Genomic DNA, 56,240 nt, shown 5'->3' on the forward strand with positions numbered 1-56,240 from the left:
GATATTAGCTGTGCGGCCACTTGTGATAGTGGCGTCATTCTGGAAAGTTGTAGTCCAGTATCTGTTGTTGCGAAACGGCGAGATTCCGTACAGAAACCTTACGGAATGACGTCTGTTTGGGGCGGCCGCACGGTAAATACCTCTATTTTGTCATTCCCGAGGGTTTCTGTCGGGGATCCGTTTTTATTAAAAAAGGAAAACGACAGATTCCCGACTACAACACTCGGGAATGACAACAATAATAACGACAGATCCCGTAACCCTGCGGGCCGCCCAACCCTACGGGATGACGGATTAGCAACAACTGGCCGCACGGCAAGTGCTCTTGTCAAACGGTTGGTTGTCGTATTTATGGGCCTGTTTGTGGCGGTAAATGCCCCGGCGGAAATTATTTCCGCTGTGTCGTATAACCCGTCCCGTATGGGCGATTATGTCTATTTAAAGGTGGCTGATAAGGCTAATTTAAAGGGCGGTATTGAAAGTGATACAATGACTGTCCGTTCCGGCGGGACTGTTACGGCAACTTCGCCTAATTTAAATTATGATGTCCCTGCCGTAGTGGGTGCTTCGGGCTCTACCTTGGATATGCCGAATACGGCAATCCACGGGAGCAATGCAAATACTTATGATAATTACCAAGCCGTAAACAGCGGCACACCGAGCGCGCTTTTAAATAACGTCTATGTAAACGGCGGGCAAACGACCGTCAAAAATGATTCATATATTTCCACCTTGGACGCCGTGAATAGACTTAAACAAAAGGCGGCTACCTTGCGCGCGGGCAAGTTGTCTATCAGCGGCTCCGAGGATGCAAGCCTTTACGACGGGGCGACGACGGAAGGGTTTACCTTGGCGGGAAACGACATCCCGCAACCGACCTCTTCCCACGTCAACACGGGCTCTGCACTCAGCAACTGCACCTTAAAATGGGAAGAGCGCGTAACGAGCAACAACCAAAAGGTAAAACTTTTGGCGCTCACAAATTGCGGGGGGAGTACTCCGTCCACAGGGGATTGTTCTAACGCTACCTACAAGGCAAATCATAAAAGCGAGTGCTGTCCGTCCGCCGCTAAAACGGATACAGTATGTTGGCAACGAATATTTTCTTGGGTTAAAGTAAAACAGGGCTTATATGATAAAGACGATTTTGATTTAGATTGTGGTCCGATAGGTGGAGAGTGTAGTGAATTAGAAGACGAGTGTTATAAGAGGTTGGGCTCTTGTGCTACAACCCCTGTAAGCCAAGGGTACACGCAAACAAGATGTCAGGGGGGCGTGTTAAAATGCAAAGACAATGGCGAATATAAGCAGTTGTGGTAATTTTTAAAAACCCCCGGGGCACTTTCAAAAAGCCCCGGGGGTTTTGCATATTTTAAATTGCGTTAAGGCCGGTTTATTTGCCCCAGATTTGCTTGGCTTTGGCGTTGTCCGGCTGGACGGTTTGCGCTTCCAAATCTACGCGCCATTTTCCGCACGGAAAAGTAGAAGCCTTTAACTGCGTAGCGCTTACCCCAGTGCGGGCCTTGGCGTGGCAGTAAACGGCAAAACCGCCCTGTGTGTTCAGTTCCTGCACTTGCAAAAGGCGGTCGCTTAACATAAATACGGCCCCTTGGCGGTTGTAGGACTTGTTCATTTGGTAGAAATACTTATCTATTTTCGGCCCGGCCACGCGCGAGAGCAAGGCTTTGGCTTGTGCTTCTTTGCTGGCGGGCTGTGCGGCGGTTTTAGCCACCCTTTCGGCCTGCTGTTGGCGTTGTTCGTTTAAATAGGCGTTGCGCCGCGTTTGCAGGCGGTTGGCGGCCTCTTCAATTTGCTTTAAGCGGGCGGGATTTTCGTACTCTTTGTACGATAGTTTTACAAGCCCGCTGTTGGAAACCTCGCCCTTGGGGTCCGTGGTTACTTTGGTGGTGTTTACTAAATTGGAGTGTGTTACCTTAAAGGTAATTTTGCCGGGCGTGTATTTGCGTGCGCGGCCGTAGTAGGCCAAGCGTTGGTCAAAATCTTTATTAAAATCCAGCGTTACTTCGGTTTTGTCGCTGCGCCAGCAGCAGGCGTCCACGCAGGCGTTCTTCATATCTATCACTTCGGCTACTTCCTGCGGCCAAAAATGGATGTTAAAGCGGTAGCAGGAATCGTATTGTTTGCCGTCAAAATCCAACTTCTTGGCGGAAACTTCCAGCCAAGGTTTTGTCGTGGCCACGCCGGAATTGTTCAGCGGCGTGTAGCAGGCGGATAAAAGGCAGGCAAACATTGCGCCCAAGAGTATTTTTTTCATACACTTTATTATAGTAACTTTTTTACATAAAGGAGCAAGAAGTGAAGTTTATTTTGTCGTTTGTGGAAAATCTGCCGTACATCCCGGACCAATATAACGTATTGATTGCGCAAATTGCGTCCGCCGTTCTGTTTGTGTTTGTGCTGTATATTTTGGCGCGTTTTAGCACTTGGTTTTGCAATACCTATTTGAGCAAATTGGTGGCTAAATTACACTCCGAAAAGTGGTTTAACGCAATGCGTGCGCACCGCTTTTTTACCGCCCTTGGCGTAGTGGTGGCGGCAATGGCGGCCATTAACCTGCACCCGGTTTTTATTTTTGAAGATGTTACTTGGCTGGCAACCTTAATGGGTAAACTGACGGGGCTGTTCGTGGTGATTAGTTTCTCGTGGCTTATTAACGCACTGTTGGATACCTTATCCCACCTCTACGGGCGCAACCCCAATATCCCCATAAAGGGGCTTGTGCAGGCGGTAAAAATCGTCGTCTTTTTAGGCACAGGGCTGTTTATATTGTCCTTGGTGCTGGGGCGCAAGCCGATGTACATTATCACGGGCTTGTCTGCTTTGGCGGCTGTCTTCTCCTTAATTTTTAAAGACCCCATTTTAGGGTTCGCCGCCAGTATCCAGTTGACGACCAATAAACTGATTAAAATCGGCGATTGGATTACCGTGGATTCCGCAGGCGCGGACGGGAATATTATTGATATTTCGCTTACCAGCGTGCGCGTGCAAAACTTTGATATGACAATCGTCAGCGTGCCGACCTATGATATGATTTCTAAACCGTTTAAAAATTGGAGCGGTATGTATGCGGCCAAGGCGCGGCGTATCCAGCGCAGTATTTTAATTGATGTAGATACGGTTAAATTTTTGGACCGCCCGATGCTGGAACGCTTGAAAAAAATTGAACTGTTAAAGGATTATTTGGCCGGAAAAGAAGCCGAAATAACCGCCTTTAACGCCAAACGCAACGTAAAGGAAAACCTGATTAACGGGCGGCATTTGACCAACTTAGGCACCTTCCGCCACTATGCGGAACTGTATTTGGCTTCGCGCCCGTATGTGGTGTCCGGCGATGCGAATTTTACGCTGATGGTGCGCCAGTTAAAGCAAGAAGCCCAGGGCCTGCCGTTAGAGGTGTATTGCTTTTTGAATACGACGGTGTGGACCGATTACGAAGCGTTGCAGAGTGATATTTTTGACCATTTGTTTGCGGTATTGCCGCAATTTGGCCTGTATGCGTACCAACAGCCCAGCGGACGCAATATTGCGCAAGGCGTGGCGCAACTGTTGGATAACGCGCCCAAAGCGTAGAGCGGTTGGTTTATTCTTTTGCGCCCCGGTGGCTTTATGGCCCCGGGGCGTTTTTGCTGTTTGCCGTATTAAATTATGTAAGGAAAACGGAAACAACAGATTCCCGACTACGGCTTTCGGGAATGACAACAAAAAGTAAGAGCAAATGTCATCCCCGAGGAATTTAGTCGGGGATCTGTCGTTATTAATACAAAGAAAAGCAACAATAAGAACGCCCGGCGGAGAAAAGTGCCGGGCGTTAGGGTTTGTAGGGAACAACTGCAAATTCTACGGAATAGAATCCATAATCTTGCGCAATTCTTCTTCGCTTTTATCGCGCACTTCTACGGTCTTTTCCTTTCCTTTGGCGCCTTTTACAATGATAATACTTTCTTCCGCCACGTTAAAGAAATCAGCCAGGAAGGTTTTCATAATGGCATTGGCGGCATCGTCATCCACCTTTTTATTTTTAATCTTTACACGCAGTACGCTGCCAATGCGGCTAATCACCTCATTGCGCCCTGCGGTTGGGATTAAACGGACCTTTATAATCATAAACCCTCCAAAGTTGTGGCAAATAAACGGCTGCCAATTCGCGGCAAAGTGGAGCCTTCCTCCACCGCCGCCCTAAAATCTTCACTCATCCCAAGCGACAAATACCGCTCGCCACCGGGAAAATCCTGGTCAAAGGCTGTTTTGACCTGTTTAAAAAGGCGGTGCAACTCTTCTTGCGTTGCGCCTTGCGGGGCAATACCCATATACCCGCAAATTTTAATATGTTCAAGTCCCGCCAGTTTTTTTACCAAGGCCCGCGCTTCGTTAAGCGGCAAGCCGGATTGGGTATCTTTTTGCGTCAGTTTTATTTGTACAAGTGCGCGGAGTATTTTTCCTTCCGGCGCGGTGCGGTTTAGGGCCAGGGCGGTTTCTTCGTTATCCAAGGAGTCTATAAAATCAAACAACCGCGCGGCTTTGGCCGCTTTGTTTTTTTGTAAATGCCCGATAAAATGTTTAACGGTTTTGTACTGCGCAAAAACGGGACTCGTCCAGCGTTTTTCAGCCTGTTGGACGCGGGATTCGCCAATGTGCCGGATAAGGCCCTTAGCCAAGAGCGTTAAGACATCCTTGTCTTGCGCGTACTTGGTTACGGCCATTAAGGTTACGTCCTGCGGGTTCCGGCCCGCCTTTTGGCACGCGGCGCACAGGGCAGACTCTACAAACTGCACATTTTTTACGAGTTCTTCTTCCCTGGTCATAAAAATCCCTTGACATATTATATCAAAATTTACTTTAATTGGGAAATTTTTTCTATTTGTACCCGTCGGGCACTCAACGGGCACGCGGTTTATTTTATACAATATCTATATATGCAGCGCGAAACCAAACGCAGTATGATTCTTATTTCCGCCGCCAACGGGCTTTTGCTCTTTGGCTACGGGCTTTCTTTACCCTTTTTTACCATTTATTTAATTAGCCAGCGGGGGCTGTCTCCATCCCTTGCCGGGTTGGTGATTGCGCTTGCCGGACTTTCGCGCTGTGTGTCTAGCGCGATTAGCGGCGAACTGGCCGATGCGTTTGGGCGCAAAAACGTGATGATGTGGGGGCTGTTTTCCCAAATTGTTGCAATGTTTGCGCTGGGGCTGTGCATTGAACTAAAAGTAAATGTGGGCTGGATGCTGACGTGGTACTTTTTAACCACCTTTTTGGGTGCGTTCTTCCGCCCGGCCTCCAATGCGTGGGTAACGGATAACACCACGCCCAAAGAGCGTGTAGAGGCCTTTGGCATTATCCGCATCGGGCTAAACATCGGGTGGGCGTTGGGGCCGGCTATGGGCGGATTTTTGGTGCGCTATTCGTACAGTATGGCGTTTTATTTTACGACCATTTTGTATGCAATTACCATTTTGTATTTGGGACGGCTGGTGCAGGATAATCATAAACCCTGCAAATCGCGTAAGCCTAATTTTGTTTCTACCTTGCTTGCCTTAAAAGATACGCGACTGGCCAAATTGTGCCTGTATGTGCTGTTGATTACGGCGGTAAACTCCCAGTTGGTGGTGGGACTTTCGGTGCATTGCAAGCAATATTTGCATATGCCGGAGTATTATATCGGGTGGTTTTTTACGGTAAACGGCCTGGTCGTGGTGTTTTTGCAATATTGGGGCACGGTGCTTATGAGCAAAATCCGCCTTTCTACGGCAATGTTGCTGGGGTGCTTGGCGTATGCGGTGGGGTTTGGTTCGGTAGGTTTTTTTGACAGTTTTATATTAATCGCCTTCGGCGTATTTTTGGCGGGTATCGGGGAACTGATTGTTTCGCCCGGAGAGCAAACAATGGTGTCCAACATCGCTTCGCGCGAAACCCGCGGGCGGTATTTGGGGATGCTGATGGTGTTTTACAACTTGGGCTCGGCAGTCGGCTTTTTTACGGCCGGGTTGCTGGGCGATTATGTGGCTCCGCACTATTTGCCCGGCCCGTGGCTGATTGTGGGCGCGGTGGCGGTGCTGGCGGGCGTCGGCTTTTGGCGGATGCGTTACAGCCTTACGGACAGCGAGGACGGCAAGACGAACGTCCCCGTGCCGATTAAAAAAGATACAATTACTTTAAACTAATTAAGGAGAGTCGTATGAGAGGAATTATTTTTGCGTTGTTGACGTTAGTCTTGGGGGCTTTGATTGGCCTGGGCCTTGAAAAATTGGCCGCCTATTTGCCCCAGCAGTTGGACCACGCCTTAACGCGCGTTTACACGGTGGGTATTCATCCCTTGGCCCTGTGCGTGAGCATTTGCGGCATTATCGGGCTGGTGTTGGGATACCTGATTATTTCCAAATTCGTGCGCAAATAATATGCACTTAATTTTAGCCTCAAAATCCCCGCGCCGCATTGCTCTTTTAAAGGAGTTGGGGTTTACGTTTGATATTATTCCGTCCCAAAGTCCCGAAAAAAGCGCCAAAAAGCGCCCAGCGGCCCGCGTGAGCGAACTGGCCGTGCAAAAGGCCTTTGACGTGGCCCAAAAGTATCCGGGCGCGGTGGTTATAGGTGCGGATACCTTGGTGTTTTGCAAGGGTGAAATTATCGGCAAGCCCAAGGACAAAAAGGACGCCCTGCGCATTTTAAACAAGTTAAACGGCTCCTGGCAGTCCGTTTATACCGGGGTGTGCATTATGTGCTTAAACGAGCATAAAATGCTCTACGGGTACGATGTTTCCAAGTGCAAGGCGCGCACCTTGTCGCCAGAACAACTGGACCATTTGGCCGGGAAACATATGGACAAAGCCGGGGCCTACGCGGTGCAGGACGAGGAAGACCCGTTCATAGAGCGCATTGTCGGCAGCCGCAGTAATGTGGTGGGCTTTCCGGTGGAATATTTCCAAAACTTATATAAGGAGTTTTCGTCATTATGAGAGAAGTGGATTTGCTTATTATCGGTGCGGGCCCTGCCGGGTGCAGTGCGGCCATTTATGCGGTGCGGGCGGGGGTAAAGCCCGTTATTGCGGGCGGCGCGGTGCCGGGCGGGCAGTTATTAACTACGCCGGATATTGAAAATTACGCCGGGTTTGTTAATCCCGTAGGCGGTTTTGAATTAATGGACAATATGCACAAGCAATGCAAACGCTTGGGCGTGGAATTTACGGCGGATGAGATTGCCAAGGTGGAGGGGGAAAAATCGCCCTTTACGCTGACGACGACTGACGGCAAACAATATTTAGCCAAAAGCGTAATTATCGCCACCGGGGCCAAGGCCCGCTGGTTGGGGCTTCCCGGCGAAGAAAAATTCATCGGGCATGGGCTTTCCGCCTGCGCCACTTGCGACGGGTTTTTTATGCGCGGCAAAACAGTGTGCGTAGTGGGCGGCGGCAATACGGCGTTTGAGGACGCGCTCTTCTTGTCGCAATTTTGCCCCGAAGTGAATTTAATCCACCGCCGCGACGGCTTCCGCGCCGACCAGGTAACCGTGGAAAAGGTAAAATCCAACCCCAAAATCAAACTGGTGCTTAACAGCGTGCCCGTGGAACTTTTGGGCGGCGAAACGCTGGAAGGCGTAAAGGTAAAAAATGTAAAAACCGGGGAAATCACCCAAATTGCCTGCTCGGGCTTGTTTGTAGCCATTGGGGCAGAGCCGCAGACGGCTTTTTTGAAGGATTCCTTGGTGGCGCTGGCCGATAACGGCCTCGTGCTTGCAGACGAGCGCACGCATACGACCATTGAGGGCATTTTTGCCGCGGGCGACTGCGCCGATAAGCACTACCGCCAGGCAATTATTGCCGCCGGAAACGGGGCCAAGGCGGGCATTGAAGCCGCCGCCTTTGTAAATTTGCACCGTTAGGCTTGGTTTTCAGGAAAATCCCCGCGCGTGAATTTGCCCGTGCGGGGGGCTTTTTATATACCGCTCCCGCGTGTATAGTCCAAATTTAGTAAAATATATATTCTATGATAGACATTAAAGACCTTTCCTTCCATTTTGGCTTACGCACCTTGTTTGAAGATACGTCCGTAATGATTCAGGACGGGCAAAAGGTGGGCCTTGTCGGCCCCAACGGGTGCGGAAAAAGTACCCTTTTTAAACTGATTGAAGGGAAGTTCTCGCCGGACGGCGGCAAAATAGATATCTCCCGCGGCACGAAAATTGCGTCCGTGGCGCAGGATATTGCGGACCCGTCCGTGCCGCTGTTGGATTATGTCTTATCCGCCGATAAAGAATTGGCCGCTCTGCAAAAGGAACTGGAAAACCCCAACATTTCGGGCGAGCGTATGGCCGAAGTGTTTGATAAATTGGAGTTTTTGGGCGCACACAGCGCCGAAGCGCGCGCCAGCGCCATTTTGAGCGGGCTTGGCTTTTTAAATACCGATTTCCGCCGCCCGTTAAAGGAATTTTCTGGCGGGTGGCAGGTCCGTGCCAATGTGGCCGCGTGCCTGTATGCGCCGTCCAACTGTTTACTCTTAGACGAACCCACCAACCACTTGGATTTGGAAACCGCAATGTGGCTGGAAAATTACCTTGTCCGTTTGGATAAAACCGTTTTTATCATCAGCCACGACCGCCACATTTTAAACCGCCTGTGCGATAAAATTATCCACGTAGAAGACGGCCAATTAAAACTCTACAACGGTAATTACGATACCTATGAGCGTACCCGCGCGGCGGCTATTGAGGGGCTGCGTTTGGCGGCTGCCAAGCACGAGCGCGTGGTGGCGCATTTGCAGTCGTTTGTGGACCGTTTCCGCTATAAGGCCACCAAGGCCAAGCAGGCGCAGAGCCGTATTAAAATGATTGAAAAACTGGGCGCCGCGCCGCAAATTCCAAAGGACCCCGAAGCGCATTTTGAATTTCCGTCCCCGGTGCGGTTGCAAAACTCTTTAATTACTATTGAAAACGGCGTGGCCGGGTACGACGATAAACCCGTACTCAGCGATTTGAACTTGCGCATTGAGCCCGATGACCGCATTGCGCTGTTGGGCGCCAACGGAAACGGTAAATCCACCTTGGCTAAAATTTTATCCCACCGCTTACTTTTGATGAGTGGCAAAATGACGGTAGCCAAAAAAATGAAGATTGCCTATTTCTCCCAGCACCAAACGGAAGAATTGGACGTGGAAAAAACGCCGTATGAGCAACTGTCCGCCGTAATGCCGCTGGCTACGGAAACGCAGGTCCGCGCGCAGTTGGGTGCCTTTGGCTTAAACAAGGCCAAGAGCGATACGGAAATCGGCAAACTGTCAGGGGGCGAAAAGTCCCGCCTGCTCTTGGCGCTTATTACCAAGGATGCGCCGCACTTACTGATTTTGGACGAACCCACGAACCATTTGGATATCCAATCCCGCCAAGCGCTCTTGGAAGCCTTAAACGAGTACCAAGGCGCGGTGGTGCTGATTACGCACGACTTGCACGTGATAGAACTCACTTGCGATACGTTGTGGATTGTCCGCCACGGCACCTGCAAAACCTTTACGGGCGATTTGGACGATTACAAGGCCCAACTGCTTAAAAATAACGACCGCAACGACCTCGCCAGCGACAAAATGACCTCCAAAGAGGCCCAGCGCAAGGCCGCCGCCGAACGCCGCGCCCGCGTGGCTCCGCTTAAAAAGGAAATCCGCGCACTGGATGAAAAGATAGAAAAACTTTCCGCCCGCAAAAAGACCTTGGAGGACCAACTGGTGGCTGAATATTCGGCGGACGGCAGTATAGAATTGGCCCTTTTAAATGACCAATTAAAGAACGCCGAAGAGGAGTGGCTGCGCTTGAACGAGGAGTGCGAAGCCGCGCTGGCGGAGGATAATTAATGAACGCTTTTCAAGTATTGCCTGAATTTTTGCAAAACGCCTTAAAACGCTTGGATATTACGGAACCGACCCCGGTGCAAGAGGGGGCTATTCCGCCCGCCTTGCGCGGACAGGATGTATTGGCTACTGCCCAGACAGGTACAGGAAAGACCTTTGCTTTTTTGCTTCCGCTGGTGGCTCGCCTGATGGCTAACCCGCAGGAAAATGCACTTATTTTATCGCCTACGCGTGAATTGGCGCAGCAGACGCTGACGGAACTTAACAAACTGACAGATGAGGAACACCCGGTTTCCGCCGCGCTGATTATCGGGGGGGACAATATCCATAAGCAATACGCCGATTTGCGCCGCCACCCACGCGTGATTATCGCCACGCCTGGCCGCTTGCTAGACCATATGGGCCGCAAGAGCGTGGATATTAAACAGGTGCGCTATTTGGTGCTGGACGAAACGGACCGTATGCTGGATATGGGCTTTATTGACGATATGCGCAAAATCGCCGACGCTTTGCCCCCGCCGCGCCAAACGCTCCTTTTTTCGGCCACGCTCCCCAAGGAAATCGTGGGGCTTGCCAACGAATTTTTACACCAACCCGCCCGCGTGAAGATTGGTTCGGTTACCTCGCCCGCCGATTTGGTGGTGCAGGAAATTGTGCAGGTTTCGGTGCGCGAAAAATTACAGCAGTTGCTCCACGAGTTAAACACGCGCCCGGGCTCTATTTTGGTTTTTACGCGTACCAAACACGGGGCGGAACGCTTGGCCAAGCAACTTAAAATTTACGGGCAAAAGGCCAATGCCCTGCACGGGGATTTGCGCCAAAACCGCCGCCGCCAAGTGCTGGAATTTTTTAGAAGCGGCGCCGTACGCGTATTGGTGGCTACCGATGTGGCCGCCCGCGGAATTGACGTGCCCAATTTGGCTTGCGTGATTAATTACGATTTGCCCCAATGCCCCGAAGATTATATCCACCGTATCGGCCGGACGGGCCGTGCGGGGGCGGTGGGCTCGGCCGTGTCGCTCATTTCCGACGATATGGATAAATGGAGCGATATTTGCAAGGTTACCAAATTTTCTATCCCGGTTAAAACGGTACAAAAGACGATTGAACCCTTGCCCGCGCCTAAATTTGTGGCGCAGGAAGAGGGGGAGAAACACGCTAAAAACCGCCGCAAACGCGAGTCTCGCACGTCTAAGGCAACCGAAGTCGCCAAGCGGCTACTGGCCGAGGGTGAAGTGTATTTGCCGCAAACGCCGCGTGTGGAAGCGGTGGCAAAGCCTGTACCTGTCAAAAAGCCTAAAACCTTCCGTAAGGCCGCCGATGCCGCACGGATTTTAAGCGAAAATGAAGCGCCTAAAAACCCCTTTGCCGTAAAAGTGGGAGCGAGCAAAAAGAAGTTAAAGCAGTTGGAAGCCAAAAAAGCCTTTGTTCCACAAGGTAACAAACGCTTTGTAAAATTCTTCAAACGCCGCAAAAACGGCCGGTAAGTGAAATTTTTACCTGAAAAAAGCCCCGGAGAAATTTCCCCGGGGCCGTTTTATTTTTTGGCAAACTATCTAATCAAATATCCGCCAGCGGAATCCTTAACTGCGTTGCCGCTTGCGTCCGTGGCGCCCATAGCGGGGCAAATCCACTCGTATTTTACGTTGCTGCTGGGGGTGCAGGTAAGCGCGCTTTTGCCATAGGTGCCGTGGTTGTAGTACATTTTAAAGCAAAAGGTGTCGTTGTAGGAGTTGGCTCCGCTTAAACGGCAGGCGCTGATACCGTCGTTTGCGAAAATATATTCAAACTTGCCAATGCCAAACGCGGAAGTGGTCGTGCTCGTCGCGTCAAAGAAAGACACATCTAAGCCGTTTAATTTCATCGGCGTTTCCGAATTGGCGGAGCGGTAGCGTTTGGCCGAGTCAAAAATCGTGCGCAGGTTTACTAACGCCTCCATAGACTCCGCGCGCTGGATAGAGCGGCGGTATTGCGGCAGGGCGATAGCCGTTAAAATGCCGATAATCAGCACTACGGCCAGTAACTCAATCAGGGTAAAACCTTTGTTAAATCTCTTCATATAAAAATCTCCTTTACTTTGTTAGTATATCGGTTTTTGGGGGGGATTTCAATATTAACTCTTGTGAACGGCTCAAAAAAGGTTATAATAATTAGTAGCATTTTTATTTTAAGAGGTTTTTATGAAACTTACAAAACACGGTTTTACACTCACCGAACTGATGGCGGTGGTGATTATTATCGGCATTTTGGCCGGTATTGGGTTTGGCTCGTACCAAAAAGCGATTGAACGCAGCCGGTTTTCCGAAGGGCTTGCTGCCGGGGCTTCGGTGCAGGAAGCCGTAAACCGCTATTATTACGAAAATACGGATTTGTCCGAAGCCTCGCGGAAACACCCTAAAATAGCGTATTTGGATATTGGCCTAGCCAACGCCAAGGACTGCGCCAGCAAGAACGACTATTGCGTGCGGACGAAATATTTTGAGGTTTTAGTTAATCCTTCGGGGTGGGTTTATGCCTATCATATGAAAGGTACTACTCGCCAGTTATATTACATACGTTGGTCTCCGGCGTTTACTTCTACCCGGAAAGGTGAAGCCTGTGCGTCTTTTGGCAGCAACAGTACGGAGGGCGCGGATTTTTGCAAGAGTATGGGGTATACTGTGCAATCGGGCTCTGTATATTATAAGCCGTAAGGTAATTTTACCCAATAAAAAACCCCGCCGAGTGCGGGGTTTTTTAATATATAGGAAATCTGGTTTAGCCGTTTTGGACAGGCGGAAGAATTTTCTTCCCCTGTCCGCCAGCGAACAACTTGGCTGGCTTCAAACTGCTTAACTGGGGCTTTTATATCCCCTGCGCGCTTGCCTTATTTCTTGGCAATCATATAATGCGCGCCGCTGACGTTTTCGCCCACTTTTACGAGGGCATCCGCCACTTTTTCAAGCAACTTATTCATTACTTTCTCCCTTAAAAACATTCCGATAAGGAGAATCCTTCTTATCTTTACTACACTAAAATTATACAAATTTTTACAACGGTTGTAAAATAGGGGTATATATATTAACAAATATAAAAATAATATGCAAGTTTTTTTCGGGCAAACTGGCCCTCTACTATTATATAATATATGTATGAAAACACTTTCTACCGATTGTTTGGTTATCGGCGCCGGAATTGCCGGGTGCGTGTATGCGCACGAGGCCGCCAAAAAAGGCCTTAAAACCACGCTGCTTTGCTGTGGGGAAATGCCCCAGGCCAACAGCGACCTTGCCCAAGGGGGCATAGTCTATGAACCCCATTTGAATATGGATGAACTGTTAGCCGACGTGAAAATGGCTACCGCGGGTATGTGCAACGACCAAGCGGTAAAGGAACTTTCCGCCGCGGGCTGTAAGGCTATTGAGGACGTATTTTTAAAGGACTTGTCCGTTCCTTTTGACCGCGATTCCCAGCACCACCTGCGCTTTACGCGCGAGGGCGCTCACCGCAAGAACCGCATTATTTACTCCAAGGATACCACGGGCCACGCGCTGTTGGCCACTATTCAGGCTTCCGTGCGCCAAAACCCGCTTATCACGGTGAAGGAGTTTACCTCCGCCATTGATTTATTAACCCTTTCGCACAGTTCGCCCGACCCGATGGACCGCTACTATCCGCTGACCGTTTTCGGCGCGTATGTATTGGATAACAAGACGGGCGAAGTATATGCTATTACCGCCAAAAAAACCGTGTTGGCTACGGGCGGGGTGGGGCAGGTGTATTTGCATACCACCAATGCCGAGCACGCCTACGGCCACGGAATTGCTATGGCTTACCGCGTGGGTGCGCGCGTGATGAATATGGAATTTTTGCAATTCCACCCCACGGTGTTTGCCAAGGGCAAAAGTTTTCTCTTGTCCGAAGCGTTGCGCGGCGAGGGGGCTATTTTGCGCAACTGCAAGGGCGAAGCCTTTATGTCCAAGTACCACCCGTTAAAGGATTTGGCTCCGCGCGATATCGTTGCCCGCGCCATTGAAGAGGAACGCTTGGAAACTTCGCACGATTGCGTGTATTTGGATATTACCGCCAATCCGGCGGAGGAAACCAAGGAACGCTTCCCGGCTATTTACAAAAAATGCCTAGAAGGCGGTTACGATATGACCAAGGTCCCCGTGCCGGTGGTTCCGGCGGCGCACTATTTCTGTGGCGGTGTGTATGCAACCCCCGAGGGTAGAACAAACATCGTCAATTTAAACGCCATTGGCGAAACGGCCTGCACGGGCTATCACGGCGCGAACCGCTTGGCAAGCACCTCGCTGTTGGAAGCTGTGGCGATGGGCTATCTGTGTGCGCACGCGGACGCGGAAGACATCAAAACGCAATCCTTCCATATTCCTACGCCCAAAGATTGGGTGGTTCCGGAGGAAAAGCCGGACCTTAACTTGGTTAAGCAGGATTTGGCTACGCTTCGCAACACGATGTGGAACTATGTGGGGCTTATCCGCAGCCGCAAGCATTTGGGCCGCGCGGAAAAGATTTTGCGCCACCTGCATAACGAGATTGATTCCTTTTACAAGGGTAATGCCTTGTGCCAGGAACTGTTGGACTTGCGTAACGGCACGCAGACGGCTCTGCTTATCACTTATGCCGCTTTAAAAAACCGCCACTCGGCGGGGTGCCACTACTTATCGGACGAAAAAAAGTAAGTGCTTTTCATTACACAAAAAACCGGGCCTTGGAGTTTTTCCCAAGGCCCGGTTTTTAGTTGTATGGTAGTTGTTGTCATCCCGTAGTGTTTTTATACGGGATCTGTTGTTGCCTTTTCATTGGGTTGCGACATTGCAAGAACAGGGGCGCTCCCATTAATCAAAAGGGCGCGGATAAGTAGCCGCCCGCTAGTGTGCGGCCCGCAGGGTGCGGGGATCTGGCGTTTCGTAAGAGAGGAAGAACAGCAACAACAGATTCCCGACTACGACACTCGGGAATGACAACTTAAATGCGCTATTGTCGTCATCCCGGAAGGTTTTTATCCGGGATCTGTCGTTGCCTTTTCATTGGGTTGCGACATTGCAAGAACAGGGGCGCTCCATTAATCAAAAGGGCGCGAAAAAGTAGCGGCCCGCAGGGTGCGGCCCACAATATGCGCGGCCTGCAAATCTGCCGCCCGCAGGGTTAGAAGGACGGGGTGTGCTTTTTGCTGAAAAAGAAGTTTTGCCCGTGCTTATCAAAAAACGCTTTAAGCATTTTTACGGAAATAAGTGTGGAAATGGCATCGGCGCACGCGGGAGCCAAAAACACGCCTGTAAGGCCCAAAAACGTCGGTAAAATCAGCACCAAGGGAATTAAAAAAAGCACTTGGCGCGACAAACTCAAAAACGCCGCCTTTAACGGTTGGTTAATGGCCTGGAAGAAACTCGTTGTCATCATTTGCAAGGGCACAATAGCCAAGAGCAAGTTAAACAGCCGTATGGCCCTAGACGCCATATCCACCAACGCCAAATCCTGCGCATTAAACACCGCCGCAATCGGGCGGGCAAAGACTTCGGTCAAAATAAACCCGGCAGTCGTAATCACCATCCCCCAACGGATAGCCATTTTGAGCGTTTGGATGGCAGTGGCGTACTTGCGTGCGCCGTGATTGTAGCCGATGAGCGGCTGGGCTCCTTGGGAAATGCCGATTAAGGGCATCAAAATAATGGTGTTTACGCTAACCGCAATGCCCACGGCGGAAATAGCCACATTGCCGCCATACTTTAACAGCGCGTGGTTTAAAATAATATTGAGCAGGCCCGAGGCCAACTGAAAGGCAAATTGCGAGAATCCAATCGCCATACAGCCCCATACGATATCAAGCCGCAGACGAAAAAATTTCCAGCGCAACCGGTAGAAACTGCGTTGCCCGGTAAAGAACAGTAAAATCCAAATAAAGGAAACCACCTGCCCGCAAACCGTGGCCGCCGCCGCCCCTTTAATGCCCCAATGGAGCATAAAAATAAACACCGGCCCCAAGACCAGGTTGATAAACGCGCCGATAAATTGCGTGCCCATAGCGGTTTTGGGGTGCCCGGAGGAGCGGATAAAGTTGTTCATCCCTACGCCAATAGCAAATAAAAAGTACCCGGGCAGCACCACCCACGCGTAATCGTGCGCATAGGGCAACACCTCGCTGTCCGCACCCAAAAAGGTAAGTACCGGGTCCAAAAACAGGTAACTGCCCAGCGTTAGCACCCCGGCTACCAAGGTAAGCAATACAAAAGCGTTGCCCAAAATGCGCTGGGCTTCTTCCTCCTTCTTTTCGCCCAAGCGGATAGAAAAAAGTGAATTTGCGCCTACGCCGATAAGCGCGCTGAACCCTATATATAAAAGCCCGAGGGGGAACAAAATCGTAATCCCGGCGAGGCCGTTCGCACCCACATCTTGCCCTACATAAATGCGGGAAATAATGCTGTACAACGCGTTTACAAACATCCCGGCCACGGCGGGCGCGGAAAATTTAACCAATAATTGGGCCAAGGTGCGCCCTTTAAAGGGATTTTTTTCGTGAATAGATACTACCTTTGCCATAACAAAATAAACTCCTTAAAGCGTAAAAAAAGCCCCCATTTGGCTGGGTGCTTTTCTTATATATATTTTACTAAATATGAAAATAGTTGGGTAGTGGCGCGGGCGGGTGATTAATGGTACAATACAAAGATAGTAAGGAGGATTATTTTCTATGAAGAACCGTTTTGTCTTGCGCGCCGTTTTGGCGGCGGCGTTGGTGGCGGGGAGTGCGCTGGCCTCTTGGGCGGCGGCCCCGGCCCTAAAAGTTTTGTCGGCTTCCCCCAAGGGGAAACTTTACGCGGGGGGACGTTATCCTATTTCCGTTTCGTTTAACCAGCCCGTAGCCGCGCTGGGGGAAAAAACGGAGTTTTCCTCGTCCGACTGCCCGATTTCCGTTTCGCCTAAAATCAAGGGTTCCTGCCGGTATAGCGGCACGCAAACAGTGGTTTTTGAACCGGCTGAAAACTGGCCCGAAGCCACGGCTTACACCGTAACCGTTCCCGCGGGTTTTAAATCCGCCGTCAGCAGCAAGGCCTTGGCGCAAAATTACACGTTCCGCTTTACTACCCCGGTGCCCGAGGTAAATTTTGTCCAGCCCCGTAAGGACGAACATTGGATTAGCCTTAATCCAACCTTATATGTAGTGTTTACCCGTCCGGTAAAAATGGACGAACTTTCCAAATACGTTCAACTTTCCTATATGGCTCCGGCCGAGGCTACTTTCAGCCAGCGTTTGGGTTTATCCTCCGTCAAACGCCCGGACGTTACCAAAACCGTCCCGCTGATTGTCCGCCCGATTAGCCAACTGGAATACGAAAAAGATTTTTCTTACTATAACAAACAAAATATTGCGGTTATCAGCCCGTTGTCCTCGTTGGAAAAGGGCACTCGCTATACCCTTACGTTAAAGGCGGGCTTGCCTGCGCCTACGGGTACGCAGGGGATGGAAAAGGATTATAATACCACTTTCTATACCTACCCTAATTTAACGGTTTTGAACCAAGTTAATGACGGTTGCTTGCCCTATACGCCGACGGTAGATTTTTCCACCCCTGTCCGCTTGAAGGAATTGGCCGCCGCGGCCACCGTGGAGCCGGCCTCTGCCGTGCGCAAACTTTCCGAGCAGGAGGGCGACGCCTTGGGCTATGATGTGGTGGACAGCAAAACGGGGCAGGCGTATTTCCGCACGCCCTTTGCCTTCCTTAATTTACAGCCCGGTAAAACCGTTACCGTAACCTTGGATAAAAACCTGCGCGATATCTACGGCAATACCTTGGGTGAAGATAAAATCTTTACCATAACCAACTCCGGCTATTGTCCGGCGGCGGACTTTTCGGGCGGGCTTGGCGTGCTGGAAAGTTATTTAAGCCCGCGCTTGCCTATTGATTTAATGAATACGCCCGCTTTGCCTGTGCGCGGTGCGCGCTTTAATAAAGAAAACTTTATTCCGTTTGATACGGCTTCCGCGGGATACTGCGCCAAAAAGCCGCTTACCTCCGCCACCTTTGACGGTACTTATACCTTTAAAGACGTAAAGGACCGCACGGTTAAAACCTTTATTGACTTAAATAAGTTTAACCCCACGGCTAAGGACAGCATTGTTTTCAGCCAAGTAAAACTCCAAGATAAAAACCGCAAGGACGGCTGTTGGGTATCGTCCACCGATAACCTTACAGATGTGGGTGTAACGTTAAAAACATCGCCTGAAAATATTTTGCTGTGGGCGACCTCGCTCCAAACGGGCGAGCCGATGCCCAATTTGGCGGTAGAACTGCGCAGTAAAGACAACAAAATCTTGTGGACGGGCAGTACCGACCAGGACGGCTTGGCCCGTGCACCCGGTTGGAAGAATTTGGACGTTACCGCCGAGTGGGGGCAACCCGTGGTGTATGCGTTTGTGTCCAGCGCGGGTGGCGATGCGGTCGTCAGCAGTGCTTGGAACGACGGCCTTGAACCGTGGCGCTTTAATTTAAATTATGATTACAACCCCCAGCCCGAAGCGGTGCGCTCCGTACTGTTTACGGACCGCGGCATTTACCGCCCCGGTGAAACCCTGTATTTAAAAGGCGTGGTGCGCCAATTAAGGGGCAGTGCGTGGGGCCTTTCGCAGGCGGTGCGCGGCAAGGTGCGCATTAGCGACGCCCGCGGCGAAGAGGTGCTAAATAAAGACGTTACCCTTTCCTCGCAAATGGGTACCTTTGACCTTAAATTTGATATTCCCAAAACGGCCTATACGGGCTCTTGGGATATTTCCTTTACCCCGCAAATAAAAGGGCAGCCGGATATTGCGGGTGCTTATTACACTTTCCAGGTGGAGGCCGTCAAACAAGCGGACTTTAAAGTAAACCTCCGCCCGGAACAGGAAGATTATTTCTCCGGCGATACGGCCCAATTTTTAGCCTCTGCCCAGTACAACTTTGGTTCCCCGTTAGCGGGCGCCAAGGCCAACTGGAACCTGCGCCGGATGCGCGCTTGGTTTGAGCCTAAGGGCTTTGAGGGCTACACCTTTACGCCGTATTTCCTGCGCGAGGACGAATATAAAGAGGACGGCAAACTGTTGTTGGATTCCACGGGTAATTTGGACGATAAAGGGGCCCTGTCCTTTTCTGCCCGCTTGCCAAAGGTGAACTTCCCGGTAACGGTATATGCCGAACTGGGTGTGCAGTCGCCCGCGCGGCAGGATTTGTTTGCCCGCGCCGATGTGCTTGTTCACCCCGCTTCCTTTTACTTGGGGGCCAAACTGGTAACGGACCGCGTGGAACTGGGCGATACGGTTCAGGCGGACCTGTTGGCGGTAACGCCCAAGAGTGTGCGGACCTCGGCCACGGTTACGGCGGATATCCGCAAGGAACAATGGTTCAGCGTGCGCAAGGCCGGATTGGCGGGCCGCTTGGAGTGGGTAAGCGAAAAGAAGGTAACCAATTTGCCCAGCCAAACGGTGCAAGTCGGTACGGACGGCGGACGCTTGTCCTTTAAACCGACGGAAGCCGGAAACTATTTTGTAACGCTTACGAGCAAGGACTCCTCGGGCCGCACCGTGTTAGGCGGATTTAATGTAATGGTGTATGGCAAGGGGCAGGCTTATTGGAAGCAGACGGATGATGACCTGTTGGTGTTGAAGCAGGACAAAAATTCCTATAAGCCGGGCAAAACGGCCCGCATTGCCGTAGAATCCCCGTACGAAAACGCCTTGGCGTTGGTAACGGTGGAACGCGAGGGTATTTTGGACGCGTGGATTACGCCTGTAAAAGGCGGTGCGGACTATGTGGAAGTACCGGTAAAGCCTAATTATCTGCCCAATGTGTATGTCGGTGTAACCTTGGTGCGCGGACGGAGTGCGGACCCCGTGAACGATAAGGGGCTTGATTTGGGTAAACCGCAAGGCAAGGTGGGATATGTTAATTTGACGGTTCTGCCGGATTCCAAAAAAATTACGCCTGTTATCAAACCCAACAAAACCCGCTACCAGCCGGGCGAAGAGGTAACGCTCAAACTGACGGCCAAGCCGCATTTAAAGAATACCCCGGCGGAAGTAGCCGTTATGGTGGTGGATGAGGGCGTTTTGGCCCTGACAAATTACCAAACGCCGGATTTGTTCAGCCAATATTACGGCTCCCGCCCGGTGTCCGTATTTACAATGGATAACCGCGTGTATGTGGTGGGCCAGCGTAACTTTGGCGAAAAAGGCGAAAACCGCGGCGGCGGCGGGGCAAACTATGCCGCCAGCAAACTGGGAGGCGTGGATTTGCGCACGAACTTTGCGTTTACACCGTATTTTAACGCGGTGGTAACCACCGATAAAAAGGGCCGCGCGGAAGTGAAATTTAAACTGCCTGACAACCTGACAAAATTCCGCATAATGGCGGTAGCCCTGACGGCGGACGAGTTCGGCTCGGCAGAAACGTCTATCCAAGTATCTAAACCCGTTATGGTAACGCCCAACCTGCCGCGTTTTGCGCGCAAGGGGGATAAATTCTCCTGCGGGGCCGTGGTGTATAATTACGAGGATAAAAAGGGCGAACTGACCGTAACTGCCCGTGCCGAAGGCGCCGTAACCTTATCCGGCCCGGAAACCAAAACGGTAACGGTTCCCTTGGGCAAAGCACAGGAAGTAGCCTGGGCGTGCGAAGCCGCGGAAAACGGCGAAGCGCGCGTAGCGTTTAGCGTAAAGGGGCGCAAAGCGCAGGACGGAGTGCTTTCTAAGTTTGTGGTTTCCCCGGTGGAAAAGAAGCAGACGCTTTCCGTCTATGCGGCTACGCAGGGCGAGCAAGAGGAACTGCTGGACAAGCCGGGCAACTTAAACGAAGCGGCGGATAACGAAATTACCCTTTCGCTCGCTTCCACGGCACTTTTGAACTTAAAGGGCTCTATGGTCTATTTGCTTACTTATCCGTATGATTGCTTGGAGCAAAAAATGTCCAAGGCCTTGCCCGTGATTGCGGGGGCCCAGTTGGTGGAAGATTTTAAACTGGGCGATACCGCGCAATATAAAAAGCAGGTACAGGAAATTTTAGACTTACTGCCCGAATACCAATATGCTTCCGGCGGGTTTGGCTACTGGAAGAATACTTCTTTGCCTGACCCGTATGTAACGGCTTACGCGTTGGAAGTAAACTATTTAGCCAAAAAAGCGGGCTATCAGGTGCAAACCAAGGTATTAAATAAAGCGGTTGCTTGGCTGGAAACGGCTTTTTACGCCAAAACAACCCGAGCCTACCGCTATTCCTCCCTGGAAACGGACACCGCGCGCGCTTACGCCACGTATGTGCTGGCCTTGTACGGCAGAAACGTACAAAGCGCTTTTAATACGCTCTATGCCAAGGCGGACTCTCTGCCGCTCCCGGCGCAGGCGTATTTGTTAAAGGCCGCGCAGGCTTCGGGCCGCTCCCAAGCCATTAAAAACGCCTTGGGCCAACGCTTGTTAAACCGCATCGTCTTTACGCCCGAATCGGCCTATTTTGACGTGCCGCAGGAAATGCCTTGGTTACATATGGATAACACCAAGGGCACGGCTCTTGCGCTGGATGCGCTGTTATACGCGCAATATCCGTTTGAGCAAGCGTTCCAAACGGCGCATTGGCTGCTTACGCAGTTAAACGCCGAAGGCCATTGGAACAACACGAACGTAAACGCCGCTGTATTTAAGGCGTTAAACACCTATTACCAAGCGCAGGAAAGTGTAACGCCGGACTTTGAAGCGTCCGTCAAACTGGCCGGGAAAACCTTGCTCCAAAATACCTTTAAGGGCCGCAGCGTGGACAGCAAAACCGCTTCCGTACCGTTTGACGAGGTATATGGCAATAAGGGCGAAGCCCGCTTGAAATTTGCCAAAGAGGGGGCCGGAACGCTCTATTATACGCTGGGACAAGTGTATGAGCCGCGCTGCTATGATAAACCGGTGGACGGCGGCTTTACGGTTTCCCGTGCGATTACCACCTTGGACGGCAAACCCGTGAGTGAAATTGTGGCGGGCGAACGCTACAAAATCACCTTAACGGTCAAAAACGCCACGGCGCGCAACTTTGTGGTGGTGGAGGATTTTATCCCGGCCGGGTTTGAAATTGTAAACACCTCGCTGGCGACCGAATCCGCCGCGCAGGGCGCCGTGTTGGCCGAGGACAACGGCGGCTATTATAACGGCTTTGAGCGGAGCGAAAAATACGACGACCGCTTGGCCGCGTTTGCCGATTACCTGCCCGCCGGCACACACACCTATTCTTACTTGGTGTCGGCCTCGGTGCCGGGCACATTTGCCTATCCGTGCTTATGGGCCAGCCAAATGTATGAGCCGTCCGTTTTTGGCCGCAACGCCACCGAAACGCTTATCATAAAATAATGAAAAAGCGTTTGGCGGTACTTTTAAGTTTAGTGCTTCTTCCCTGCCTGGTGGGCGGGGAAGAAGCATTTTTGTTGCCGTCCAAACAAATTTACGACCGCTACGGTGCACCCATACGCGGTTTTTTGTCGGCCCGTAATACCTATTATTTGCCTGTTTCGTTAAATGAGGTTTCGCCTTGGCTGATAGCCGCCGCCGTGGCCGCCGAGGACAAACGATTTTTTACGCACTCCGGGGTGGATGTGGCGGCTATTTTGCGCGCCGCGTGGCAAAACACCACAGCGGGCGAAGTCGTCTCCGGCGCGTCCACCATTACCCAGCAACTGGCCCGCGCGGTGGAGCCCCGCCCCAAAACCTTTTGGGGCAAAACGCGCGAGGCGTTTAGTGCGCTAAAAATAGAGCGCCAGATGACCAAAGAGGAAATTTTGGAGGAATATTTTAACCTCTTGGAACTGGGCAATTTGACGCAAGGGGTGGAAGCCGCCAGCCGTTTCTATTTTAATACGCAGGCGGCGGATTTGTCCTTGTCGCAGTCCGCATTTTTGGCGGGACTTGCCAAATCGCCTACTTATTATAATCCGCTTAAACATTTCTCCCGCGCACTCAAACGGCGCGATTGGGTGCTGAAAAAAATGCTGGATAACGGGTTTATTGATAAGGAAATGTACGCTCTGGCCGTAAGCGAGCAGTTGGAACTGCGTTCTACCGCCCGCCCGTTTGACGCACCGCACTTTACGCGGCTGTTGGAGCCCCTTTTGCCGCCAGATTCGCAGGAAGTTTCCTCTACCCTAGATAAAGATTTGCAATTATATGCCGAGGGCGTGGTAAAAAATTATATTTCGCACTTGGCGGAGCAAAACGTAACCAACGGGGCGGTGGTAGTGCTGGAAAATGCTACCGGGGCGGTGCTTGCCTATGTGGGGTCGGCTGATTTTTACAACTCCCAAAACAGCGGGCAGGTGGACGGCGCACGCGCCTTGCGCCAGCCGGGTTCAGCCTTAAAACCCTTTGTATATGGGCTTGCCTTTGAGCGGGGAAGCCTTACTCCGGCCAGTTTGATTTTGGATGAGGACACTTTTTTTGAGGGGGGATTTCGGCCCCGGAACTATGACGAAAACTACCACGGTTGGGTATCTGCCCGCCGCGCACTAGCGTGCTCGTACAATATCCCGGCGGTAAAGGCGGCGGAACTTTCCGGCACGTTTAATTTGTTGGCTCTTTTGCGCCGGGCGGGGTTTACCTCTTTAACCAAACCCGCTGATTTTTACGGCTTGGGGCTGGCGCTTGGCAATGGAGAGGTGCGCCTGTTGGGCCTGACAAACGCCTATGCCGCGCTTGCGCGCGGGGGAGTTTATAAACCTGTTTTGTTTGCCACAAACCCTATTATCCGCGCCCCGGGCCGGGAAGCGCGTGTGCTTACCCCGCAGGCGGCCTATTTGGTTACGGATATTTTGGCGGATAACAACGCCCGCGCGCCTGCGTTTGGGCTTAATTCGCCGCTCTCGTTACCTTTCCCGTTTGCGGCCAAGACGGGCACGTCCAAGGATTATAAAGATAATTTTGCCATTGGCTATACCGCGCGCTGGACGGTGGGCGTGTGGGTGGGAAATTTTGACGCAACCTCTATGCAAAAGGTGTCCGGCATTACGGGGGCGGGGCCGATTTTGCACGATTTGGCCGTTTATTTGCAAGAAAAATATCCCTCCGGTCCGTTTGCCGTGCCCGAGGGTATAGTGCGCGCGCAGACCTGTTTGGATAGCGGCCTGTTGGCCGGGGAAAACTGCCCGCACACGCAGGAAAGCGCCTTTGACCGGGCACACTTGCCCGGTGTTTGTTCGGGGCATCACAAGGCGGTTTCTACGCGCTTAAAAATTGTTTCGCCCACGGACAAGGATGTTTTTAAGATAGACCCGTCCGTGCCGCTTGCTTCCCAAGCCGTTAAGTGGGCGGCGGAGTGCGCCACGGACACCTGCACTTGGGTTTTGAACGGAAAAAAACACCCGGGTTCTTCCTGCCAAGAGTGGTGGCCGTTGCAAGAGGGCAAGCATACCTTATCGGTTTCGTGCCGCGGCGAAGAGGCCAGCCTTACCTTTGAAGTTCTACCGTAAACTAGGAGTTCTTTTTCTTGCAGAAATATTGTTCTTGACCTGATTTTTTGTTTTTGATAAACTAACCAAGAGTACAAAAAAGGAGATATAAATGAAAGGTTTTACTTTAATTGAATTATTGGTAGTGGTACTTATTATTGGTATTTTATCGGCAGTCGCGTTGCCGCAATATACTCGGAGCGTACAGAAAGCCAGGATGACACAACTGCAGACTATGACTGCTTCTGTGTATCAGGCAGAAGAAATATATTATTTGGCAAATAGTACATATACCAGTAATTTTTCTGACTTGGATTTGACAATTCCCGGAGAAAGTTTTAGTGGAAATATAGGGGGTATTTCGGGAGCATCGTCTGCTTCGCATATCAAAAATGGTAATTATTATTATATTGTTTACTCTTATGAGGCTGGCAATTTTTTTACATATGGGGCTTATATCCCGGCTTCTGGATCTAAGACTAAACCTGATTTTGGTTTTATTCGGTACAGTAAAAATTATAGTATGGGCCTAGCGGGGGTAACCGCCTGCGTGGCATATAGTACAGATGCGGAAAATCTGTGTCGTTCAATGAACGGCAGTTTAATAAGTGGTACGGTTTTAGGTGTAGGTGGAAAGTTATACCGCTTAAATTAAATGCCTAAATATTAGAATTCTTGCCATAGTATTTTGAAAGGCCTTGGCTTTTATATGCCAAGGCCTTTCTGCTACTGCTATTTATTTTTATTTTCTTTGTTTTTTAAACTGGCCTTGATGAGCCCGTCAAACAGCGGATGCGGGCGTAAGGGGCGGGAACCAAATTCCGGGTGGAATTGGCCCGCAATAAAATACGGGTGGTCTTGGCGTTCCACAATTTCGGGCAGCACGCCTTCGTGCCAGCCGGACACGGTTAAACCCGCATCGGCCAACTGCTTTACATACGCCGGGTTAAATTCGTAGCGGTGGCGGTGGCGTTCCACAATGCGGTCCTTGCCGTATAAACGGCGCGCCAACGAGCCTTCCTTCAAGTCCGCGGTGTAGTTGCCCAGGCGCATCGTGCCGCCCTTGTAAACCACATTTTTCTGCTGGGGGGTTAAATCTACCACCGGGTCCTGCGTGGTGGGGTCAAATTCGGTGGAATTGGCGTCGTGCAGACCGCACAGGTTGCGCGCGGCTTCAATCACCACGCATTGCATACCCAGGCAAATGCCCAAGAGCGGAACCTTGTGTTCGCGTGCGTATTTGACGGTGGCGATTTTGCCCTCAATGCCGCGTCCGCCAAAGCCGCCCGGAATCAAAATGCCGTCCACCGTTTTTAATTTTTCTTCCACCTTGTCTTTTTCGGTGTTGATGTAAACCACTTCCACCTTGGCGTCGTTGTTCATCCCGGCGTGCTTTAAGGCCTCGTGTACGGACTTATACGCCTCTTGGAACTCGGCATATTTGCCCGCAATAGCGATTTTAACCGACTTGCTGGGATTAAGTGCCTTATCAAAAAATTCAAACCATTTGGGGTCAATTTCTTTCGTGGGTTTTAAGCCCAAGAGGGAGATAATTTGCTTATCCACGCCCTGTTTGTAGAACATTTCCGGAACGTGGTAAATGGATTTTGCATCGGCGCACTCAATAACCGCCTGCGCGGGCACACTGCAAAAGAGGGATAATTTTTCCTTTAAGTGCTGGCTTAACGGCTTTTCCGTGCGGCAAATGAGCATACTGGGCTCAATGCCCACTTCGCGCAGTTTGTTGACGGAGTGTTGCGTGGGCTTGGTTTTCAGTTCTTGCGCCACGGCAATATAGGGGATGAGCGTAACGTGTACGCAAATGACGTTTTGCGGGCCCTTTTCCAAGCGCAGTTGGCGGGCGGCTTCCAAAAACGGCAGGGATTCAATATCGCCCACGGTACCGCCGATTTCAATAATAGAAACGTCGCACTCGTTTTCAAACGCGGTAAAGCGGCGTTTGATTTCGTTGGTAATGTGCGGGATGACCTGCACTGTGGCGCCCAAATATTCGCCGCGGCGTTCCTTATCAATAACGGTTTGGTAAATGCTGCCCGCGGTGTTGGTGTTGGCGCGGGTCATATTCACGTCCAAAAAGCGTTCGTAGTGGCCTAAATCAAGGTCCGCTTCCGCCCCGTCCGTGGTTACAAACACTTCGCCGTGCTGGTACGGGCTCATCGTGCCCGGGTCCACGTTAATGTACGGGTCGCACTTAATCATATTGACGGTAAGGCCGTTTAACTGCAAGAGTTTGCCGATGCTCGCGCCGGAAATGCCCTTGCCAAGCGAACTAACTACGCCGCCGGTGATGATAATGAATTTTGACATAATAAAACGACTCCTTAAATAAAAATAAAACGGTTTTTACTTACAGAAAAACTCCCGCCGGGAGGCGGGAGTCCTGTTATTTGTGTTCTTTAAAATACTTTTCGGCGGCTTCCAGGTCTTGGGCCGTGTCAATCGCCGGGCCGGCTGAACTGATGACCGCGCATTTGATGGTCATACCGTCTTCCAAGGCGCGTAACTGTTCCAGTCTTTCCAACTGTTCCAGCGGGCTCATCGGCAGTTCCACAAAGCGTTTTAACGCTTCGCGGCGATAGCCGTAAATGCCGCAGTGTTGCCAATAGGGAACCTTTTTGTTTTCTTCGGTCAGTTCCCGTTTGTAGGGCACGCGGGAGCGCGAGAAATACAGCGCGCGGCCGTCTTTGGCGATAACGGCCTTTACGCAGTTGGGGTTATTGATTTTGTCCTCGTCCAAGGTGCCCGTAACGGCGGTGGAAATGTCGCAGGTCGGGTCGGTCTTTAACAGTTCGGCCACGGCAAACACCGTTTCCGCCTTGATAAAGGGTTCATCGCCCTGTACGTTAATAATAAATTTTTCGGGGCGGTTTTGGGCGGCCTCGTAAATGCGGTCCGTGCCGCTTTGGCATTGGTCGCTGGTTAAAACGGCTGTCGCGCCAAATTTGGCTACGGCTTCCACCACCAGGGGGGATTCCGTGGCGATAATTACGTCGCCCACATTGGCCTTTACGCACGCTTCGTACACGTGCTGGATAACCGGCTTTCCGGCCAATAATTTAAGCATTTTGCCCGGCAGACGGGAAGACCCGTAACGCGCCGGAATAGCGATTAACACATCACTCATTTTAAAACTCCTTCAATTTCTTCACGCGTAGCGGTGGCCGTGCCGGATTTTTCCACCACAATCCCCGCCGCGTAGTTGGCCAGTACCGCCGCTTCGGGCAATTTGGCCCCGGCGGCTAACGCCAACGTAAAAACGGAAATGACCGTATCGCCCGCACCCGTAACGTCATACACTTCGCGCGCGGTGGCTTTAATGGTAATGGGTTTTTCATTACCCTTTTCAAACAAACTCATACCGTCTGCGCTGCGGGTGATTAAAATAGAATCAGCATCCAACATCTTTAAAATCTTATTGCCCAGTTTTTCAATGGCTTCCTCGCCCGTTTTGGGGGAGTCGCCAGCACCTTCCCAGGCTTCCTTGGTGTTGGGGGTCATACAGGTAATATTTTTGTACTTTTTAAAGTTGTCAATTTTGGGGTCCACGCACACCGGGATTTTGTGTTTGCGGCACATATCCACAATGGTTTTAATGTTGTGGTCCGACAGCATCCCCTTGCCATAGTCGGACAAAATAACGCCCTTGGCCGTTTTGATAGCCAGTTCAAAACTCTTCATACATTGGCTGGAAACGGCGGGGGAAATGGTTTTTTTGCTTTCGCGGTCAAAACGGACGATTTGCTGCTGCTCGGCCATTACGCGGATTTTTTGCGTGGTCGGGCGGTCCGGGTCTTCGGTTACGCCGTAAATGTTTACTTTTTTATCGCGTAAAAAACCCTTTAACATTTCGCCGCCAAGGTCCTGCCCTACGACGGACACCAATACGGGTTTAGCACCCAAGGCAGCCAAATTGACGGCTACGTTGCCCGCGCCGCCGGCTACGAAAAATTCCTTTTTTACATCTACTACCGGCACCGGCGCTTCCGGCGAAATACGGCTGACGGTGCCCTTAATAAAGTGGTCAAGCATAATATCGCCCACCACGATGATTTCTTGTCCTTCAAAATGATTTAAAATTTCTTTTAAGCGTTTGGTTGGTACGGTTGTCATTAGACGCTCCTTTGTATTTATCCATTATATCTTTAATTGCGTTTGTATTCCAGTAGTTCGGCGGAGACGCTGCCGATAAAAACTTCCGTTTTCATTTTAACGGGCATTTTATAGGCGTCATCCGTTAGCCAGACCTTTAAACTTTTGCCCTTGCTGACAAAGATGCCTTCTCCCCTAAATTGCGGTTCTACTACAATACAGTCAAATTTGCCTGCCGCGGTTTTTACCGTTTCCTTGCCTAATACTTTTACGACAAGGGGGTATTGCTTTTCGCGGTTGATGATATCAAAAATAATGTCCTGCCCTTTGGTTAAGGTTTGCGCGCGCACGAAATAGAGCGAGGAAAGCATATCCAGCACCCGTTGGGAAAGCGCGCCGGACAGCACGCGCGGGGCTTCCTTCTTTTGCACCTCGCCATAATAGACTTTATTGTCATAGTCAAAGGTCAGCCACTCGTCTCGCTTGTAGTTGCCCTCGCGCACGCTTTGCGTGTAGCCAAGCGAATAAAAGTTCTCGGCATCAATCCAAGAATAATTTACGTCGCGCACTTTAAAAAATGCGTCAATAACCGAGGCAGAAAAGGCCGTTGTTTGGATGAGGTAGGCCTTGCGCCCGTTGGCCGTGGTAACACCACGGTTTTTGATATAGGCGGTGCCAGCCTTGATAAACGAGTAATAAAGGCCGTATTTTAATTCTTCCCCGCTCCAAGCGGCCGAGGTTTTTTCAGGCGAAACGGCGGTATAGGCAAGAGGGCTTAACCGGCGGCCTTCCAAAGAAATTAACTCCTCGCCCTCAAACGATTTTTCATCGGGCGTAGGGGAAGATAAAACTTGTTGTTTCCTCGCCTGTCCCACGCGGCTTTCGGGCGTGATTGCGGGCTCTTTTTCAGGTTGAGGGTTTAGCGTTTGTTCCGGCTGAGCGGTGGCGGATAAAACGGTTTTGGTGGGTGTAGCGGGGGCTGTGGTTTGGGTGGAAGCCTTTTCGGACGAGGCTGGTTTGGCTTCTGCAAGTAGTGGGGCGGAAATGACCTTTTGAGCGGTGGACTCCGCCTGCTTATGCGCGCACGCACAGAGCAGAAAAACAGCCGCAAACAAAGCGCATAAAGACTTATTTGCCATTAGCCGCTCCGTCGTCCGCCACAATAAAGCGGGCGGCGTTTAAAAGGTTAGTGGCTACTTTTTCCGGCTTTAAATCGGGATATTTTTTTAAATGATTTTTGCCATTTGCCGTTGTAACCAGCACAGACTTTACCCCTATGTTGTGGCCAAATTCCACATCGGCTTTTTTGTCTCCAATCATATAGGAGTGGGCTGTATCAATGTGATATTTGTTAATCAGGTAAAGGCCTAATTTGGGTTTGGGTTTACGGCAGTCGCACGTTTCGGTGGGGGCGTGCGGGCAGAAGACGATTTCCTCTATTTTGGCGGGTTTTAACAGTTCTAAAAGCCGCGCGTGGACTTTATTTACCTCTTTTTCGGTAAAGTATCCGCGCCCGATGCCCGATTGGTTGGAAACAATAAAAAGTTTAAAGCCGTGCTCCTTTAAAAGGGATAAAGCCGGGGCCGCGCTTTTGTAGGGGCGGACCTTGGCGGGGTCGCTTAAATAGGTGCCGGGCTTTTCGTGGATGATGGTGCCGTCCCTATCCATAAAAACGGCTTTTATTTTCCCGCTCATACGCGTTCCTCCGGGTGAGCCTTCAAATACGCTTCGCCCTCGGCTTCGCGTTTCCAGCGGTTGTGCGCCCACAGCCAGGAAGCCGGGTTGGCCTTCAACCAATCCTCATAATAGCCTACCAAGGTTTTGGTAAACTTGCGGACATTTTCCATACTAAATTCTTTGGGGGGATAAACCGCGTCCATTACTTCGGACATAATGGTTCCGTCTTTTTCTCTCCACACGCGCACCGGGAAAACGGGCACCTGCATTTTAATAGCCAGCAGGGCCGTAATCGGCGAGAACGCCGCTATGCGCCCCATAAAGGGCACCCAAACTTCGCTGGACCCGGCGTTTTGGTCAATCAAAATGCCGAGCATTTTTTTCTTTTTCAGCCAGCGCATACAGGCAAAAAAGGGTTTATCCTCGTTATTGCTGTAAAAGGTGCGGCCCGAAAAAATATTGCGCAGGCGGTTGGTTTCCTCATCTACATAGGGGTTATCCACGCGCTGCGCCAAAACGGCCTTATCCACGCCATAGACGGCCCCGGCCACGCCAAAGGCTTCCCAGTTGGTAAAGTGGCCGATGTGGATAATTCCGCCCGTTACGTTTTGGGCGTTTAGCATTTTTTCTGCGCCGATAATGCGGCAGTGCTTTTTAAATTCTTCCGGCGTCATTTTGGTTAGTTTAATAAACTCGGCCAAGATACCGCCCATATTGCGCCAAGATTCCAGCGCGGTGGCGCGGGCTTCTTCTTCCGTCATTTTGGGGAAAGCCCGGCGGATATCATAAACAGAGCGGTTAAAGCGTTTCTTCATTACAAAGCGCACCGAGCCCGTGGCTTTTCTGCCCAGCCAAACGGCGGTTTTGTACGGTAACAGCCCAAACAGCACACAAAACAGTTTGAGCGCGAGGTATTGGATATAATGCAACGGAGTCTTTTTAAAACGGGTATTTGCCATATATACCCATTATACTAATTTTGGCCCCATTTCCCGCCCGGTTTTGTAAGCGCTTGATAAATGCTAAAATATCTAAAAGTTTGTTTTTTTAGGGGAGTTTATGAATTTAGAGGAATTAAAAGAGAATTTGCAGGATAACGCCTTGGGGCGCGGGTTGTTGTGGAGTGCGTCCAAATTATACGGTGTGGGGGCGTGGTTCCACTGCGCTATGTACGAAAACGGCTGGAAGACCGCCGAAAGCGTTACGGCGCGTGTGGTGTGCGTGGGCAATATTACGGCGGGGGGAACCGGTAAAACGACGGCTGTTTTGCTGGCGGCTACAACCTTAGCCAAAGAAGGCCTTCGCGTGGCGATTGTTTCGCGCGGCTACAAACGCCAGCAAAAAACCGAAGGGCCCGTGGTGCTGTTTGATAACCCGGATGCCGATTGGCGGATGGCGGGCGATGAACCCTTTATGATGAGCCGCGTATTGGCGCAGTACAAGGTGCCGATAGTAATTTGCTCCGACCGTGCCGAGGCCGCCAAAGAGGCCTTGCGCCGCTTTAAAAGCCAGATTATTTTGTTAGACGACGGCTTGCAGCACCACCGCTTAAACCGCGATGCCAATATTATTTTGGTAGATGCCAAAAACCCCTTTGGTAATAAGCATTTACTCCCATACGGCATTTTGCGCGAACCTTTATCCGCGCTCAAACGGGCCAATTTGATTGTGCTTACGCATTGTGATTTGGTTTCTCCGCGCCAGTTGGAGGACGTAAAGGACGAAATCCGCCTGTATAACGATACGGTGGAAATTTTGGAGAGCGTTCACGCTCCCGAATATTACTTTGACATTTGCCAAAGCAAAAAGGTGGATTTAAGCACGATTAAAGGCCCGGCGGCCTGCTTCTGTGCGCTGGGGCACCCGGAAAGTTTTGAGAATACCCTTGAAAAATTGGGCTTGGAACTCAAACAAAAATGGCGCTTCCCGGACCACCAATTCTATACCGAGGAAAACCTGCGCACCTTTGAGGAAACGCGCGGCAATTTGCCGCTCATTACCACCTTTAAGGACTTTGTTAAATTCCCCGATAATTGGCGCGAAATTTTGACAAAGGATGTGTATGTGCTGTCGGTGAATTTGAAAATCCGCGGCGGGCAGGGCGAAATGGATAAATTTGCCAATACGCTGTATCCCAACTTTGCACAATTAAAGACCCGCCGTTAATTACGGCCCCATATTTTAGTTACACGAGACCGGACCTTTTTACAAGGCCCGGTTTTTTATATAAGGGGATTCTTTTTTTGTCGTCATCCCAGAGTGTTTTAGGCGGGAATCTGTTGTTTGCTGTTGTCGTCATACTGAACTTGTTTCAGTATCCAGCGCAAGAGAGTCAAGGTTCGGCTGGACCCTGAAATAAATTCAGGGTGACGGTAAGGAATACTGTTTTTTGCTGTTGTTGTTCTCTTCCGAAACAACGGATCCCCGAACCCTGCGGGCCGCCAATTCCTCGGGGATGACAAGGGAAAACGAACACTTATTAAACAAGGGGTCATTCTGAACTGGTGGCCCGCAGGGTATCGTTAGAGCGGAAGGTTTTTATCCGTGATTTCGTTGTTATTCAAATAAGAGGTCATCCTGAATTTAGTTCAGGATCTACCGATTGTGTTGTTGGATGTTTATAGAAATAAAGGTCATACTGGAAGGTTTCTGTCCAGTATCTACTCCTTATTTAATAACAACAGATCCTGGATTACGACTTTCCAGGATGACAGCAACAACCACGACCCAAGCGGTAGGTCCTGAAACGAGTTCAGGACGACGAGCCTTGTTTTATTTATTATTGCCGTTTCGTTGATTTGCGACATTACAAAAACAGTGTGGCTCAATTAATCAAAATGTCGCGGACAAGTGGCGGCCCGCAGGGCTAGCGGCGGGTAAAAAGGTTCCAAACGGTTTTCCAGGGGTGTTTTTGGGGGAAAAATACGTTAAATACAGCCTTTTGCGTTAGAGAATTGACGGCGGGATTATCTATAAAAACAGGCAAGTTTTTAGGGGCAATATCCGTAAGGTTTTTTACCTTGTCCCCTGCGGGATAAAAGGCAAAACCTTCCGCCTTTAACCCCAGTTGCGTATGCAGGCGGAAAACGCTTTCCTGCGCCAAATAGGCGGCTTCGCTCTCGGGCACGGCGGATAAATCTTCCCCGTTTAGGCTAATGGCGCCGAAGGAAATAAGCCCGCTTTTGGCAAGCATTTTTAAATCCTTTTCCGTCAGTAAATTTTGCCACGGCTCTTGGTGCGGGTCCTGCCACGCATTGTAGGTACCGATAAGGTTCACGGGCACAAAGAGCATCGCCGGCATTTTCAAATCCTGCAAGAGGGGGAAAATCTCGCTGACAAAGGACTTGTACCCACCCATAAACGCAAGCAAAACAGGTTTTGGGGGCAGGTTTGATAGGTCTCCACGCACCGGGGTAAAGCCGTGCTTGCGGAGCCATAAAAGCGTTTTTTTAATTTGCTTGGCACTCGTCCACCCGTTTTTTAAGCGGGAATTTTTGGGTGCCTTGCCGATTTTTTCATAAGCCAATATGAATAGTGCATTTGGCTTGCGGTGCAAGGCAATTCCAAGCAAAATTCCTGCTAAAATAATGAGCCCAAGTGCGAAGTAAAGCATATTATAAGCGGCTTTCCCCGCGGGTGATTTGCAAATAGTAGTCAAACATCGTTTCGCCCCCGCGCGGGAACGCACGGCGCAAGGTGGATTTGCCGCGCCACGGCCAGGGATTTACGCCCTTTTTGGTGCTGAAATCAAACAGATATCCAGCCTTAAACACCTGCGGGCGGACGCGCTTGTCAAAGCCTCCGGCTCCATAAGGATAACACAAAGCCGTAACCGGGCGGCCCAGTTTTTCTTCCAAAATTTGCTTGCTTTGCGTGAGTTCCGTCCAAATTTCTTCGTCGGATAAACTGCGCAGGCGGCGGTGTGAACACGTGTGCGAACCAAAGGTTACAAGCCCGCTTTTTTGCATTTCGTCAATTTGCGCCCACGTCAAATAGCCGGGGCGTTTTTCAATGTAATCGGTAATCAAAAAAATGAGCGCGGGCACATTGTATTTTTTTAAGAGGGGGAAGAGCGTGGTATAATTGTCCTCGTAGCCGTCGTCAAATGTGAACATTACGGGCTTTTCAATAAGCGATTTCCCCGCCTGATAAGCCGTTTGCACGTCGTCCAGCGATACTAAGGTATATCCGCGCGATTTTAAAAATAAAATTTGCCGCTCCAACATTTCCGGGCGCATAGTAAAGGGGTATTGCTGTTCAGCCGGGTCGTCCAACACGCCAACGTGATGATACATTAACGCCACAAAGCCCTTTCTGGGCGGCAGATACCACGTTTTGCGCAGCACCGGGAAACGCCAAAATAAAAATACTACCAAAATAAGCAAAGCCAGCAAACACACGGTCATTTTTCTTTTTGCTCCTGTAATTGCCAAAGTTTGGCGTTTTTAACCAGCACATAAAAGGTGGAAAACGCGGCCCAAAATAGCCCGCGCACGCCGTCAAAGATACCTAACTTTAAAATGTAGCGTTTAAAAAATTCAAACGGAAGCGTAAACGCTACTTTAATAAGAGAGAAGCGTTTGCCGTTTTTGTACATTTGTTCCGCCGCCAAGGAGGTGTAGCGGTTAAATTTGCGGAAATAGGTTTCAATGGTGTCGTAGGAATAGTGGTTAATGGCGTTTTTCAAGCGGCCGATTTTGCCCTTTACGTCTAATCCCTCGTGCACAAGTCCGCCCACATATTTGGCACTTCCGGTTTTGACCAAGCGCAAATGCGTTTCTTTGTTAAGGCCGCTAAAACGCATTTTTTTGCCTAAAAAGTAGTTGCAAAAGGGAATATCATAACCCGCAAAGGCCGGGTTTTTGACGGCTTGGGCGATTTCTTCTTTGAGTTCGGGCGATAACGTTTCGTCCGCATCCAGGTTTAGAGCCCAGTCGCCCGTTACCTTGGAAAGAGCATAGTTCTTTTGCGAGGTAAACCCGTCAAAGGCGCGGTCATACACTTGCGCGCCCAGTTCGCGGCAGACGAGAGCGGTTTTGTCCTTGGAAAAAGAATTAACGACGATTACTTCGCTTACCAGTCCGCGCGTGCTTAAAATGCACTTGGCAATTTTTGATTCTTCGTTTTTAGCAATAATAAAAAGGGAAATTCTAGGCGTTTTCATATTACTTATTATACCATTTGCCTTATATAAAAAGGGGAACCGCAGTAGCAGGGTTTGGGACTACTGCGGTTTGGATGAAAAGGAAATCGTCTTCTATACTAATAGATTACTACTTGCGGGGACCTAAAAACAGGGTCTTTGGACCTATTTTTTTTAAAATAAGTACCTAGAAAAAAATGGGCCCAATGTGCTATAATTTTGGCATCTAGGAGGATATTATGAAGAAACTTTTGTTCGTGCTCCCTTTCCTGTTGGCCGCGTGCACCACGTTGCCTACATCTAGCGAATATTTGCTCCGCGGCGACGGTTATTTTAAAGACGGCCACGCGGATAAAGCCATTAAGGCCTATACGCAAGCGTTAAAATTAAACCCGGATAACTTGGAGGGGTACGCTTCGCGCGGGGCGGTGTATTTCTTTTTAGGTGAATACGACTTGGCCGAGAACGATTTTTTGCGTGTCTTGAAGGATAACCCCTATCAGGTGGACGCTTATACCGCCTACGCCAGTACCTTGGCTGCCAAAGGGGATTTTGAAAACGCGTTAAGCGTGCTGAATTTGGCTTCCAGTTTAAAGCCGGATAAGGTGGAAATCTTTTTCAGCCGTGGCGGTGTGAACTTTATGCTGGACCGCTACGAAGACGCTGTAAGAGATTATACGTCTGTGATTAACCTGCGCCCGGCGGCCGAGGTGTACAACGCGCGCGGGGCTGTGTATATGAAAATGGGCAAAACGGACCTGGCGGAAAAAGATTTTAATGCTGCAAAAAGTGCTAAAATTCCCGAAAAACTGAATATTTATTCAATGGTGGATTAAGCATTTCTCCGACGGTAAAATAAAAAAGTTTGCGCAAACGGTGTTTGTTTTGTTATAATAAATATACAAGATTTACGTCACCGTAGCTCAGTTGGTTAGAGCGAGCGTTTCATAAGCGCTAGGTCGGTGGTTCGAGCCCACCCGGTGACATTTTTTTACGCCCTTTGCATTAGCAGAGGGCGTTTTTCGTGGGGTTTGAACGGGCCCTCCCAACGCCTAAGCGTTTATGGGGGAAAAATCGGGCTGATTTTCGTGCAAAACGCCCCAAAATGTACTATCATAAAGGTACGGAGATAAATATGAAAAAAACCTTCGCTTCTTTTTTTGTGCTTTTTAGCGCCGCCTTGCCGGCGTTTTGCGCTTCTACCTGCGAAACCCGCGTGGATGCGCACCAAGACGCTACTACCCGCCAGCGTGTGCAATATTGCTTAACGCCGGAACAGGTTGCCCCTGTTGCCCCGGGGCCGGAAGTGGTGTATTACGGCGTTTCATCTGCCAAGCCTGCTGACGATTCAACCGAGGCTGAAAAACAGCGCAAGCAAGTGTATTTTGATAAAGACGGCGTAGCCGTTTCGCAAAATTATGTGGATACGTCCAAATTCCCCGCTTTCACAAACGATACGTTAAGCGAGCAGGAAAAAATCGCGCTGGAAGAAGCGCAGAAAAAACAGGCGCTCTTGCAGGCCGAACAACAAGCCAAAGCCGCGCAGGAAAAGCCGGCCCGCACAATGTCCGCAGAGCAAAAAGTAACCTTGGCTAACGAAACCAAGGCGGGTCTTTTGGCGCGCCAAACTAAGGCCAAACGCTATATGAAAGAGGTTACCCAGCAGCCGGAGCCGGATGAATTGGCTCAGGCCTATTCCATAACCCCGCAGGCAAACAACGCGCCGGACGCGTATAACCCCAACTATACGCCGGAAACCTATTCCACGCAAACGGCTACTTCTTCCGGCAACGATTTTGAAGCAGACCTGAACGCGGCTACCCCCGCATATAGCGCAGACGGCGCCGCCCCAGCCGGATTTACGGACCCGACCTTAGCCTCCGACCAAGGCTTTGGCTATAACGCCACGGACCCGGCAATGCAGCAATAACTTGACAATTTGATAAAGGGAGAATAGAATAGTTTTATGCAAGCGATTATTTCTTATTTAAAAAAACCGTATGCCGAAAAGGGTTTTATCGTCGGCACGTTTGACTCGTTGTTAAAACTCCTCGCGCTGTGCGTGTGGGGGTATTTGGCGGTGATTTTGGGCTCCCTTTTATGGGATTCCCTTATGACGGATTACAACCCTCTTAACAAATTGTGGTGGTTTTCGTACTGCTTTTTTATCTTTTTCGGGGCCACTTGGCTGGCGTATATTGTGCTTTTTGTGCGCAATTATAACGAAGAAGACGCCGAATAAGATACCTTGTTTTAGTATAAGGAAAAGCCCTGCCAAGCGCGGGGTTTTTTAATGGAGTGAAAAGCCTTGCAGTTTTTTGCGGGCTTCCTCGCGGTCCTGCTTTAATTGGCTGACTAATGCTTCTAATCCGCTGAACTTGGTTTCCTCGCGCAGTTTGTCCGCAAACCAAATGGTTATTTTGCGTCCGTAAATGCTTTGGCGAAAATCAAAGATATTCACCTCTACCAGCGGCAAAATGGTGTGCAAGGTATTGACGGTCGGGCGAAATCCAATGTTGCAAAATCCGTCGTAGAGTCTGCGCCCTACGCGCACCTTTACGGCAAATACGCCCAGCGGTAAAATCTTGTAAATGCCCGTATCCAAATTAGCCGTAGGAAAGCCCAATTTGCGGCCCAATTTGTGGCCCTTTACCACCACGCCGGAAAGTTCATACGGCCGGCCTAACAGCGTATTAGCCAGCCGGATATCACCCTGCGCCAGTACCTTGCGGATAAGCGAGGAGGAAATTTTCTCTCCGCCCGCACGGTAAAAATCCGCCACAGAAAAGGGGATTTTATATTTGGCGCACTCGGCGCGTAAAAAATCTATCCCGCCTTGGCGGTTTTTCCCAAAGGCAAAGTCCGGCCCGACGAGTAACCCGCCCATTTGGTATTTTTCAAGCAAGGTCTGTTCAAAAAAATCCTGCGCGGGCATATTTTGGCATACTTTAAAATCAAGCGCTTCTGCGGGTAGCCCCGCCGCTTTCAAGAGCCGCTTTTTTTCTTTTGGCAAGGTTAAAACGCTCATTTCCGGGTGTTCGGAAAGCAAGGTTTTGGGGGGGAGCGGAAAATAGAGTGCTAGCGGCTTTAACAAAGCCCCGGCGGCCAAGGTTTCCAAATGGCTGAACAAATGGCGGTGCCCGGTGTGGACGCCGTCAAAAGTGCCGATAGTGATAAAATGTCTGCGTTTCATACGTTTACGGGCTCCACATGCGCGTAGAGCGCGGCGGTTTCACAGCCCTTTAACAAGTTGCCGTCAAAGGCGTTTTGCACGCTGTACGGGCCGATTTCAAGCCTTCTTAAAGCGGTTAAATGCCCTGTCGTGCCCAGTTCCTGCGCCAGCAAAAAGCCCAGCGAGCGTACATAAGTGCCGCACGAGCAATGCACGGTAAATTCAATTTCGTCCGGTTTTGTCAGTTGTACCTTGCGCCACTCCACGGTAACTTCGTTGTAGCGGCGTTCTATTTCTTTGCCTTTGCGGGCGAGTTCGTACATATGTTCGCCGCCGATTTTTTTTGCGCTGAAAAACGGAATCGGCTGGCGGATAAGGCCGGAAAGTTTTTTTGCGGCTTCTTCCACTTGCGCTTGGGTAAGCGGGGGGACGGGGAGTTGGTTTACCTTGTCGCCGTGTGCGTCCCACGTGTCGGTTTCCGTGCCCAGTTTTAATACGGCGCAGTAAGTTTTGGAAAGGGTTAAAAATTCGGTCTGGCGTTTGGTGGCTTCGCGCCCGATAAGCAAAATCAAAAGCCCCGTGGCCATCGGGTCCAGGGTACCGCTGTGGCCGATTTTTTTGGTTTTTAAAACCCGGCGGCACACGGCAATAATGTCGTGCGAAGAAAAATCCGCCGGTTTATCAATCAGCAAAAGGCCGCTTTTTTGCGGTTCAGGCAAGTTTTTTAACGACATTTAATACCACTTCGGCCAGTTCGTCGGCCACTTGTGCAACACTCTTGCCCGTAACTTTAAAGCCCGAAGCACGCGCGTGCCCGCCGCCGCCAAAGGTTTGGGCGATACGGCTTACGTCCACGCTTCCGCGGGAGCGCAAATTGACGGACACCTTGTCCGGCTCCTCTTTAATAAGGGCGGAAACCTCCACGCCGGGAATCATCGTCGGTTGGCTGACAATTCCCTGCGTTTGGGCGGGCGTAGCGCCAAAGGCTTCAAAATCGTGATGCGTAAGAATAATTTGGCTGTACTTATTGTCAAAGCGCATTTCCATTTTTTCCAGCGCGCGGCCCAAGAGTTTTAACTCAATGTAAGATTTGGTAAAGTAAATCACTTGGTTGATTTGGTTTACGTCGGCCCCCAAGGCAACCAAGGCAGAGCCCACGCGCAGGGCCTCGGCGGTGGTGTTGGAGTGTACAAAGCGCCCCGTATCGGTAACCAGGCCGGTATAGAGGCAGGTGGCCTCGTCGGGCATAGGGAGCAAATTATCCTCGCCGGAGGCTTCAAAAAATTGAAAAATAATTTCGGCGGTGGAGGAAGCCACGGAATCAATGTGATTGAGGTCGCCGTAATCGTCGCTTACCAAGTGGTGGTCAATGTTAATAAGGGTCTTGGCTTGGCAGAGGACGCTTTCCAAATCGCCGCCGCGTTTGCGGTCGGAGCATTCCAATAAAATAACGGTGTCAAAATCCGGCTTTTCCGGCAGAACGCCGACGTGGATTTTAGAGAGCCCCGGCAGAAATTTTAAATCATTGCCGATAGCGGGTGCGCAGTAGGCATATACCTCTTTGCCCAAGCGTTCCAGAAGCGATGTCATCGTAAGCGTGCTGCCCAAGGAATCCCCGTCCGGGTTTAAGTGCCCGGCGATAAAAAATTTCTTTCCGGCGCGCACGGCTTGCCAAATTTTTTCCAGGCTCGCTTCTCTATTTTCCATTTTCTTTTTCCTTTTCAATTACCTGAAAAATGGCTTCCACGCGGGAGGCTTTTTCCGGCGTGTCGTCGTATTCAAACGTAAAGGAAGGAATACGTTTTAAGTGCAGGCGTCCGCGCAGGTCCGCGCCGATTTCCTTGCGCAAAAGCGAAAGCGCGTCTTGCGTTTTTCTTCTGTCCTCGGGGCTGCCGAAGACGGAAAAATACACCTTGGCGTTGGCCAAATCCTTGGACAGGCGCACCGCCGTAATGGTTACAAAGCCGCCAAAATCGCCATTAGCGGCCATTTTGGTGATGAGAGTGTTAATCTCTTCTAAAAAAAGGGTTTCCAAACGTTTAATTCTGTCTATCATATACTTTATTATAGCATTTTGGCTTTTGAGGCAAAAAAATACTTGAAATTATTTTAAAATATATTTAAACTATTTAAGTAGCGCGTTTGGGCGCGCAAAAAAAGACAATAGGAGAATATTATGAATAAAGGTTTCACGTTAATTGAACTCTTGGTAGTAGTATTGATTATCGGGATTCTGTCCGCTGTGGCGTTGCCGCAATACACCAAAGCGGTGGAGAAATCCCGCGCGACGGAAGCCATTACCCTCTTGGGTAGTTTGGCCAACGCCGAAGAAATTTATAAAATGAGCACGGGCAGTTACACGGGTGATTTGAGCGCGCTGGATATTCAGCTGCCGGGCGTAACTTCTACGGCTACGAATACCATTAATACGAAGAACTTTAAAATCACGATTACCAACCCGACCACGGTAAATGGTACTTCTACTACTGGTTTTTCTGCGGTGGCGGAACGTGCCAACAACGGGACGGTAATTTCGTCCGGTGATAACCAATATGCTATTATATTGGGCATTGGTACTACTGGTACGATTACCCGCAGATGTACTAAAACGAAATCTACCTCTGATGTAACTTCTATGTGCAAATCCATTGCTAACGGTGGCACAGACGGTTACATCAAATAGTTTTACAAGTCGTTTAAAAAAATCCCCGGTACTTTACGTATCGGGGATTTTTTGTGGGCAAAGTAGCGAAAGGCGATATAAAAACAGAAGTCATTCTGAACTTGTTTCAGAATCTACCTTATGTGTTGTTAGTTGTTGCCGTCATCCTGGAAAGTCGTAGTCCAGGATCTGTCGTTACTAAAAAAGAGGAAAACAACAGATACTGGACAGAAACCTTCCAGTATGACCTTTTTTTTTAACGACAAACAACCCAATCAGTAGACCTATTAATGGACCCCGTACAGAAACCTTACGAGGTGCCGCCTAGTGGTAAGGGCGGCAATTCAGGATGACTTTTATTTTATAACAGCCTTGTTTTATTGTGCCGTTTGTCGTCATCCCGGGCGTGGACCCGGGATCCAGTCCGTTTATTAAAAACTCCTTATTTTATTCCTGGATTCCGGGTTCCCGCTTGTATGCGGGCCCCGGAATGACAAGTAGAAGAGTCTTATACTCAGTATGACCTCTTATATAATAACAACGAGATCCCGGATAGAAACACTCCGGGATGACACCCAAAAGAGAAAAAACCGTCATTCCCAAAGGTCTGGCGACCCGCAGGGCTCGGGAATCTGTCGTTAGTAGAACAGGGGTCATCCTGAACTTGTTTCAGGATCTACCGCACGGGTTGTTTGTTGTTTATAAAAATAAAGTCATTCTGGAAGGTTTGCCGGCGCGGAGCGTTCCAGAATCTGTTGTTTTCCTCTTGTTTAGTAACGACAGATCCTGGACTACGACTTTCCAGGATGACGGCAAGAACTTACAACCTAATCAGAAAACACGGTGAACCGCTATTGAACCTTGGTGCCGTGCTTTTTAAATAAAACCTCAATGTCTTGCGCCAGCATTAAGCACCCCTTGGGCTGGCTGTTTAACACGGGCTCAATGGCTTTGGCAAAACTGTCAATTTTGGCGGGCTCGTCCACCATTTCAATCAGTACCGGGTACTTTTCCACCAGTTCCAAAAAATGCGCTGAGCGCAACTTGGTGCTGGGGCCAAAGCCTAACATCGCGCGGTGCGCGGTCGCGCCCTCTAACCCAAACTCCTGCGCCTTTTTGGCGATGATTTCGTAAAGCGGGACGTGGTTAATCGTGTCCGTACTGCTGACGTAAATTTTGAGTAATTTTGCTTTTTGCATAGTACGCTCCCCCGGGAAAGTATCCCTTTTGGGTATCGTAGCACTTGCGGGGGATAGTTGTAAAGGCTAATTATTTGCCGCGGATACGGCGGATGTGTGCGCGGTGTTCGTCAAACGTGCGGGAAAAAACGTGCCGCCCGCCGTGGTCGGCAACAAAGTAGAGCGCTTCAAAGTTGGGCTGCGGGTTGAGTACGCCGAGTACGGATTCCTTGCTCGGGTTGCAAATCGGCCCCGGGGGCAGCCCCGCATTGCGGTAGGTGTTGTAGGGGGATTTTGTCCGCAGGTCCGAATACGTCAGGCCCTTTTTCCAGTAGCGGTTTTCCTTTAAATTAAATCCCAGCGCATATTGCACCGTCGGGTCGGCTTCCAAGCGTTTGCCAATGCGGAAGCGGTTTAAATAGACGGCCGCAATTTTGGGGCGTTCGTCGTGCACAATGGCTTCGCGCTCCACAATAGAGGCCACCGTCAAAACTTGCTTTTCGGTTAAGTCCGTTTTGTATTGTTTAAAGAGCGGCGAAATGTGGTTGCGATACTGCTGCAACATTTCGTCCACCACCTTTTGCGCGGGGGTGTTTTCGGCAAATAAATACGTGGAGGGGAATAAGTAGCCTTCCAAATCCTTTTGGCGGACGATATCCAAAAACGCGTGCGGGTCCGTAATGCCGCGCTCCGCCAACGCTTCGGCGATTTCCTCGCTTCTCCACCCTTCCAGAACGGTTACTTTTTCGTAGTGGGTGCATTTGCCGCTTTTAATGCAGTTGATAACCTCAAAGGACGAGGTATTTTCCCGCAAGTCAAAGCGTCCGGCCTTTAAGTCGCGCGCGGAAGAGGTTAAACGCAGGATAAGTTTAAAGAAAAACCGGCTTTTGATAATGCCCTTTTCTTTAAGTGTTTTTGCTACCGCGGAACCGCTGGCGCCCGGCTCAATGGTTACTACAACTAATTTCCCCTTGCTTAAAAAGCAAGTTTTCACGGCCCAGCAACCACCGATTGCCAGGCAGAAAAACAAGATTAAAAGCAAGAGGAATTTTTTCATTATTTAACCAGTTTAAAGAAATGGCGTTTGCCTACCTGCAAAACGTCGCCCGCTTCAAAGTGCAGGGGGCCGTCTTGCGGTACTTTTTCGCCTTTTAAGCGCACGGCGCCTTGTTCAATAAGGCCGCGGGCTTTGTTCTTGCTTTGGGCTGCGCCCGCCGCAAAAATAATGGCGGAGAGGAGCGCGCCGTCCTCGGCTTTAAATTCGGGCATATCCGTGGGGAGTTCCTTTTTGGAGAAGACCTTTTCAAAGTTTTCCAGGGCGGCCTTAGCGGCGTCCGCACCGTGGAAGCGCGTAACCATAATGCCCGCTAATTTCTTTTTGGCGGCCATCGGGTGCATCGCTTTGATTTCGTCCATATTTTCGGACGTCAAAAGTTCGTAGTACATCGGCATTAATTCGTCGGGAATAGACATTAATTTGCCGAACATATCGTTGGGCTCGTCGTTTAGGCCCACATAGTTGCCGTAGGATTTGGACATTTTCTTCACGCCGTCCAACCCCACCAAAAGCGGTACCGTAATGGCCACCTGCGGTTCCTGCCCGTTGTTCTTTTGCAACTGGCGGCCTACCAACAGGTTAAAAATCTGGTCCGTTCCGCCCAATTCCACATCAGCGTGCAAGGCTACGGAGTCTTGCCCTTGGAACAAACTGTATAACACTTCCAAAAGGCTAATGGGGTTGCCCGAAGCCATACGCTTTTTGAAATCGTCGCGTTCCAACACCTGCGCCACGGTTACTTTTTGCAGGGTTTGGAGCAAATCCTTCCCGGTTACAAAGGGGTCCAGCCACTCGCTGTTAAAGCGGATTTCGGTTTTGGACGGGTCCAATACTTTAAAGGCTTGCTCGGTGTAGGTTTTGGCGTTTTCCAAAATCTTTTCGCGCGGCAAGACGGGGCGGGTAGAGTTGCGGCCGGAGGGGTCGCCCACGGCGGCGGTAAAATCGCCGATGACGAGCACGGCTTTATGCCCTAAATCCTGAAATCTGCGCAAGAGCGACAGGGCCACGCTGTGCCCCAAGTGCAGGTCGGCGGACGTCGGGTCGCAGCCGAGTTTTACCTTTAAGGTTTTGCCGCTCTCTAATTTTTTGGCGAGGTCCGCCTTGGACACTACGTCCACACAGCCGCGCGTTAAAAAGTTGATTTGTTCATCCAAAGTCATTGTTTTCTCCATAATATAAAAACGGGTTATCCTTTATATTTTACCATATACAAACTAAAACCGCCCGGTAATATGCCGGGCGGAAAAAGTTAATACCAAGGCGAGCCGAAGCGGTTATATCCGCGCGTGCCCGGCCAAAAACACAGCACCAGCGTAACAATCGGCGGGAAGAGCAGGGCCAAAATAAACCACCAGCCGGATAAATCCATATCGTGGAACCGCCGTACGGTGGCAAACCACCACATCAAAAGCGCCAGGAGCACGAAGCCGCTTCCAAAGAACATACAAATTAGGCCAAAGAGCGAGGTCCCTTCGTGCGGCATCCCCAAGTGGACGAGGAGCCCGCCCAGCGCGTAAAACGCGCCGATGATGCACAAACGTAATAAATAACCGAGTCTAGGTAATCTTCCGAAAAATCCCATAATTTCCTCCTATTTAATTTGTAATTGTGTGGCGGATAAGGCGCGGGGCATTAAAACCCAGCGGGAATAAACCGTTTGTCCCAGCGCAAACAATAATCCTAATACCGCAAAAAGAACCAGTAGCGGTGTCATTGTGTTTCCAACAGCGGGTACAGCCCCGAAGCGGTTTTCAGCGGGTGTTCCCTTTTTTAAACATAAAAATAACCAAATAGCCAGCCCCAAGAGTGTAAACAGCCACCATATTTCTTGTAAAAACAGCGATATGATAGTTACGGGGATAAGATATCCGGCAATCCACCAAGCGGAGAAATTCATATCGTGCAAGCGGCGCGAAAAGGAGGCAAAGGCCAGCCAAGCCATTAAAATACTAATGATAAGTTGTGCAAGGCTTACCCCTAAACTAAAAAAAGCCGCCCCTGCTGTTAAATACCCGGAACGGGACAGAGTTAAAGTTTGCAAGGCAAGGGAAATCAGTCCCAAAAACTGCCACGCGGCCCCTACGCAGGCAAACTCCATACGGCTGCCACGCGGTGCAAAACGAAAATAATGTTTCCAGTTCATAAAAAACTCCTTAATAGAAATCGTACGGGTCCGCCGCTACCTTTATTGTAACTTTTTTGGCGGGCGCGTAGGAATCCAGCACCGCCAGCAAATCCAGCCAGCGGGCTTCGTCCGTTTTAAACAGCAAATACTGTTTTTTTAATACATCCGTCTTTTTAGCACACCACACAGGCCCCAAGACCTCTATGGCACGGTTGTAGCCCAAACGCTTGATTTGGGCGGTTTCGGCGTTTAACAGGGCCGTATCCTTGGCCTTAATCAGCACCTTAATTAGGCGCGTATAGGGCGGATAGGAAAAACTCTCGCGCAGTAATAGTTCTGTTTCGGCGGCGCTGGTATAATCGCCCGATAAGAGGGGGGAATAATCGTAGGCTTCTTTGTCGGCGGCTTGCACGATGAGCCGTCCGTCCGCCACGCCCGATAAATACCCGCGCAGACCAAAGAGCATTTGCCCGTATTTTTCAGATGCTCGGAAATCCGGCCCGTCCAGTTCCAGTTCCGCATCCAACACGGCGGCTAGTGTTACCTTGGCCCCGCGCAATGCCCCGGAGGCAAGCCGCGTGCCGACAATAATGTCCGCCGCGCCGCTTTTTAGGGCGTTTAAGGCTTCAAACCCTTGGCCCGCCTTGGTTTTTAAGGTGTCGGAATCCAAGCGCAGGAGTTTTGCCTTGGGGAAGAGTTTTTGCACCTCGGTAACGATTTTTTGCGTGCCGCCGCCGCGGGATTTAAAAATCAGGTTGTGGCAGTGGGGGCACTCCTGCTGTAAGGTTTCGGTATGCCCGCACTTTTTGCAAACCAGGCGGTCGCCGTGTTCGGGTGTGTTTTCGCGCGATAAAATGGCCCCGCATTTTTTACACTTGGCGTATGCTCCGCAGTTTAAACAATAGTAAGCGGTGGAGTAGCCGCGGCGGTTTAAAATTAAAAGAGAGGTTTCCTTTTTTTGCAGGTTTTCGGCCAGTTGGCTGACCAAAAAATCGGACAGAAAGCGGCTTTTTTCGCCTTTTTTATCGGTAATTTTGATTTGCGGCGTAAAGTTGTGCCCGGGCACGGCCTCTGTAAACGGGAGTTGCAAAACCTGCTTGTCCTGCACCATTTTAAGCATTTCCACGCTGGGCGTGGCGGAAGCAAAAACCAGCACCGCCCCGTGTGCCTGTGCGCGGAACATTAATAAATCGCGCAGGTGGTAATAGGGCTTGTTTTCCTCTTGCTTATAGTTGTCGTCGCCCTCGTCCAATACGGCGGCCAGGCGCAGGTTTTTAAAGGGCAGTAACGCCCCGGAGCGGGTGGAAATCACCACGCAGGGCAGGCCGTTGGAAATGGCGGAAAAGTATTTCTTCTTTTTGGATAAAAGCATCCGGCTGTGCCAGCAAAATACATTGTTGGCCCCAAAGCGGGCTTCGGCCTCGGCAATGAATTGCCGCGCCGCCGCAATATCGGGTACGGTGATTAAGGTTTGCCCGTATCCGGCCAGTATGTCGCCAGCCAGGCGCAAAACGGTTTCCGTCTTACCCGTGTAAGAAGGCCCGTTAAAGAGCACCGGGTGAAATTCGTAGGCCGGGAACGAGCGGACGGTGTTTAAGGCGTTTTGCTGGGAGTTTGTCAGCGCAAAAGCGGGCGTTTTGATGTCAATATGTACGGAAACAGGGGCATTATCCACCTTAAAATAGGGTTGCGGGGGGACAAGCGAAAAAAGGATTTGCCCCACGGGGCAGCCCCAATGGGTCTTCATAAAGCGGGTCAAGGGAAATAAGTCGGAGCCGAACAGCGGGCGTTCGTCCACTACCGAGGCAATTTCCTTTAACTTCATATCCTCGGGGGCGGTGCGGACCTCGCTCACGGACACAATCATCCCGCCCGTCAGCACGCGGCCAAAGGGGGCGGTTACGCGCACGCCGGGGGCAACCTTGGCGGCCAGTTCGTCGGGCACCAAGTAGTCAAAATCGCGGTCCAGCGGTACGTCAAACACAACTTTGCAGTACATAAAGGATTATTTTGCGGCGCCCTTTAAGCCCAGTTCCGCCATTACCATTTGCAGGTCAATCCAAGCGTCTTTTTTCCAGCCTGGGTTGCGCAGGAGCGCGGCGGGGTGGAAGGTGGCCAAGATTTTAACGGGGCGTGGGCGTTGGACGCTGTCCAAACGCAAATCGTAAAATTTACCGCGCAATGCGCCCAAGGATTTGGCGTCCGAAATAAGCGCCTTGGCCGATACGCCTCCCAGCGCCACGACGTATTTAGGGCAGATAATGGAAATTTGTTTTTCAATATATTTGCGGCAGCAGGCGATTTCCGCGGCGTTCGGCGCGCGGTCGTTGCCGTGTTTTTCGGGGTGGAGCGGGTCCGTCATCGGGTGGCATTTGGCAATATTGGCGATAAAAACCTGCTCGCGTTTTAAACCCATAGCGGCAATCATTTTGTCTAATAACTGCCCGGCGCGGCCCACAAACGGGCGGCCTTGGCGGTCTTCGTCAAACCCCGGGCCTTCGCCCACAAACATCAGGTCCGCATCTACGTTACCTTCCCCGGGCACCGCGTTTAAGCGCGAGGAACCCAGCGGACAGCGGGTGCAGGATTTAATGGTTTCGGCAAGTTCTGCCAGTGCGGCGGTTTTTTCGGCGGTGGTCATAAGGCTCCCGGGCAAAGTTTCTTGTGTGTCGGCCGGCTGTGCGGCTTCGGCGGACGGTTGGACAGCAACCTCCGGCGGGGGGATAATGCTTTTCGGCTTGCGGGTAAATTCTACGGTCAGGGTTTCGCCTTCCGGCATTTTGGGCAAGGGTTCAGCCTGCGGGGCAGGATTAGACGGTAAAACAGCGGCCGCGCGCTGGGGCGCGGCCGTTAAGATAAATTCGTCTTCTTCCTGGTTGGCAATAAAGCGTTTTAATTCTCCTGCCAAGCGGCGCAGCGAATCCTGGGCCATATTACAGTTTCATCGGTTCTTTGGCTTTGCGTTCCGCTTCTTTGCGGGCTTCTTCCTGGGCTTTGAGTTCGGCTTCCAGGTTCTTCTTGCTCACGGTTAAAACTTCTTCTTTGGAAACGCGGTTGGACAAAATGTCGTCCAGCGCCACTTTGATAACGACGGCGTTGGGCTGGTTTTTGTATTCGTCTTTCTTTTTGAGTTCTTTGGCCCACATAGATGCCAAGACGACTACGTCGTAGCGGTCGCCGTCAAAGTTCATAAGTTTGGCATCAAATTCTTTGTCGTTTTTAAAAGACATATTATCCCTCGCAAGTTTTATTTTAGATTTTTAATTTTTAAATCTTGTCTGCATACGCGGCATTGTTCCGCGGCTACAATCCCGGCCATTTTATCTACGGCCTCGGCCAGTTCGTCATTGAGCAAGGCGTAGTCGTAGCGGTCCAGTTCCTGCATTTCTTTTTTGGCCGTTTCCAAGCGGATTTCAATATCCTGCGTATTGTCGTTGCGGCGCAAAATGCGGTTTTTGAGTTCCTTTAAACTCGGCGGCACGATAAACACGGTGGCCGCATCCGGGTATTGGGCTTTTACGGTGCGTGCGCCTTGCACGTCAATTACCAAAATAGGGCAAATGCCTTTCTTCATCAGGTCATCCACCGATTTTTTGGGAATCCCGTAATAGTGCGTATGCACTTGGGCCCACTCCAACATTTGGCCTTTTTTAATGGCCTGCTCAAATTGTTTAATCGTCCAAAAGTGGTAGTCCACTCCGTCTTTTTCGCCGATTCTGGGCGCACGGGTGGTGGCGGTAATCACGCGCGAAACGGATTTGTCGCGCTTTAAGACCGCATCTACAATCGTAGTTTTACCTGCCCCGGAGGGCGAAGAAACAATAATAGGAAAAGGCTTCATTGATATATTTTAGTAAATATTTAGCCCCGGGTAAAGTTCCCGGCCGGGGGCTTTTACATTAAATAAGCCCGTTTGTCCATTTCCACGGACAGCACGCCCGGCACTTTTTTGTAATATTTTATGGCCTTTGCGGGCGTTTTGTTATCGGGCACGCGCAGGGCGGCGCCGTTTAAGTTTTTATAATCGTAAATAATTTCCGAGCCGTATTTTTGCGCGGCCTTAAAAAGAGGCTCTTTGCCTACTTGGGCATCATAAAAAATAATTAAGGTGCGGTTTTGGGGTTCTTGGCTTTTTGCCGTTTTGGGGGCCGATTGACAGGCCGCCAGCGAAAACAAAACCGTAAAAATAACGAGTAATTTTTTCATACTTACATTATAGCAGAGTTTGGGCGAAAATTTAGGCATAAGAAAACCCCTCGGCTTTTATACCTCGGGGTTTAAATAATATTTGCGGTTTGTGCTTGAATTAAGAATTACATCTTAATTCTGCGCGTTACAATCCGCGAACATAAAGAAGCCCCGCCAAGGGGCAGGGCTTCAATGCTTAAATGATATTCGCGGCTTGCGCTTGAATTAAGATTTACATCTTAATTCTGCGCGTTACGTTATCTTTTCTGAAACACTCAATCACGTCGCCTTCGGCTACGCCCTTGAAGCCCTCAATCAAGATACCGCACTCATATCCTTTTTCAACTTCCTTTACGTCGTCCTTGAAGCGTTTTAAGCCGCCGATTTTACCGTGGCCCACTTCTTCGCCGTTGCGTTTTACGCGCACTTCGTAGCCGCGGACTACTTTACCGCTATCTACGAGCGAGCCGGAAATCAAGCCAGAACTGAGTTTCATTACCTTTTTAATGGTGGCCGTACCTACAACCGTTTCCACCACGTCGGGTTCCAACAAGCCTTCCATAGCGGCCTTGATATCTTCCAACAGTTCAAAGATAATGGTGTAAAGGCGGATTTCAATGCCTTCGCGTTCGGCTTCGGCGTGGGCTTTGTTTTCTACGTCCACGTGGAAACCGATTACCACCGCGTTACTGGCCTTAGCAAGCAAAATATCGGACTCGTTAATATTGCCCGGGGCAGAAAGGATAATATCCAGTTCCACCTCGTCGGACGGAATACGCAACAGCGCGTCTTTAATGGCTTCAATGGAGCCCTGCACGTCGGCCTTTAAGATAAGGCTCAACTTTTTAACGCGGTTGCCGTTTTCATCCTTTTGCGCCAAGTTCATTAACGAAACTTGTTTGCGGTGCGCTTGGGAGTCTTCTTTTTGCGCCAGTTTGCGTTTTTCGGCGGCGTAGCGGGCTTCCTTTTCGCTTTCCATAATGTAGAGCGTATCGCCCACTTGCGGCGGTTCGCCGTTGATACCTAAAATCTCCGCCGGAACGCTGGGGCCGATTTTTTGGTAGCGTTGGGAATTTTCGTCAATCAGCGCGCGGATGCGGCCATAGTTGGTGCCCACGAGGAACGGGTCGCCGACCTTCATCGTACCCTTTTGCACGAGTACGGTGGCTACAACGCCGCGTTTGCTGTCGCGCTTACTTTCCAAAATTACACCCACGCCCGGGCGGTCCGGGTTGGCTTTGAGTTCCATCATTTCGGCCTGCAAGGAAATCATTTCCAAGAGTTTATCAATATTGATATGTTTTTTAGCCGAAATTTCTACATAAATGGTGTTACCCTGCCACTCTTCGGGCACTAAACCGCGGGCGGCCAAGTCCTGCTTGACGCGGTCCGGGTTGGCGCCGGGGAGGTCAATTTTGTTGATCGCCACAATGATAGGGGCCCCTGCGGCTTTGGCGTGTTCCATAGCCTCAATGGTCTGCGGCATAATGCCGTCCGTGGCGGACACTACGAGTACCACGATATCCGTGGCCTGCGCCCCACGCGCACGCATTGCCGTAAAGGCTTCGTGCCCGGGGGTGTCCAAGAACGTCAGGGTGCCGCGCGGCGTGGTTACACGGTACGCGCCGATGTGCTGCGTGATGGCGCCCGCTTCGCCCGCGACGACGTTGGACTTGCGGATAGCGTCCAAAAGGCTGGTCTTACCGTGGTCCACGTGGCCCATAATGGTAATAACCGGGCTTCTGGGTTTTAACGAGGCCGGGTCGTCCGGCGTTTCCATAAGTGCGACGGTTTCTTTGCTTAAATCTTCTTCCGCCAGTTCGGCCTTAAAACCGCACTCGTCCACAATCAGTTCCAGCATATCTTTTTCCAAGCGCTGGTTAATCGTAGCGAAGATGCCCATCATCATTAACTTTTTGATAAAATCGTTCGTTTTGATGTTCATCTTTTCGGCCAATTCTTTTACCGTGGGTTGACCGACAATGCGGATTACCTTCGGGTCGTTGGCCGGAGCCGCTTGTACTGGGGCTTCGTTATGATGATGTCCGTGTCTCGGGCCTTGGCCCTGCGGGCGGCCGCTTTGTCCTTGCGGACCCTGCGGGCGGCTATTTTGTCCTTGCGGGCCCTGCGGTTTGCCGTTCTGCGAACCTTGCGGGCGGTTGTTTTGTACCGGGGCAGGGCGGTTATTTTGCGGCGCAGGCTGTTGCGCGGGGGCCGGTTTAGGGGCAACCGTTACTTGCGCGGGTTTCGGTGCAGCCGCCACAGGGGCCGGCTTCGGCGTATTTTCAACCGGGGTCGGTTTTACCGTTGGCTTTTGTTCCGGCTGGTGGGCGGGTTTCGCTTCCACCGTGGGTTGAACGGGGGCCGCTTGCACGGTTTCCGCTTTCACTTCTTCGGCAACGGGTTTTGCGGCCGCTTTTTTAGCGGTCGTCGTTTTGGCGTGCGTTTTTCTAACCGTCGTTTTTTTGGCGGCAGTTGTTTTAGCGGTCGTTTTTTTAGCCGTCGTTTTTTTGGCAGCCGTCGTTTTGGCGGTTGCTTTTTTAGCGGTCGTCTTTTTTACAGCCGTTTTCTTCTTTGCGGAGGATTCTTCGTCGGTATTAGTTGTTTTCTTTGTCGTCATTAGTTTCCTCCTGCGTGGACTTGTCCGCTAAGTATTTTTTAGCGCCTTCAATAATTTTGGCGGCCGTTTTCTCGCCGATACCCTGCACGGTGGACAAGTGTTCTACGTCCAGCGCGGCGATTTGTTCTATGGTCGTAAAGCCGGATTTCTGCAAGACTTCCGCCATTTTGGGGCCGATACCTTCTACGTCAGCCAAGGTGGCCTGTACGGCGGCGGTGGCTTCTTTGCCTTCCTTCGCTTTTTGGGATTCGCTCTTTACTTCCAAGTTCCAACCCGTAAGTTTGGAGGCCAATTTGATGTTCTGCCAATCTTTACCAATGGCGATAGCCAACTGGTCGTCCGGCACGATAACGGTGGCCTTCTTTTCGCTCAGGCTTTCAATCTTTACGAAATCAGCCTTGGCCGGGGCCAAAGAGTTCATAATAACGGTGGAAATATCGTCGGAATAGTTGATAAGGTCAATGCGTTCGCCGGAAAGTTCGTTCATTACCGCGCGGATGCGGATGCCACGCATACCGACGCAGGTGCCGATAGGGTCAATCTTGCTGTCAATGCTGGCCACCATCACTTTGGCGCGGAAGCCGGGGTCTCTCTGTACATTTTTGATTTCCACAATGCCTTCGTTGATTTCGGGCACTTCCACTTTAAAAAGTTCTTCCAAGAACTTGCCGTTTGCGCGGGACAAAATGACGTAAGGTCCACGCTGGCCTTTGTCCATTTTGAACGCGGCGGATTTGTAGCGGGAGAGAACCGGATCGTCGCCGATGTTGGCCAAATCGTTTTGGTTAAGAACCTTGGCGATAATGGCTTTTACGCGGGAGCCGTTTACATAGCGTTCCTTTTTGATTTGTTCGCAATACGGCAAAATGGCTTCTACTTTGCCCAAATCTACGATGATGTCGCGGTCGGAGAAGCGGCGCACGGAACCCGTGATTACTTCGCCTTCGCGGGGTTTAAATTCTTTGTAGAAGTTGTCGCGTTCAATACCGCGGACCTTTTGGATTAACACTTGTTTGGCGATTTGCGCCGCAATGCGGGAGAAATCCTCCACTTCCAAGGTAATGGTTACTACGTCGCCGGCTTTGGGGGCCTTTAAATATTTTTTGGCGCCTTCTACGTCAATTTCCATTTCCGGGTTGGTTACCACATCTACCACATTTAAGGTTTGGAACGCCTTAATAGAGCCGCTTTCCACGTCAATCTTGGCGGAAATTTGGGCGGTTTTGCCCAAGTTTTTGCGCAAGGCGGAGACGAGGGCGTCTTCAATCGTTTTTAAAATGTCTTCGCGTTTGATGTTTTTTTCTCTTTCCAAACCTTCCAACGCTAAAACTAAATCTTTTGCACTTCCTTCCATTTTGATAATCTCCTTATAGTTGCCCGGCGGGTGCCGCGGCGGGGTTAAAATTCAAGGACCGGGTCCAGATTGGCCTTCTTGATATTGTCGTACGCGAAGCGGAACTGGTTGGTTCCGTCATCAAGCACAAAGTGGTCGTCGTCCGCCGAGGCGATAACGCCCGTAAAACTGCCGCGGCCTTCCAACGGGATTTTAAGCACAACTTTGGCGCGTTGGCCGACGAAGCGTTTAAAATGCGCGGGCTTTTTAAGTACGCGTTGCAAGCCGGGGGAAGATACCTCCAAAATGTAAGCGCCGTCAATCAAGTTTTCCATTTCCAAAATGGAATCAATCTTGTCGGTCAGTTCGCCGCAGTCGTCCAGCGTTACGCCGCCGGTTTTATCTACGAAAAACTGTAAAAGTTTCTTTTTGCCTTGGTTTTGGATGATTAAATCCACCAGTTCCACGTCTTGCTGGGCAAGGGCGCGGGCTACGGTTTCTTCAATGGTTTTGGGGTCTCTCATATCTACTCCTTTTGTAGAGCCTTATTAAGGAAAGAGCGGCTTGTTGCCAAGCCGCTCTTTCTAGAACACTCATATCATAACATATAGGGAGTGATGTGTCAAATATACTACGCCGTTAAAAGGTATAATAACTATATGGCAACTACTTTTATTCCGTTATCCCCGGCGCAGGCCAAGCAGGCTTTTGCCTTGGTGGAAGAGCGCGTAACTTGGTTTGAAAACAACGGCATTGACCAATGGGTCCGCGCGCATTATTTATCCCATTATAATTTAGCGTATTTTGAGCAGGCCGCCCGCCGTGGGCAGTTGTGGGGCCTATTTGACGGAGCCCGCTTGGTGGCTTCGGCCGTTTTATTAGACGAGGACCCGCGCTGGCAAGATTATGAAAAGGTCCCCGCGTGGTATGTACACAACTTGGCCGCCGCGGTGGATAAGCCGGGCGCAGGGGCAGAATTTCTGCGCCAAGCCGAGGTGAGCGCGCGCGAAAATAAAAAGCGTTATTTACGGCTGGATTGCAAGGCCGGAGCGAAAAAAATTAACGCATATTACGAGGAAAAAGGTTTCGCCTATGTAGGCGAGTGGGGGGAAGATGCCTACAAGGGAACTCTTCGGCAAAAGAGGTTATAAAGCATATAATAGACATATCCGGCCCGGGGTGATACCCGGGTTTTTTTATGCAAACTAACCCCTTTTTGCGGTTGCGCGCGGGTGAAGCGTTGTTTAAAATGAAAGGGTAGCAGCAGTAACCAAACAGCAGTATTTTACAGGGGGAAAAATGAAGAAAACTGTATTAATTGCGGCGTTGGCGCTGGTGTTGGGTGCCTCGTCCGTTTCTGCCCAAGGGGGCAAATCGTCCGGTGCGGCTTACCAACATAAAGCCGGTGCCGCGGCCACGCAAAAGGCCAACCAAGCGTCCTTGAAGAAGGGCGAACCCAGCCTGAACGCCAGTACCACTACTACAAATGTGTATAAAGTGTCCGAAACCAACAAACGCGGTACTTCGGACTATGGGGTAATGGAGCAAACGGTTACGAACTCCAAGGGTTCTACCACCACCAACGCGGTTCTGTATGACGAATATACGCCCAGCAAGGCCGCGCGCGTGAACGAGCGGAAAATGGAAGTATCCGTGGCGGGCGGCGTGGCTTATACGTTTAATAAAGACGACCGCAAAGACCGCTACGCCAAAAACGGCTTCGGTGCGGATGTGAGTATGCTGTGGAATATGACGCCCAACTTTGCAATGGGGCTTGATTATATGATGCTCCACCCGGGCACCAAGAGCCACAACAAAGACGGCGTTGCCCGCAACTATAAGGACTTCTACTTGCACTCTATTGCTTTGGGCGGGCGCTACACCTTAAACGCGTGGGATAATTGGCGCGTTTATGTGCCGATGGGCTGGGGGATGATGCAAGCGCGTATGAAGACCACCACCGACACGGCAAGCGACCGTTCCAGCAAGGACAAATGGGGTACGGGTTTTTACGCGGGGTTAGGTTTGCAGTATGACATTTCCAGCGATTTGTTCGCCGGGTTGGAATACCGCTACACCTATGCGTTTATCAGCGATAAACACCTGTCCGACTTTGGGCGCGACAAGGATCTGCAATTCCACTCGCTCTTTTTGCGGCTTGGGATGCGGTTTTAAAAGCGTGTAAACGCTTAACGGGAAGGGAACCTGTGCTGCGGGTTCCCTTCCTTTTTTAATAACAACAGATCCTGGACTACGACTTTCCAGGATGACGACAACAACAATGCAAAAGCCCAACAACTCAATCGGTAGATCCTGAACTAAATTCAGGATGACTTTTATTTTATAACGGCCTTGTTCTATTGTTTTTTGTTGTCATCCCGGAAGGTCTTTATCCGGGATCTCGTTGTTGTGAAAAAAAGAGGTCATCCTGAATTGGCGGTCCGCAGGGTTTCAGGATCTACCTGTTGGGTCGCTTGCCTTTGGTATTGTAGTTGTCGTCATCCCGGAGTGTTTTTATCCGGGATCTGTCGTTGCCTTTTTGACTGTTGTGTATAAAGGGGTTGTTTCGTTTTTTTTTTTTGTTAAAATTTTGATAAATCGCGATTGGTGTACCCGGATGTATCTACTGTATAAAAACGCGTATAAAAGGCTATTTTGCTCAAATATAAAGGCCTTAACAA

At 50.5% G+C, this 56,240-nt stretch carries 50 protein-coding genes, 1 tRNA gene and 1 pseudogene; 21 read left to right on the forward strand and 31 right to left on the reverse strand.

Annotated features, from left to right (window positions below):
• Positions 1–1,320, forward strand: a 1,320-nt coding sequence (locus tag ACR0QV_RS05610; protein WP_432635277.1) for a hypothetical protein, incomplete at its 5' end; no start/stop codon positions are given.
• A gap of 73 nt (positions 1,321–1,393) precedes the next feature.
• Here ACR0QV_RS05610 and ACR0QV_RS05615 read toward each other — a convergent pair.
• Entirely contained in the window at positions 1,394–2,275 is an 882-nt protein-coding gene (locus ACR0QV_RS05615; protein WP_432635279.1) for a hypothetical protein, read from the reverse strand.
• Positions 2,276–2,316: 41 nt separating this feature from the next.
• Here ACR0QV_RS05615 and ACR0QV_RS05620 point away from each other — a divergent pair, with 41 nt between their 5' ends.
• Complete coding sequence (locus tag ACR0QV_RS05620; RefSeq protein WP_432635281.1) at positions 2,317–3,591, forward strand: mechanosensitive ion channel family protein; 1,275 nt, start codon at positions 2,317–2,319, stop codon at positions 3,589–3,591.
• Positions 3,592–3,858: 267 nt separating this feature from the next.
• Here the strand turns inward: ACR0QV_RS05620 and ACR0QV_RS05625 are convergent, their stop codons facing one another.
• Positions 3,859–4,125, reverse strand: coding sequence for a DUF167 family protein (locus tag ACR0QV_RS05625; protein ID WP_177747271.1), 267 nt, complete (start codon positions 4,123–4,125; stop codon positions 3,859–3,861).
• Positions 4,122–4,823 carry a YggS family pyridoxal phosphate-dependent enzyme gene (locus ACR0QV_RS05630; RefSeq protein ID WP_432635283.1) on the reverse strand — a complete coding sequence of 234 codons (702 nt, stop codon included), beginning with the start codon at positions 4,821–4,823 and terminating at the stop codon, positions 4,122–4,124. Before ACR0QV_RS05630 ends, ACR0QV_RS05625 begins: the two co-directional genes overlap by 4 nt.
• A 111-nt stretch (positions 4,824–4,934) precedes the next feature.
• Here ACR0QV_RS05630 and ACR0QV_RS05635 point away from each other — a divergent pair, with 111 nt between their 5' ends.
• From ACR0QV_RS05635 to ACR0QV_RS05660, 6 genes are all read left to right on the forward strand, one after another.
• The gene (locus tag ACR0QV_RS05635; RefSeq protein WP_432635285.1) at positions 4,935–6,179 is read left to right on the forward strand and encodes an MDR family MFS transporter; all 1,245 of its coding nucleotides are present in this window, start codon (positions 4,935–4,937) and stop codon (positions 6,177–6,179) included.
• A 14-nt stretch (positions 6,180–6,193) separates the two neighbouring features.
• The gene (locus tag ACR0QV_RS05640) at positions 6,194–6,412 is read left to right on the forward strand and encodes a hypothetical protein (RefSeq protein ID WP_428054670.1); all 219 of its coding nucleotides are present in this window, start codon (positions 6,194–6,196) and stop codon (positions 6,410–6,412) included.
• A 1-nt stretch (position 6,413) separates the two neighbouring features.
• The gene (locus ACR0QV_RS05645) at positions 6,414–6,971 is read left to right on the forward strand and encodes a Maf family protein (RefSeq protein ID WP_432635287.1); all 558 of its coding nucleotides are present in this window, start codon (positions 6,414–6,416) and stop codon (positions 6,969–6,971) included.
• The gene (trxB, locus tag ACR0QV_RS05650) at positions 6,968–7,894 is read left to right on the forward strand and encodes a thioredoxin-disulfide reductase (RefSeq protein ID WP_432635289.1); all 927 of its coding nucleotides are present in this window, start codon (positions 6,968–6,970) and stop codon (positions 7,892–7,894) included. The genes ACR0QV_RS05645 and trxB overlap by 4 nt, the downstream gene beginning before the upstream one ends.
• 104 nt (positions 7,895–7,998) lie before the next feature.
• Positions 7,999–9,852 carry a ribosomal protection-like ABC-F family protein gene (gene abc-f, locus ACR0QV_RS05655; protein ID WP_432635291.1) on the forward strand — a complete coding sequence of 618 codons (1,854 nt, stop codon included), beginning with the start codon at positions 7,999–8,001 and terminating at the stop codon, positions 9,850–9,852.
• The gene (locus tag ACR0QV_RS05660) at positions 9,852–11,336 is read left to right on the forward strand and encodes a DEAD/DEAH box helicase (RefSeq protein WP_432635293.1); all 1,485 of its coding nucleotides are present in this window, start codon (positions 9,852–9,854) and stop codon (positions 11,334–11,336) included. The genes abc-f and ACR0QV_RS05660 overlap by 1 nt, the downstream gene beginning before the upstream one ends.
• Positions 11,337–11,401: 65 nt before the next feature.
• Here the strand turns inward: ACR0QV_RS05660 and ACR0QV_RS05665 are convergent, their stop codons facing one another.
• The gene (locus ACR0QV_RS05665; protein WP_432635295.1) at positions 11,402–11,908 is read right to left on the reverse strand and encodes a type IV pilin protein; all 507 of its coding nucleotides are present in this window, start codon (positions 11,906–11,908) and stop codon (positions 11,402–11,404) included.
• Between the two features lie 121 nt (positions 11,909–12,029).
• On the opposite strand from ACR0QV_RS05665, the gene ACR0QV_RS05670 reads away from it, so the two are divergent.
• Both ACR0QV_RS05670 and ACR0QV_RS05675 read left to right on the forward strand, forming a co-directional pair.
• Entirely contained in the window at positions 12,030–12,542 is a 513-nt protein-coding gene (locus tag ACR0QV_RS05670; RefSeq protein WP_432635297.1) for a prepilin-type N-terminal cleavage/methylation domain-containing protein, read from the forward strand.
• 438 nt (positions 12,543–12,980) lie between these two features.
• The gene (locus ACR0QV_RS05675; protein ID WP_432635299.1) at positions 12,981–14,534 is read left to right on the forward strand and encodes an L-aspartate oxidase; all 1,554 of its coding nucleotides are present in this window, start codon (positions 12,981–12,983) and stop codon (positions 14,532–14,534) included.
• A gap of 466 nt (positions 14,535–15,000) precedes the next feature.
• On the opposite strand, the gene ACR0QV_RS05680 is transcribed toward ACR0QV_RS05675, so the two are convergent.
• Positions 15,001–16,392, reverse strand: a complete 1,392-nt coding sequence (locus ACR0QV_RS05680; RefSeq protein ID WP_432635301.1) for an MATE family efflux transporter — start codon at positions 16,390–16,392, stop codon at positions 15,001–15,003.
• Between the two features lie 151 nt (positions 16,393–16,543).
• Here ACR0QV_RS05680 and ACR0QV_RS05685 point away from each other — a divergent pair, with 151 nt between their 5' ends.
• The 3 genes from ACR0QV_RS05685 (at position 16,544) to ACR0QV_RS05695 (ending at position 24,949) form a co-directional block, all read left to right on the forward strand.
• Complete coding sequence (locus ACR0QV_RS05685; protein ID WP_432635303.1) at positions 16,544–22,207, forward strand: alpha-2-macroglobulin family protein; 5,664 nt, start codon at positions 16,544–16,546, stop codon at positions 22,205–22,207.
• On the forward strand, positions 22,207–24,315 hold the full coding sequence (gene pbpC / locus ACR0QV_RS05690) for a penicillin-binding protein 1C (protein WP_432635305.1): 2,109 nt from the start codon (positions 22,207–22,209) through the stop codon (positions 24,313–24,315). Before ACR0QV_RS05685 ends, pbpC begins: the two co-directional genes overlap by 1 nt.
• Before the next feature lie 91 nt (positions 24,316–24,406).
• Positions 24,407–24,949, forward strand: a complete 543-nt coding sequence (locus ACR0QV_RS05695) for a type IV pilin protein (RefSeq protein WP_428039717.1) — start codon at positions 24,407–24,409, stop codon at positions 24,947–24,949.
• Between the two features lie 77 nt (positions 24,950–25,026).
• Here the strand turns inward: ACR0QV_RS05695 and ACR0QV_RS05700 are convergent, their stop codons facing one another.
• The 6 genes from ACR0QV_RS05700 to ACR0QV_RS05725 all read right to left on the reverse strand — a co-directional run bounded on the left by ACR0QV_RS05700 (position 25,027) and on the right by ACR0QV_RS05725 (position 31,040).
• Entirely contained in the window at positions 25,027–26,622 is a 1,596-nt protein-coding gene (locus tag ACR0QV_RS05700; protein WP_432635307.1) for a CTP synthase, read from the reverse strand.
• A gap of 76 nt (positions 26,623–26,698) precedes the next feature.
• Complete coding sequence (gene kdsB, locus ACR0QV_RS05705; protein WP_432635309.1) at positions 26,699–27,439, reverse strand: 3-deoxy-manno-octulosonate cytidylyltransferase; 741 nt, start codon at positions 27,437–27,439, stop codon at positions 26,699–26,701.
• Positions 27,436–28,425 (reverse strand): D-glycero-beta-D-manno-heptose-7-phosphate kinase, encoded by a 990-nt coding sequence (gene rfaE1, locus ACR0QV_RS05710; protein WP_432635311.1) that lies wholly within the window; start codon positions 28,423–28,425, stop codon positions 27,436–27,438. Before rfaE1 ends, kdsB begins: the two co-directional genes overlap by 4 nt.
• 32 nt (positions 28,426–28,457) lie before the next feature.
• Entirely contained in the window at positions 28,458–29,543 is a 1,086-nt protein-coding gene (locus tag ACR0QV_RS05715) for a DUF3108 domain-containing protein (RefSeq protein WP_432635313.1), read from the reverse strand.
• Entirely contained in the window at positions 29,533–30,099 is a 567-nt protein-coding gene (locus ACR0QV_RS05720; protein WP_432635315.1) for a D-glycero-alpha-D-manno-heptose-1,7-bisphosphate 7-phosphatase, read from the reverse strand. The genes ACR0QV_RS05715 and ACR0QV_RS05720 overlap by 11 nt, the downstream gene beginning before the upstream one ends.
• Positions 30,096–31,040: a lysophospholipid acyltransferase family protein gene (locus ACR0QV_RS05725; RefSeq protein WP_432635317.1), complete on the reverse strand. Its 945-nt coding sequence runs from the start codon at positions 31,038–31,040 to the stop codon at positions 30,096–30,098. Before ACR0QV_RS05725 ends, ACR0QV_RS05720 begins: the two co-directional genes overlap by 4 nt.
• Before the next feature lie 100 nt (positions 31,041–31,140).
• Between ACR0QV_RS05725 and lpxK the strand changes: the two genes are divergently transcribed.
• A complete protein-coding gene (gene lpxK / locus ACR0QV_RS05730) occupies positions 31,141–32,247 on the forward strand; it encodes a tetraacyldisaccharide 4'-kinase (protein WP_432635319.1) in 1,107 nt (368 codons plus the stop codon).
• A gap of 700 nt (positions 32,248–32,947) precedes the next feature.
• On the opposite strand, the gene ACR0QV_RS05735 is transcribed toward lpxK, so the two are convergent.
• The 3 genes from ACR0QV_RS05735 to ACR0QV_RS05745 are packed head-to-tail and all read right to left on the reverse strand — an operon-like array spanning position 32,948 to position 35,245.
• Positions 32,948–33,694 carry a polysaccharide deacetylase family protein gene (locus ACR0QV_RS05735; protein ID WP_432635321.1) on the reverse strand — a complete coding sequence of 249 codons (747 nt, stop codon included), beginning with the start codon at positions 33,692–33,694 and terminating at the stop codon, positions 32,948–32,950.
• A gap of 1 nt (position 33,695) precedes the next feature.
• Positions 33,696–34,487, reverse strand: a complete 792-nt coding sequence (locus tag ACR0QV_RS05740; protein ID WP_432635323.1) for a polysaccharide deacetylase family protein — start codon at positions 34,485–34,487, stop codon at positions 33,696–33,698.
• Positions 34,484–35,245 carry a glycosyltransferase family 2 protein gene (locus ACR0QV_RS05745; protein WP_432635325.1) on the reverse strand — a complete coding sequence of 254 codons (762 nt, stop codon included), beginning with the start codon at positions 35,243–35,245 and terminating at the stop codon, positions 34,484–34,486. The genes ACR0QV_RS05740 and ACR0QV_RS05745 overlap by 4 nt, the downstream gene beginning before the upstream one ends.
• Positions 35,246–35,463: 218 nt before the next feature.
• Between ACR0QV_RS05745 and ACR0QV_RS05750 the strand changes: the two genes are divergently transcribed.
• From ACR0QV_RS05750 to ACR0QV_RS05765, 4 genes are all read left to right on the forward strand, one after another.
• Positions 35,464–36,060, forward strand: coding sequence for a tetratricopeptide repeat protein (locus tag ACR0QV_RS05750; RefSeq protein ID WP_432635327.1), 597 nt, complete (start codon positions 35,464–35,466; stop codon positions 36,058–36,060).
• 76 nt (positions 36,061–36,136) lie between these two features.
• A tRNA-Met gene (locus tag ACR0QV_RS05755) sits at positions 36,137–36,210 on the forward strand.
• A gap of 149 nt (positions 36,211–36,359) precedes the next feature.
• Entirely contained in the window at positions 36,360–37,154 is a 795-nt protein-coding gene (locus ACR0QV_RS05760; RefSeq protein ID WP_432635329.1) for a hypothetical protein, read from the forward strand.
• A gap of 36 nt (positions 37,155–37,190) precedes the next feature.
• The gene (locus ACR0QV_RS05765) at positions 37,191–37,466 is read left to right on the forward strand and encodes a hypothetical protein (RefSeq protein WP_428054336.1); all 276 of its coding nucleotides are present in this window, start codon (positions 37,191–37,193) and stop codon (positions 37,464–37,466) included.
• A 48-nt stretch (positions 37,467–37,514) separates the two neighbouring features.
• Here the strand turns inward: ACR0QV_RS05765 and ribF are convergent, their stop codons facing one another.
• Genes ribF through rbfA form a run of 4 tightly spaced genes read right to left on the reverse strand, consistent with a single transcriptional unit; the run spans position 37,515 to position 40,452 of the window.
• On the reverse strand, positions 37,515–38,417 hold the full coding sequence (ribF, locus tag ACR0QV_RS05770; RefSeq protein ID WP_432635331.1) for a riboflavin biosynthesis protein RibF: 903 nt from the start codon (positions 38,415–38,417) through the stop codon (positions 37,515–37,517).
• On the reverse strand, positions 38,414–39,130 hold the full coding sequence (truB, locus tag ACR0QV_RS05775; protein ID WP_432635333.1) for a tRNA pseudouridine(55) synthase TruB: 717 nt from the start codon (positions 39,128–39,130) through the stop codon (positions 38,414–38,416). The genes ribF and truB overlap by 4 nt, the downstream gene beginning before the upstream one ends.
• Positions 39,108–40,103, reverse strand: coding sequence for a DHH family phosphoesterase (locus ACR0QV_RS05780; RefSeq protein ID WP_432635335.1), 996 nt, complete (start codon positions 40,101–40,103; stop codon positions 39,108–39,110). The genes truB and ACR0QV_RS05780 overlap by 23 nt, the downstream gene beginning before the upstream one ends.
• On the reverse strand, positions 40,093–40,452 hold the full coding sequence (rbfA, locus tag ACR0QV_RS05785) for a 30S ribosome-binding factor RbfA (RefSeq protein WP_177747187.1): 360 nt from the start codon (positions 40,450–40,452) through the stop codon (positions 40,093–40,095). Before rbfA ends, ACR0QV_RS05780 begins: the two co-directional genes overlap by 11 nt.
• A gap of 120 nt (positions 40,453–40,572) precedes the next feature.
• Here rbfA and ACR0QV_RS05790 point away from each other — a divergent pair, with 120 nt between their 5' ends.
• Positions 40,573–41,079, forward strand: coding sequence for a type IV pilin protein (locus ACR0QV_RS05790; RefSeq protein WP_432635337.1), 507 nt, complete (start codon positions 40,573–40,575; stop codon positions 41,077–41,079).
• An 830-nt stretch (positions 41,080–41,909) separates the two neighbouring features.
• Here the strand turns inward: ACR0QV_RS05790 and ACR0QV_RS05795 are convergent.
• The 13 genes and pseudogenes from ACR0QV_RS05795 to rimP all read right to left on the reverse strand — a co-directional run bounded on the left by ACR0QV_RS05795 (position 41,910) and on the right by rimP (position 54,083).
• Positions 41,910–42,257 (reverse strand): DUF190 domain-containing protein, encoded by a 348-nt coding sequence (locus ACR0QV_RS05795; RefSeq protein ID WP_432635339.1) that lies wholly within the window; start codon positions 42,255–42,257, stop codon positions 41,910–41,912.
• 70 nt (positions 42,258–42,327) lie between these two features.
• On the reverse strand, positions 42,328–43,293 hold the full coding sequence (gene mltG / locus ACR0QV_RS05800; protein WP_432635341.1) for an endolytic transglycosylase MltG: 966 nt from the start codon (positions 43,291–43,293) through the stop codon (positions 42,328–42,330).
• The gene (tyrS, locus tag ACR0QV_RS05805) at positions 43,293–44,453 is read right to left on the reverse strand and encodes a tyrosine--tRNA ligase (RefSeq protein ID WP_432635343.1); all 1,161 of its coding nucleotides are present in this window, start codon (positions 44,451–44,453) and stop codon (positions 43,293–43,295) included. Before tyrS ends, mltG begins: the two co-directional genes overlap by 1 nt.
• Positions 44,454–44,542: 89 nt before the next feature.
• A complete protein-coding gene (locus tag ACR0QV_RS05810) occupies positions 44,543–44,875 on the reverse strand; it encodes a DUF805 domain-containing protein (protein ID WP_432635345.1) in 333 nt (110 codons plus the stop codon).
• A gap of 9 nt (positions 44,876–44,884) precedes the next feature.
• Complete coding sequence (locus tag ACR0QV_RS05815) at positions 44,885–45,436, reverse strand: DUF805 domain-containing protein (protein ID WP_432635347.1); 552 nt, start codon at positions 45,434–45,436, stop codon at positions 44,885–44,887.
• 10 nt (positions 45,437–45,446) lie between these two features.
• A complete protein-coding gene (priA, locus tag ACR0QV_RS05820; protein ID WP_432635349.1) occupies positions 45,447–47,417 on the reverse strand; it encodes a replication restart helicase PriA in 1,971 nt (656 codons plus the stop codon).
• Between the two features lie 6 nt (positions 47,418–47,423).
• A complete protein-coding gene (locus tag ACR0QV_RS05825) occupies positions 47,424–48,350 on the reverse strand; it encodes a uracil-DNA glycosylase (RefSeq protein ID WP_432635351.1) in 927 nt (308 codons plus the stop codon).
• 1 nt (position 48,351) lies between these two features.
• Positions 48,352–48,648 carry a hypothetical protein gene (locus ACR0QV_RS05830; protein WP_428054626.1) on the reverse strand — a complete coding sequence of 99 codons (297 nt, stop codon included), beginning with the start codon at positions 48,646–48,648 and terminating at the stop codon, positions 48,352–48,354.
• 17 nt (positions 48,649–48,665) lie between these two features.
• Complete coding sequence (gene gmk, locus ACR0QV_RS05835; protein WP_432635353.1) at positions 48,666–49,259, reverse strand: guanylate kinase; 594 nt, start codon at positions 49,257–49,259, stop codon at positions 48,666–48,668.
• Positions 49,260–49,312: 53 nt separating this feature from the next.
• A complete protein-coding gene (locus ACR0QV_RS05840; RefSeq protein WP_432635355.1) occupies positions 49,313–49,624 on the reverse strand; it encodes a S8 family serine peptidase in 312 nt (103 codons plus the stop codon).
• A gap of 214 nt (positions 49,625–49,838) precedes the next feature.
• Positions 49,839–51,575: pseudogene (gene infB / locus ACR0QV_RS05845) on the reverse strand (translation initiation factor IF-2); the annotation flags it as partial.
• A 628-nt stretch (positions 51,576–52,203) separates the two neighbouring features.
• Positions 52,204–53,580: a transcription termination/antitermination protein NusA gene (gene nusA / locus ACR0QV_RS05850; RefSeq protein ID WP_432635357.1), complete on the reverse strand. Its 1,377-nt coding sequence runs from the start codon at positions 53,578–53,580 to the stop codon at positions 52,204–52,206.
• A 44-nt stretch (positions 53,581–53,624) separates the two neighbouring features.
• A complete protein-coding gene (gene rimP, locus ACR0QV_RS05855; protein ID WP_428052465.1) occupies positions 53,625–54,083 on the reverse strand; it encodes a ribosome maturation factor RimP in 459 nt (152 codons plus the stop codon).
• A gap of 135 nt (positions 54,084–54,218) precedes the next feature.
• On the opposite strand from rimP, the gene ACR0QV_RS05860 reads away from it, so the two are divergent.
• On the forward strand, positions 54,219–54,710 hold the full coding sequence (locus tag ACR0QV_RS05860) for a hypothetical protein (protein ID WP_432635359.1): 492 nt from the start codon (positions 54,219–54,221) through the stop codon (positions 54,708–54,710).
• Between the two features lie 148 nt (positions 54,711–54,858).
• Positions 54,859–55,734, forward strand: a complete 876-nt coding sequence (locus ACR0QV_RS05865) for an outer membrane protein (RefSeq protein WP_432635361.1) — start codon at positions 54,859–54,861, stop codon at positions 55,732–55,734.
• The last annotated feature ends 506 nt before the right edge of the window (positions 55,735–56,240 follow it).

Origin of the sequence: Candidatus Avelusimicrobium sp. (assembly GCF_050873505.1) — a bacterium.
GTDB lineage: Bacteria > Elusimicrobiota > Elusimicrobia > Elusimicrobiales > Elusimicrobiaceae > Avelusimicrobium.

Coding starts and splice junctions, on each gene's coding strand:
- ribF (WP_432635331.1), bottom strand. CDS start 38,417: ATGAAACGCAGACATTTTATCACTATCGGCACTTTTGACGGCGTCCAC.
- lpxK (WP_432635319.1), top strand. CDS start 31,141: ATGAATTTAGAGGAATTAAAAGAGAATTTGCAGGATAACGCCTTGGGG.
- ACR0QV_RS05725 (WP_432635317.1), bottom strand. CDS start 31,040: ATGGCAAATACCCGTTTTAAAAAGACTCCGTTGCATTATATCCAATAC.
- ACR0QV_RS05795 (WP_432635339.1), bottom strand. CDS start 42,257: ATGCAAAAAGCAAAATTACTCAAAATTTACGTCAGCAGTACGGACACG.
- truB (WP_432635333.1), bottom strand. CDS start 39,130: ATGTCGTTAAAAAACTTGCCTGAACCGCAAAAAAGCGGCCTTTTGCTG.
- ACR0QV_RS05625 (WP_177747271.1), bottom strand. CDS start 4,125: ATGATTATAAAGGTCCGTTTAATCCCAACCGCAGGGCGCAATGAGGTG.
- ACR0QV_RS05670 (WP_432635297.1), top strand. CDS start 12,030: ATGAAACTTACAAAACACGGTTTTACACTCACCGAACTGATGGCGGTG.
- ACR0QV_RS05675 (WP_432635299.1), top strand. CDS start 12,981: ATGAAAACACTTTCTACCGATTGTTTGGTTATCGGCGCCGGAATTGCC.
- mltG (WP_432635341.1), bottom strand. CDS start 43,293: ATGAAAAAATTCCTCTTGCTTTTAATCTTGTTTTTCTGCCTGGCAATC.
- ACR0QV_RS05615 (WP_432635279.1), bottom strand. CDS start 2,275: ATGAAAAAAATACTCTTGGGCGCAATGTTTGCCTGCCTTTTATCCGCC.
- abc-f (WP_432635291.1), top strand. CDS start 7,999: ATGATAGACATTAAAGACCTTTCCTTCCATTTTGGCTTACGCACCTTG.
- rfaE1 (WP_432635311.1), bottom strand. CDS start 28,425: ATGACAACCGTACCAACCAAACGCTTAAAAGAAATTTTAAATCATTTT.
- ACR0QV_RS05825 (WP_432635351.1), bottom strand. CDS start 48,350: ATGGCCCAGGATTCGCTGCGCCGCTTGGCAGGAGAATTAAAACGCTTT.
- ACR0QV_RS05745 (WP_432635325.1), bottom strand. CDS start 35,245: ATGAAAACGCCTAGAATTTCCCTTTTTATTATTGCTAAAAACGAAGAA.
- ACR0QV_RS05760 (WP_432635329.1), top strand. CDS start 36,360: ATGAAAAAAACCTTCGCTTCTTTTTTTGTGCTTTTTAGCGCCGCCTTG.
- ACR0QV_RS05630 (WP_432635283.1), bottom strand. CDS start 4,823: ATGACCAGGGAAGAAGAACTCGTAAAAAATGTGCAGTTTGTAGAGTCT.
- nusA (WP_432635357.1), bottom strand. CDS start 53,580: ATGGAAGGAAGTGCAAAAGATTTAGTTTTAGCGTTGGAAGGTTTGGAA.
- ACR0QV_RS05680 (WP_432635301.1), bottom strand. CDS start 16,392: ATGGCAAAGGTAGTATCTATTCACGAAAAAAATCCCTTTAAAGGGCGC.
- ACR0QV_RS05765 (WP_428054336.1), top strand. CDS start 37,191: ATGCAAGCGATTATTTCTTATTTAAAAAAACCGTATGCCGAAAAGGGT.
- ACR0QV_RS05645 (WP_432635287.1), top strand. CDS start 6,414: ATGCACTTAATTTTAGCCTCAAAATCCCCGCGCCGCATTGCTCTTTTA.
- ACR0QV_RS05640 (WP_428054670.1), top strand. CDS start 6,194: ATGAGAGGAATTATTTTTGCGTTGTTGACGTTAGTCTTGGGGGCTTTG.
- ACR0QV_RS05860 (WP_432635359.1), top strand. CDS start 54,219: ATGGCAACTACTTTTATTCCGTTATCCCCGGCGCAGGCCAAGCAGGCT.
- ACR0QV_RS05810 (WP_432635345.1), bottom strand. CDS start 44,875: ATGGGATTTTTCGGAAGATTACCTAGACTCGGTTATTTATTACGTTTG.
- ACR0QV_RS05780 (WP_432635335.1), bottom strand. CDS start 40,103: ATGGAAAATAGAGAAGCGAGCCTGGAAAAAATTTGGCAAGCCGTGCGC.
- ACR0QV_RS05660 (WP_432635293.1), top strand. CDS start 9,852: ATGAACGCTTTTCAAGTATTGCCTGAATTTTTGCAAAACGCCTTAAAA.
- ACR0QV_RS05715 (WP_432635313.1), bottom strand. CDS start 29,543: ATGGCAAATAAGTCTTTATGCGCTTTGTTTGCGGCTGTTTTTCTGCTC.
- ACR0QV_RS05790 (WP_432635337.1), top strand. CDS start 40,573: ATGAATAAAGGTTTCACGTTAATTGAACTCTTGGTAGTAGTATTGATT.
- tyrS (WP_432635343.1), bottom strand. CDS start 44,453: ATGACTTTGGATGAACAAATCAACTTTTTAACGCGCGGCTGTGTGGAC.
- pbpC (WP_432635305.1), top strand. CDS start 22,207: ATGAAAAAGCGTTTGGCGGTACTTTTAAGTTTAGTGCTTCTTCCCTGC.
- trxB (WP_432635289.1), top strand. CDS start 6,968: ATGAGAGAAGTGGATTTGCTTATTATCGGTGCGGGCCCTGCCGGGTGC.
- ACR0QV_RS05865 (WP_432635361.1), top strand. CDS start 54,859: ATGAAGAAAACTGTATTAATTGCGGCGTTGGCGCTGGTGTTGGGTGCC.
- priA (WP_432635349.1), bottom strand. CDS start 47,417: ATGTACTGCAAAGTTGTGTTTGACGTACCGCTGGACCGCGATTTTGAC.
- ACR0QV_RS05740 (WP_432635323.1), bottom strand. CDS start 34,487: ATGACCGTGTGTTTGCTGGCTTTGCTTATTTTGGTAGTATTTTTATTT.
- ACR0QV_RS05695 (WP_428039717.1), top strand. CDS start 24,407: ATGAAAGGTTTTACTTTAATTGAATTATTGGTAGTGGTACTTATTATT.
- gmk (WP_432635353.1), bottom strand. CDS start 49,259: ATGAAGCCTTTTCCTATTATTGTTTCTTCGCCCTCCGGGGCAGGTAAA.
- ACR0QV_RS05830 (WP_428054626.1), bottom strand. CDS start 48,648: ATGTCTTTTAAAAACGACAAAGAATTTGATGCCAAACTTATGAACTTT.
- ACR0QV_RS05700 (WP_432635307.1), bottom strand. CDS start 26,622: ATGTCAAAATTCATTATCATCACCGGCGGCGTAGTTAGTTCGCTTGGC.
- ACR0QV_RS05720 (WP_432635315.1), bottom strand. CDS start 30,099: ATGAGCGGGAAAATAAAAGCCGTTTTTATGGATAGGGACGGCACCATC.
- ACR0QV_RS05750 (WP_432635327.1), top strand. CDS start 35,464: ATGAAGAAACTTTTGTTCGTGCTCCCTTTCCTGTTGGCCGCGTGCACC.
- rimP (WP_428052465.1), bottom strand. CDS start 54,083: ATGAGAGACCCCAAAACCATTGAAGAAACCGTAGCCCGCGCCCTTGCC.
- ACR0QV_RS05735 (WP_432635321.1), bottom strand. CDS start 33,694: ATGCTTTACTTCGCACTTGGGCTCATTATTTTAGCAGGAATTTTGCTT.
- ACR0QV_RS05815 (WP_432635347.1), bottom strand. CDS start 45,436: ATGAACTGGAAACATTATTTTCGTTTTGCACCGCGTGGCAGCCGTATG.
- kdsB (WP_432635309.1), bottom strand. CDS start 27,439: ATGAGTGATGTGTTAATCGCTATTCCGGCGCGTTACGGGTCTTCCCGT.
- ACR0QV_RS05665 (WP_432635295.1), bottom strand. CDS start 11,908: ATGAAGAGATTTAACAAAGGTTTTACCCTGATTGAGTTACTGGCCGTA.
- ACR0QV_RS05685 (WP_432635303.1), top strand. CDS start 16,544: ATGAAGAACCGTTTTGTCTTGCGCGCCGTTTTGGCGGCGGCGTTGGTG.
- ACR0QV_RS05840 (WP_432635355.1), bottom strand. CDS start 49,624: ATGAAAAAATTACTCGTTATTTTTACGGTTTTGTTTTCGCTGGCGGCC.
- rbfA (WP_177747187.1), bottom strand. CDS start 40,452: ATGATAGACAGAATTAAACGTTTGGAAACCCTTTTTTTAGAAGAGATT.
- ACR0QV_RS05635 (WP_432635285.1), top strand. CDS start 4,935: ATGCAGCGCGAAACCAAACGCAGTATGATTCTTATTTCCGCCGCCAAC.